Origin of the sequence: uncultured Psychroserpens sp. (assembly GCF_947492715.1) — a bacterium.
Lineage (GTDB): Bacteria > Bacteroidota > Bacteroidia > Flavobacteriales > Flavobacteriaceae > Psychroserpens.
In genome coordinates this window covers 173015-230685 of sequence record NZ_CANLNS010000005.1, presented here as the reverse complement: position 1 = coordinate 230685, position 57671 = coordinate 173015, and the positions used below count along the sequence as shown (strand labels likewise).

General features: G+C 33.9%; 51 protein-coding genes (2 of these 51 running past the window's edge). 32 read left to right on the top strand and 19 right to left on the bottom strand.

Going from position 1 to position 57671, the window contains the following annotated elements; all coding sequences use genetic code 11:
- The 3 genes from Q0787_RS13575 to Q0787_RS13565 all read left to right on the top strand — a co-directional run.
- Nucleotides 1–322: the end of a DUF6263 family protein gene (locus Q0787_RS13575; RefSeq protein ID WP_298903369.1), read on the top strand. 578 nt of this gene lie to the left of the window's left edge; the window shows 322 of its 900 coding nt (coding positions 579–900); its start codon lies beyond the left edge, outside the window; its stop codon occupies nt 320–322.
- Nucleotides 312–872 carry a DUF2892 domain-containing protein gene (locus Q0787_RS13570; RefSeq protein WP_298903368.1) on the top strand — a complete coding sequence of 187 codons (561 nt, stop codon included), beginning with the start codon at nt 312–314 and terminating at the stop codon, nt 870–872. Before Q0787_RS13575 ends, Q0787_RS13570 begins: the two co-directional genes overlap by 11 nt.
- A 214-nt stretch (nt 873–1086) precedes the next feature.
- Nucleotides 1087–1704 carry a hypothetical protein gene (locus Q0787_RS13565; RefSeq protein ID WP_298903367.1) on the top strand — a complete coding sequence of 206 codons (618 nt, stop codon included), beginning with the start codon at nt 1087–1089 and terminating at the stop codon, nt 1702–1704.
- A gap of 6 nt (nt 1705–1710) precedes the next feature.
- On the opposite strand, the gene Q0787_RS13560 is transcribed toward Q0787_RS13565, so the two are convergent.
- Nucleotides 1711–2652 (bottom strand): lytic transglycosylase domain-containing protein, encoded by a 942-nt coding sequence (locus Q0787_RS13560; RefSeq protein ID WP_298903366.1) that lies wholly within the window; start codon nt 2650–2652, stop codon nt 1711–1713.
- A gap of 74 nt (nt 2653–2726) precedes the next feature.
- On the bottom strand, nt 2727–3389 hold the full coding sequence (locus tag Q0787_RS13555) for an alpha/beta hydrolase (protein ID WP_298903365.1): 663 nt from the start codon (nt 3387–3389) through the stop codon (nt 2727–2729).
- A 116-nt stretch (nt 3390–3505) separates the two neighbouring features.
- Here Q0787_RS13555 and Q0787_RS13550 point away from each other — a divergent pair, with 116 nt between their 5' ends.
- Together Q0787_RS13550 and Q0787_RS13545 are read left to right on the top strand one after the other, a co-directional pair.
- Nucleotides 3506–3802, top strand: a complete 297-nt coding sequence (locus Q0787_RS13550; protein ID WP_298903364.1) for an N-acetyltransferase — start codon at nt 3506–3508, stop codon at nt 3800–3802.
- 202 nt (nt 3803–4004) lie between these two features.
- Nucleotides 4005–4697, top strand: coding sequence for a hypothetical protein (locus Q0787_RS13545; protein WP_298903362.1), 693 nt, complete (start codon nt 4005–4007; stop codon nt 4695–4697).
- Here the strand turns inward: Q0787_RS13545 and mtaB are convergent.
- A complete protein-coding gene (mtaB, locus tag Q0787_RS13540) occupies nt 4683–6011 on the bottom strand; it encodes a tRNA (N(6)-L-threonylcarbamoyladenosine(37)-C(2))-methylthiotransferase MtaB (protein ID WP_298903360.1) in 1329 nt (442 codons plus the stop codon). The two genes, Q0787_RS13545 and mtaB, sit on opposite strands and share 15 nt — an antisense overlap.
- A 92-nt stretch (nt 6012–6103) precedes the next feature.
- On the opposite strand from mtaB, the gene Q0787_RS13535 reads away from it, so the two are divergent.
- Nucleotides 6104–7729: an ABC transporter substrate-binding protein gene (locus Q0787_RS13535; protein WP_298903502.1), complete on the top strand. Its 1626-nt coding sequence runs from the start codon at nt 6104–6106 to the stop codon at nt 7727–7729.
- A gap of 5 nt (nt 7730–7734) precedes the next feature.
- Here the strand turns inward: Q0787_RS13535 and Q0787_RS13530 are convergent, their stop codons facing one another.
- From Q0787_RS13530 to Q0787_RS13515, 4 genes are all read right to left on the bottom strand, one after another.
- Nucleotides 7735–8067, bottom strand: coding sequence for a hypothetical protein (locus tag Q0787_RS13530; protein ID WP_298903358.1), 333 nt, complete (start codon nt 8065–8067; stop codon nt 7735–7737).
- Between the two features lie 43 nt (nt 8068–8110).
- Nucleotides 8111–9010 carry a hypothetical protein gene (locus Q0787_RS13525; RefSeq protein ID WP_298903357.1) on the bottom strand — a complete coding sequence of 300 codons (900 nt, stop codon included), beginning with the start codon at nt 9008–9010 and terminating at the stop codon, nt 8111–8113.
- A 17-nt stretch (nt 9011–9027) separates the two neighbouring features.
- Nucleotides 9028–10203: a GlmU family protein gene (locus tag Q0787_RS13520; RefSeq protein WP_298903356.1), complete on the bottom strand. Its 1176-nt coding sequence runs from the start codon at nt 10201–10203 to the stop codon at nt 9028–9030.
- A 98-nt stretch (nt 10204–10301) separates the two neighbouring features.
- Nucleotides 10302–10553 carry a type B 50S ribosomal protein L31 gene (locus Q0787_RS13515; RefSeq protein WP_230936273.1) on the bottom strand — a complete coding sequence of 84 codons (252 nt, stop codon included), beginning with the start codon at nt 10551–10553 and terminating at the stop codon, nt 10302–10304.
- A 160-nt stretch (nt 10554–10713) separates the two neighbouring features.
- On the opposite strand from Q0787_RS13515, the gene Q0787_RS13510 reads away from it, so the two are divergent.
- The 7 genes from Q0787_RS13510 to Q0787_RS13480 all read left to right on the top strand — a co-directional run bounded on the left by Q0787_RS13510 (nt 10714) and on the right by Q0787_RS13480 (nt 17704).
- Nucleotides 10714–11247, top strand: coding sequence for a DUF4199 domain-containing protein (locus tag Q0787_RS13510; protein WP_298903354.1), 534 nt, complete (start codon nt 10714–10716; stop codon nt 11245–11247).
- Between the two features lie 43 nt (nt 11248–11290).
- On the top strand, nt 11291–12238 hold the full coding sequence (locus Q0787_RS13505; RefSeq protein ID WP_298903353.1) for a glycosyltransferase family 2 protein: 948 nt from the start codon (nt 11291–11293) through the stop codon (nt 12236–12238).
- A gap of 76 nt (nt 12239–12314) precedes the next feature.
- A complete protein-coding gene (locus Q0787_RS13500; RefSeq protein WP_298903352.1) occupies nt 12315–14045 on the top strand; it encodes a phospho-sugar mutase in 1731 nt (576 codons plus the stop codon).
- Nucleotides 14045–15883, top strand: a complete 1839-nt coding sequence (locus Q0787_RS13495) for an ABC transporter ATP-binding protein (RefSeq protein ID WP_298903351.1) — start codon at nt 14045–14047, stop codon at nt 15881–15883. Before Q0787_RS13500 ends, Q0787_RS13495 begins: the two co-directional genes overlap by 1 nt.
- Before the next feature lie 292 nt (nt 15884–16175).
- A complete protein-coding gene (locus tag Q0787_RS13490) occupies nt 16176–16718 on the top strand; it encodes an RNA polymerase sigma factor (RefSeq protein WP_298903350.1) in 543 nt (180 codons plus the stop codon).
- 30 nt (nt 16719–16748) lie between these two features.
- Entirely contained in the window at nt 16749–17249 is a 501-nt protein-coding gene (locus Q0787_RS13485) for a hypothetical protein (protein WP_298903348.1), read from the top strand.
- Between the two features lie 5 nt (nt 17250–17254).
- On the top strand, nt 17255–17704 hold the full coding sequence (locus Q0787_RS13480; RefSeq protein ID WP_298903347.1) for a hypothetical protein: 450 nt from the start codon (nt 17255–17257) through the stop codon (nt 17702–17704).
- Nucleotides 17705–17733: 29 nt separating this feature from the next.
- Here Q0787_RS13480 and Q0787_RS13475 read toward each other — a convergent pair whose 3' ends face one another.
- From Q0787_RS13475 to Q0787_RS13460, 4 genes are all read right to left on the bottom strand, one after another.
- Nucleotides 17734–18867: an oxidoreductase gene (locus tag Q0787_RS13475; RefSeq protein WP_298903345.1), complete on the bottom strand. Its 1134-nt coding sequence runs from the start codon at nt 18865–18867 to the stop codon at nt 17734–17736.
- A 135-nt stretch (nt 18868–19002) separates the two neighbouring features.
- Nucleotides 19003–19458 carry a hypothetical protein gene (locus Q0787_RS13470; protein WP_298903344.1) on the bottom strand — a complete coding sequence of 152 codons (456 nt, stop codon included), beginning with the start codon at nt 19456–19458 and terminating at the stop codon, nt 19003–19005.
- A 4-nt stretch (nt 19459–19462) separates the two neighbouring features.
- Entirely contained in the window at nt 19463–19783 is a 321-nt protein-coding gene (locus tag Q0787_RS13465; protein WP_298903343.1) for a hypothetical protein, read from the bottom strand.
- 39 nt (nt 19784–19822) lie between these two features.
- Nucleotides 19823–20401, bottom strand: coding sequence for an RNA polymerase sigma factor (locus Q0787_RS13460; RefSeq protein ID WP_298903342.1), 579 nt, complete (start codon nt 20399–20401; stop codon nt 19823–19825).
- Between the two features lie 150 nt (nt 20402–20551).
- Between Q0787_RS13460 and Q0787_RS13455 the strand changes: the two genes are divergently transcribed.
- Nucleotides 20552–21769 carry a methyltransferase domain-containing protein gene (locus Q0787_RS13455; RefSeq protein WP_298903341.1) on the top strand — a complete coding sequence of 406 codons (1218 nt, stop codon included), beginning with the start codon at nt 20552–20554 and terminating at the stop codon, nt 21767–21769.
- Nucleotides 21770–21780: 11 nt separating this feature from the next.
- Complete coding sequence (locus Q0787_RS13450) at nt 21781–22872, top strand: endonuclease (RefSeq protein ID WP_298903340.1); 1092 nt, start codon at nt 21781–21783, stop codon at nt 22870–22872.
- Nucleotides 22873–22924: 52 nt separating this feature from the next.
- On the opposite strand, the gene Q0787_RS13445 is transcribed toward Q0787_RS13450, so the two are convergent.
- Nucleotides 22925–24028: a bestrophin family protein gene (locus Q0787_RS13445; RefSeq protein WP_298903338.1), complete on the bottom strand. Its 1104-nt coding sequence runs from the start codon at nt 24026–24028 to the stop codon at nt 22925–22927.
- A gap of 168 nt (nt 24029–24196) precedes the next feature.
- On the opposite strand from Q0787_RS13445, the gene purL reads away from it, so the two are divergent.
- Nucleotides 24197–27859 (top strand): phosphoribosylformylglycinamidine synthase, encoded by a 3663-nt coding sequence (purL, locus tag Q0787_RS13440; protein WP_298903337.1) that lies wholly within the window; start codon nt 24197–24199, stop codon nt 27857–27859.
- 210 nt (nt 27860–28069) lie between these two features.
- On the opposite strand, the gene Q0787_RS13435 is transcribed toward purL, so the two are convergent.
- The 3 genes from Q0787_RS13435 to Q0787_RS13425 all read right to left on the bottom strand — a co-directional run bounded on the left by Q0787_RS13435 (nt 28070) and on the right by Q0787_RS13425 (nt 31235).
- A complete protein-coding gene (locus Q0787_RS13435) occupies nt 28070–28618 on the bottom strand; it encodes a GNAT family protein (protein WP_298903336.1) in 549 nt (182 codons plus the stop codon).
- A gap of 75 nt (nt 28619–28693) precedes the next feature.
- Complete coding sequence (locus Q0787_RS13430; RefSeq protein ID WP_298903335.1) at nt 28694–30736, bottom strand: tail fiber domain-containing protein; 2043 nt, start codon at nt 30734–30736, stop codon at nt 28694–28696.
- Nucleotides 30737–30740: 4 nt separating this feature from the next.
- Entirely contained in the window at nt 30741–31235 is a 495-nt protein-coding gene (locus Q0787_RS13425; protein ID WP_298903334.1) for a T9SS type A sorting domain-containing protein, read from the bottom strand.
- A gap of 250 nt (nt 31236–31485) precedes the next feature.
- Here Q0787_RS13425 and Q0787_RS13420 point away from each other — a divergent pair, with 250 nt between their 5' ends.
- From Q0787_RS13420 to Q0787_RS13360, 13 genes are all read left to right on the top strand, one after another.
- Nucleotides 31486–32517, top strand: coding sequence for a hypothetical protein (locus tag Q0787_RS13420; RefSeq protein WP_298903333.1), 1032 nt, complete (start codon nt 31486–31488; stop codon nt 32515–32517).
- A gap of 127 nt (nt 32518–32644) precedes the next feature.
- On the top strand, nt 32645–33841 hold the full coding sequence (locus Q0787_RS13415; protein WP_298903332.1) for a histidine kinase: 1197 nt from the start codon (nt 32645–32647) through the stop codon (nt 33839–33841).
- 4 nt (nt 33842–33845) lie between these two features.
- Entirely contained in the window at nt 33846–35690 is a 1845-nt protein-coding gene (locus Q0787_RS13410; protein WP_298903331.1) for a sensor histidine kinase, read from the top strand.
- Between the two features lie 5 nt (nt 35691–35695).
- Nucleotides 35696–36451: a LytTR family DNA-binding domain-containing protein gene (locus Q0787_RS13405; RefSeq protein WP_298903330.1), complete on the top strand. Its 756-nt coding sequence runs from the start codon at nt 35696–35698 to the stop codon at nt 36449–36451.
- A gap of 111 nt (nt 36452–36562) precedes the next feature.
- Complete coding sequence (locus Q0787_RS13400) at nt 36563–37366, top strand: AraC family transcriptional regulator (RefSeq protein ID WP_298903329.1); 804 nt, start codon at nt 36563–36565, stop codon at nt 37364–37366.
- A gap of 250 nt (nt 37367–37616) precedes the next feature.
- Nucleotides 37617–39389: a long-chain fatty acid--CoA ligase gene (locus Q0787_RS13395; protein ID WP_298903328.1), complete on the top strand. Its 1773-nt coding sequence runs from the start codon at nt 37617–37619 to the stop codon at nt 39387–39389.
- Nucleotides 39390–39526: 137 nt separating this feature from the next.
- Entirely contained in the window at nt 39527–39949 is a 423-nt protein-coding gene (locus tag Q0787_RS13390) for a hypothetical protein (RefSeq protein WP_298903327.1), read from the top strand.
- 20 nt (nt 39950–39969) lie between these two features.
- Complete coding sequence (locus Q0787_RS13385) at nt 39970–41001, top strand: helix-turn-helix transcriptional regulator (RefSeq protein WP_298903325.1); 1032 nt, start codon at nt 39970–39972, stop codon at nt 40999–41001.
- Between the two features lie 134 nt (nt 41002–41135).
- Entirely contained in the window at nt 41136–41528 is a 393-nt protein-coding gene (locus Q0787_RS13380) for a hypothetical protein (protein WP_298903324.1), read from the top strand.
- Nucleotides 41529–41661: 133 nt separating this feature from the next.
- Complete coding sequence (locus Q0787_RS13375; protein WP_298903323.1) at nt 41662–42117, top strand: MarR family transcriptional regulator; 456 nt, start codon at nt 41662–41664, stop codon at nt 42115–42117.
- 1 nt (nt 42118) lies between these two features.
- Nucleotides 42119–44527, top strand: a complete 2409-nt coding sequence (locus Q0787_RS13370; RefSeq protein WP_298903322.1) for a 3-hydroxyacyl-CoA dehydrogenase/enoyl-CoA hydratase family protein — start codon at nt 42119–42121, stop codon at nt 44525–44527.
- Nucleotides 44528–44531: 4 nt separating this feature from the next.
- A complete protein-coding gene (locus Q0787_RS13365) occupies nt 44532–45722 on the top strand; it encodes an acetyl-CoA C-acyltransferase (RefSeq protein ID WP_298903321.1) in 1191 nt (396 codons plus the stop codon).
- A gap of 19 nt (nt 45723–45741) precedes the next feature.
- The gene (locus Q0787_RS13360; protein WP_298903320.1) at nt 45742–47544 is read left to right on the top strand and encodes an acyl-CoA dehydrogenase family protein; all 1803 of its coding nucleotides are present in this window, start codon (nt 45742–45744) and stop codon (nt 47542–47544) included.
- A gap of 274 nt (nt 47545–47818) precedes the next feature.
- On the opposite strand, the gene Q0787_RS13355 is transcribed toward Q0787_RS13360, so the two are convergent.
- Nucleotides 47819–49231, bottom strand: a complete 1413-nt coding sequence (locus Q0787_RS13355; protein ID WP_298903319.1) for a M56/M15 family metallopeptidase — start codon at nt 49229–49231, stop codon at nt 47819–47821.
- Nucleotides 49228–49611: a BlaI/MecI/CopY family transcriptional regulator gene (locus Q0787_RS13350; RefSeq protein ID WP_298903318.1), complete on the bottom strand. Its 384-nt coding sequence runs from the start codon at nt 49609–49611 to the stop codon at nt 49228–49230. Before Q0787_RS13350 ends, Q0787_RS13355 begins: the two co-directional genes overlap by 4 nt.
- A 103-nt stretch (nt 49612–49714) precedes the next feature.
- Between Q0787_RS13350 and Q0787_RS13345 the strand changes: the two genes are divergently transcribed.
- The 3 genes from Q0787_RS13345 (at nt 49715) to Q0787_RS13335 (ending at nt 52975) form a co-directional block, all read left to right on the top strand.
- Nucleotides 49715–50998 carry a nuclear transport factor 2 family protein gene (locus Q0787_RS13345; protein WP_298903317.1) on the top strand — a complete coding sequence of 428 codons (1284 nt, stop codon included), beginning with the start codon at nt 49715–49717 and terminating at the stop codon, nt 50996–50998.
- A gap of 90 nt (nt 50999–51088) precedes the next feature.
- Nucleotides 51089–51583 (top strand): DUF6265 family protein, encoded by a 495-nt coding sequence (locus Q0787_RS13340; protein ID WP_298903316.1) that lies wholly within the window; start codon nt 51089–51091, stop codon nt 51581–51583.
- A gap of 24 nt (nt 51584–51607) precedes the next feature.
- Entirely contained in the window at nt 51608–52975 is a 1368-nt protein-coding gene (locus Q0787_RS13335) for a M28 family metallopeptidase (protein ID WP_298903314.1), read from the top strand.
- Between the two features lie 77 nt (nt 52976–53052).
- Here Q0787_RS13335 and Q0787_RS13330 read toward each other — a convergent pair whose 3' ends face one another.
- Together Q0787_RS13330 and Q0787_RS13325 are read right to left on the bottom strand one after the other, a co-directional pair.
- The gene (locus Q0787_RS13330) at nt 53053–53850 is read right to left on the bottom strand and encodes a T9SS type A sorting domain-containing protein (RefSeq protein WP_298903313.1); all 798 of its coding nucleotides are present in this window, start codon (nt 53848–53850) and stop codon (nt 53053–53055) included.
- A 502-nt stretch (nt 53851–54352) separates the two neighbouring features.
- A protein-coding gene (locus Q0787_RS13325; protein WP_298903311.1) for a LamG-like jellyroll fold domain-containing protein crosses the window boundary here: on the bottom strand, nt 54353–57671 show its 3' portion. Its footprint extends 893 nt past the window's final position; only the last 3319 of its 4212 coding nucleotides appear in the window; the start codon falls outside the window, past its right edge — the gene reads right to left on this strand; the stop codon is at nt 54353–54355.

Here is a 57671-nt window from a genome sequence, read left to right as displayed (position 1 = left end):
TGGAGATTCTTGGACGAACACTTTTGAAGGAGATTTATCTGCCAATAACACATGGACACTTGATGATATCAAAAACGATGATATTATGATTAGCGGAAATAGTAGCATCACATTTAAAAATAAAGATGAGGAAGTAGAAATGGATTTAGCCGGAGATATGACAAGTCAGATTACGACTTCTATGGAGACTGGATTCGTAAAGTCAATGTCAAGTAAATCTGTTGCTTCAGGGCATTCTACAATGCATAAAATGAATGGTATTAAATTACCAACATCAATTACCACGAATATCACTTACAAAATAGAAAAACATGTTCAATAAAAATATAAAACTTGTCATTGCAGGATTAATCATAGCTTACGCTGTATATCAATTTACCGAAGGTTATATTGGTAATGGTATTATGTACATCTTATTATCGCTTATTTTCATTTTCTTATACTTTAAAAATGAATTTATATTATTGGCTTTTTTAAAACTACGAAAGCAAGATTTTGAAGGTGCCAAAAATTGGCTCAATAAAATTAAAAACCCTTCGAGTGCTTTAGTAAAAAAACAAGAAGGTTATTACAACTATCTCCATGGTGTAATGGTATCTCAAACCAATATGAATGAAGCCGAAAAATACTTTAAAAAAGCACTTGGCTTAGGTTTATCAATGGATCATGATGTGGCTATGGCTAAATTGAATCTAGCAGGAATTGCCTTTAGCAAGCGTCGACCTATTGAAGCCAAACAATTACTTAATGAAGCTCAAAAACTTGACAAACGTGGCATTCTAACCGATCAAATTAAAATGATGAAAGATGGAATGAAAAAGTCTCAAGGTCCAAAGCAACACTATGGTAACCGAAATATGAGACGCCGTTAGGAGTTTAGAAAGACCGTTATACACTTTATCGATGTATTGTTCAAAAACAATTCATTTCTCCATAATTTAGACCTTTTAACGACTTTTTTACACAACATAATAAAATCGCTAATACATTTGTAACCCATTAACTTACAAAAGATTAGTAATGAGAGTGTATGTGTTTTTACTTATGTTTATGTGTGCGTGTGTTGCGTTTCCTCAACAGCAAAAAATGTACTTTGATGTACAAATCGCCAAGCATCTAAAAACTTATAAAAATAAGTCGGATCTCGCTATGCAAAAAGGTGATAGAGATTACGCTAAGTCGTTGTTTGATTCACTTTTTAATAATCACTTAAAAAACAGTCATATTCGTGATATCGCTCTTAAAAAAATTAAAGGTGGAACATATAAAACGTCGTTAATAGATAAACCCTTTTTACTAGTTACTAAATCACCTTGGGAGCTCATTAATGAGGAGGAAATTGAAGAAATTAATAGGCTTTCCAAAATGTACAAAAATCAAATAGACATTATTATTTTGTTTTGGGATTCAAGATTAAGTGCGAAAGCCTTATCGAAAGACTATGATTCTAATGTCATCGTCACCTATGTAGACGAGCGTGAGAATCAATCTAACCATATCATAAAACTCTTTAAGCATTCTTTTGGAGCGCCTGCTTGTTTTTTCATTTCAGAATCAAAACAACTTATGAAGATTGATAGAAAATTCATCCTTAGTTCAAACGGCTCGGTTGATATCTCTTTAAATAGTACACATCATCAAATAAAATTAATGCTATTTGACGGCGAGAAAACAAATAAAGGCATTATAACGACTGTTAATTAAATTTAATTAAGGCTTCACCTTATAATAACCTTCTTCAGGAATCTCTATGAAATACTTCTTTCTAGAGGCATTATTAAGTTTTGGTTCTCTAAGCCAAGGGTTGTGAATTTTTAAGATTTTATAATTAATTCCGAAACGTTGTGCAAACTTTGTGAAGTCTGTAACCACTGTATCTACTTCAACTTTATAGGTTGGGATTGTCTTATAAAGGTCATCCGTTGTAAAATTAAAACCGTATTTTTTTGGGTGCTTAAGTATTTCTTTTAAAGCTACGATTCTAAACAGGTAACGTCCTGTTTCTTCTCCTAATAAGAGGTCATAATAATTAGAGACACCCTGATCTTTTAATCGTCTTGAAACTCCCGCATTACCTGCATTGTATGCAGCTGCTGCCAAAGTCCATGATCCTAATTTCTTTTTAGACCTCAATAAGTATTTACAAGCAACTTCTGTGGCTTTTTCTAAATGGTAACGCTCATCTACATTACTATTTATCTCCAGTCCATTCTCTCGTCCAGTGGTTTTCATGATTTGCCATACACCTCTAGCTCCAGCAGGAGAGACAGCATTAGTTAATCCGCTCTCAATAACCGCTAAATATTTAAAATCCTCAGGAATACCATTCTTTTTTAAGATAGGTTCTATGATTGGAAAATACTTTTCGGCGCGTTTAAACATTAGTAAACCATTAGATTGCCAGTACGTGTTCACCAACAACTCCCTATCCATGCGCTCTAAAATATCTGGATCTTCTAATGGCATCTGCTCACCAGCAAAATTTAGATCATCAGGAACAGATAAGGCATAAACGTTATAATCATTTACAACCTTAGTAGGTTGTACGACCTCTGTATCAGATGGTGCTTTTTCAGATTGAACTGCAAAAATAAATAGCCCAGACACGCATACAAGACCAATAGCTGCTAAAATATTTTTAATAATTGTCATAATAGTTTTATTTAGGGAGCAGGCATTTAATCGACTGCAAGTCAAATGTATAAAATAAAATCTTTGGTTTCAAGCTACTCCAGAATTAGTTTTGGTAAATTTTCGTTAAACCATTTATATTTATTAATTACCATGATATGCGACCCTCCTTTGAGGACAATGCAGTTGCCTCCGCACGAATGCGGAAAAACCATGTCATTATCCCCATGAATATAAATAGCATTATCATTTGGCTTCTCTTGATTCCACTCAATGACATTCTCTATAGCCCAATCTAAATATTGCTTATCACTTACAGACAGGTATTTCTTATAAAGCTCGATGCGCTTTGTAATGGTTTCTCCAAAGGCGTATTTCGCCAAAAAATCAATATTACTAACCAATTGAGTAGGTAGTAATTTATAAGCCTTGGTATATTTCATGAGCTTCATTCGTTTTGGCAACTCATGTTTCGACTTTACACTTGAAACCACAAACAACTTACGTAATGTCATATATTTACTCATCTCCTGAACCAAAATTCCGCCAAAAGACACACCTAACAACACAATATTATCATGTTCAATGTGAGCAATCATGCGTTTTGCGTAAGACTCGAGAGATTCTTTTTTATAAGGAATCATCCATTCTAACCAATGTATTTCAAATTGTTCCTCTGGAAGTTTGATATGTTCGAATATTGTTGGGTTAGCTGCCATTCCAGGCATAAGGTACACATGTATAATTTCTTGTTGCATAAGTCTTTAAAATAACGGCTCTTTAATATCTGTGATATTTTTCGTAAATTTGCACTACAAAACTAGACAAAAGTATAGTTCCACCCTACCGACCATTGAATTAAATACAAAATATTATGATTGATGCTGCTGAATTAACAGACAATGACTTTTTACGCCAATTCGAATTAAAAGTAGACGGTACACTTGCCAAGATTGAGTATTCTTTACAAGATCGAAAAATCTTTTTAACAAAACTTATCATTCCAGATGGAATCTCAAATGACGAATTTGAAGAAGAATTTCTAACACTTGTTTTTGAGAATATTGCAGAACGCAATATTAGTGTTGTTCCAACAAGCCCTGAAATAGCAAAGTTTATAAGACGACACCGAAAATATAAAAAAATGTTACCTGTAGGTATCAGAATATAACACATAAAAAGCCGAAGTTTAAACTTCGGCTTTTTTGTTTCCTTATCTCGTATAATCAATTAAGCCATTCATATTAATTGTTCTAGCCATATAACATCTGTTCTATAACACGTATAAATACCCTAATTCGTAAGCAGGATAATTTGCGCTCACATTAAATTGTAACTCCAGTTATATTGAGTATCTAAACATTACATAGATTATGGCAACTATCTACAACATTAATTTCGATTTCACATCACAAGAGCAACAATTACTGCTTCGTCAATTACAAGCAGGTAACTATACATTATTTGGATTTAAAGGAGCTTCCGGTCCTAATCAGATAACAACAGGCTTACCTGTATGGTTTACAATACCTTATATGAGTATGTTTGGGCGAACACAGATAGATTATCAACCACAATACAAGGTTTATGTATACAATCAAGACTATATAGGTACAAATATCACTATACACATGCAAGCATTATCGGCAGAAGTGCCTTTAGGCACTATTTTGACATTCAATGCTGATGGAACATTTTCTATAAAACCTGGTGGTTCTGCTGGCGCTAGCAATGTAACCGCAGGCTTAGCGGCAAAAATCAATGGAGTATATGCGCCTTTTTGCGCATTCACTTCTAGACCTCAAGGTGTTGTTGTTATGCAACCAAATGATAAAATAGCACTTTTTGCAGCTCAAACTTATTTGTTTTCTGGCTCTATTATTAGCAATGCATTAAATCCTGGTTGTACCTTTGAATTTAATCCTGGTAGTATTCAATATAATCTAGAAATGATGCCAGCCAGCTTTAGTATTACAAATATACCCGCAGCACTTCCTGTAACAGAAATGTACCCTGGAGCGTCTTTAATACAACTCTTAAATTCACAAACTCTAGGAGGTTATTAATTGCTTAGTAAACTCAAACCTTACTAAACCATCCTCATCAATTTCAGTAAGCTGTACAGCCTGTAGAGTATTCACTAAATCTGGGTTCCATGGTGCTTTGACCTTAACGTAGTTTTCAGTGAATCCATGAATATAGCCTTCCTTATTCTCTCCTTCAAAAAGTACAGTACGAGAACTCCCTATTTGGCCTTCATAAAAAGCTCTTCTCTTTTTTGCCGAAAGCCCTCTTAACATTTTACTTCGCTTTGCCCTCACCTTTTTAGGTACAACCCCATCTAAAGACGCCGCAACAGTATTATCTCGCTCTGAATACGTAAAGACATGGAGATATGAGATATCGAGTTCATTTAAAAAATTGTAGGTTTCTAAGAACAATTCGTTGGTTTCACCTGGAAAACCTACAATAACATCAACACCAATGCAAGCATGAGGCATTGTTTCCTTAATCTTTGCAACACGATCGATATACAATTCTTTCATGTAACGTCGACGCATCAATTTAAGAAGTTCATTACTTCCACTTTGCAATGGCACATGAAAATGTGGTACAAAGGTTTTACTTGTTGATACAAATTCTATCGTTTCATTTTTAAGTAAATTTGGTTCAATAGACGAAATTCTTAAACGTTCTATGCCTTCAACATCATCTAAAGCCTTAACCAGTTCGTAAAAGGTATGCTCGTGCTTTTTATTACCAAACTCTCCTTTTCCATAGTCGCCAATATTAACACCTGTAAGCACAATTTCTTTAATATTTTTTGCTGAAATCTCCTTGGCATTTTGAAGGACATTTTCCAAGGTATCACTTCTAGAAATACCACGAGCCAATGGAATTGTACAATACGTACATTTATAATCACAGCCGTCTTGCACTTTTAAAAAGGCTCTTGTTCGGTCACCAAACGAATAACTCCCTACATAGAAATCTGCCTCTTGTATTTCACAGCTATGTACCTCTCCCATGTCATTTTTAGACAAGTCATTAAGATAATCGGTAATCTTAAATTTTTCTGTAGCTCCCAATACCAAATCCACACCATCCACATCAGCAAGTTCTTGTGGCTTTAATTGGGCATAGCAACCAACTGCTGCTACAAAAGCATCTGGATTAATTTTCTGAGCCTGCTTCACAATAGATTTAAAACGCTTATCTGCATTTTCGGTTACAGAGCATGTATTTATAACATAGATGTCTGCCTTCTCTTTAAAATCCACGCGCTCAAAACCTTCCGAAGAAAAATTTCTGGCAATTGTAGAAGTTTCAGAAAAGTTAAGTTTGCAACCTAAGGTATAAAATGCGACTTTTTTATTCATATAATGCCTAAGTATTTCTGTTAGCTCAGAAATCTATTTATATTTACTTGTTTCTAAATTTAGAGTGCGCAAAGTTACAATTAATGAGCAAAATGCTAAAACGAGTACATCGCAAATATTTATATTCAAGGCTAATATTGAGCATTTTAGTTCTTTTTTTGCTTTTTTCTTGCGGAAATGATACCAACTCCGCAAAAGATCATCTTGTTTTTAGATATAATGAGCATAAAAACATTGGGTCTTTAGATCCGGCTTTTGCTAAGGATAATGCCGATATTTGGGCCATTAATCAATTATTTAATGGATTAGTGCAAATGGATGAACATTTAAATGTTCAGCCTTGCATCGCAAAAAATTGGACGATTTCCGAAGATGCACTCGTTTATACTTTTGCGCTTCGCGATGATGTTAAGTTTCACCCGCATCAATTATTTGGTAAAGACTCTACTAGATATGTTACAGCAAATGACTTTGAATATAGCTTGTTTAGACTGTGTGATAGTAAAACGGCTTCACCTGGTAGTTGGGTTGTTAATAACCTTTGGGATATTGAAGCTGTAAACGACTCATTGAAAATTACTTTAAAATCTCCAGACCCTTCATTTATTGGAAAACTTACCATGAAATATTGTTCGGTGGTTCCAAAAGAAATTGTAAACTACTACAAGAGCGACTTTAGAGCAAACCCTATTGGAACAGGTCCTTTTAAGTTTAAACGCTGGGAAGAAAACCTTAAGCTCGTTTTCCGAAAAAATCAGGACTATTTCGAAACAGATCAAGCTGGACATAAATTACCCTATCTAGACGCTGTAGCGATTACCTTTCTTCCAGATAAACAGAGTGAGTTTTTGCAATTTGCTCAAGGAAATATCGACTTTGTTTCTGGTTTAGATGCTTCTTATAAAGATGAAATTTTAACCGCAAGTGGTCAATTACGGGATCAATACACATCTGAAGTTAATATGATTCGAGGCCCTTATTTAAACACTGAATACTTGGCTTTTTTCATGGATTCTAAGATTCCTGAATTGCAATCAAAAACGCTCCGTCGTGCAATTAATTATGGTTTTGACAAGGAAAAAATGATGACCTATTTACGTAATGGTATTGGTATTCCTGCTCATGGTGGTTTTATTCCAAAAGGCTTACCTGGTTATGACGAATCTATCGGATTCACCTATCAACCCGAAAAAGCGAAACAACTGGTTCAGGAATTTAAAACAGCTTCAGGAATTTCTAATCCTGAAATAACAATTACAACAACAAGCAACTATTTAAGTTTTTGCGAATATATTCAACGTGAACTTCAAAAAATTGGTATTTCAGTTAATGTAGATGTAGTTCCTGCTGCGACTTTAAAAGACGCAAAGGCCAATGGAAAGCTAGATATGTTTAGAGCAAGCTGGGTTGCTGATTATCCTGACGCCGAAAATTATTTATCGCTTTATTCTAGTAAGAATTTTGCGCCGAATGGTCCAAACTACACACATTTCAAAAATGAGCAATTTGACGAATGGTACCAAGATGCTTTCACAATTACCAACCCTAAAGCCCGTGAAAATCTTTATACTAAAATGGACAGTTTGGTCATGGCCTCTACACCAGTGGTTCCGTTATTTTATGATGAAGTGGTTCGGTTTACCAGAAAAAATGTAAGTGGGTTAGGTATAAATCCAATCAATTTATTAGATTTAAAACGCGTTAAAAAAGATAAATAGTGGATTTATATCTCATCGGGATGTCTACCAATATCATGAATCTCACTTTTATCAATAGTTACATTTTTTTTCCAATTTCTCTTTAAAGCCGAATATAAAAGATAAACTGCTCCTAATCCAATTGGCATGGCTATAAATGTTAACAACAAGGCATTATCCCAAGCAAAACCTAAATTAAAAACCTCATCAGCTATTCCCAAGATTAGACCAAAAACAAAAGCAGATGCATAATATGTAACAACACCAAGAATAGCAAAAACCCACTTATTCTGATTATGTTCGTCTGCCAGTTTAAAAAAACTTCTTCCTATTAACACTAATATTACAATTTCTATCATTGGCTTTTAGTTGTTTTCATTTATTTCATTGTAATATACAATTCTATTTCAAAGTAAAATAATAAATATCGTCTTCACCCTTTCCTCTAGGACGTCTTGATGAAAAATAACCTTCTGTTTTATCGGCATTAATAATATAACAGAAATCATCACTCCTACTATTTATAGGCTTTGGTAACAACTTAGGTTCTTCTGTTTCTGGATTTCCCTTTAGGTCATAGCTGTAAATATCTAAACCTCCCACACCTCCAACGCGATCTGAGGCAAAATACAATATGTTGTCGTTACTCACATAAGGAAACATATCTCTTCGTGGTGAGTTAATTTTTTTTCCTAGATTTTCAACTTCACCATATTTACCATCACCTAATATTTTCACCTTGAACAAATCTGTTTGTCCATGAGCGCCATGAGCATTCGAAGTAAAATACATTGTGGATCCATCTGGACTCAAAACAGCATGTCCATAATTATATTTGGGCTCACAAAATGGTAAAGGTTCAAAATTTGTCCAACCACGTCCTTCAATATATTCACCTCTTTGAATATTTAAATTTATGGATTTTAATTTCCTTTTATAAGATTTACCGCGCTTCATAAAATTAGTTGTGATGTACATGTACTTTCCATCAGGACTAAACCCAGCGCTAGATGTGTTAAACACGAAATCTTCAGATTTAATAAACTGTTTCGAGTTTATGATTTCACCATCTTTCGTTTTTTGACCTTCAAACATGGTAAATATAAGTCGCTTGTCATGATCCCGTCTTGCTCTATTTCTATTGTCGAGCATGTAAGATGTGTAAAAAACTTTATCGCCTTTATGGAAGATAACACCATATTGACTTTTATCGTCATTAATTTTGAGGTTTTTAATCTTGTAGGTTTGGGCAAACCCGAAATTAATTGTCAATATTAAAATGATACTGCAAATAAACTTCATGATATTGTAATTTAATATTAGCTTTTTCTCCATTTCTTGGTGTCCTCGAACACCTGCTCTAAAATCGCTTTATCTTGTTCAGAAAACGTTATGTTACGACGTTTCATAACAACCTCAGCTACTTCAAATGCTTTCTTAGTAACATAGGTAGTAAATCCAGAATGTCCGCCCCAAGAAAAACTTGGCACAAAATTTCTTGGAAATCCACTTCCAAAGATATTAGCACTTACACCAACAACTGTACCAGTGTTAAACATGGTATTAATACCGCATTTACTATGATCTCCCATCATAAGGCCACAAAATTGCAATCCAGTTCTAGCGAAACCTTCGGTTTGATAATCCCATAGTCTCACTTCGGCATAGTTATTTTTCAAGTTTGAGTTATTCGTGTCTGCTCCAAGATTACACCATTCACCCAATACAGAGTTTCCTAAAAACCCATCGTGGCCTTTATTAGAATATCCAAAAATGACAGAGTTATTTACCTCTCCGCCAACCTTACTATGTGGTCCTACAGTTGTTGGTCCGTAAATCTTGGCACCCATTTTAACCGTAGCATGCTCGCATAACGCAAAAGGGCCTCTAATAACACTACCTTCCATTATCTCGGCGTTCTTTCCAATATAAATAGGACCAGAATTTGCGTTTAAGGTCACAAATTCAAGCTGAGCTCCTTCTTCTATAAAAATATGTTGCGCTCCTAGAATTTGGTTGGTACTTGAAATAGGCTGGGATTGTCTATCTCGTGTGAGCAATTCGAAATCGGCCTGTATGGCTTCACCGTTATTGGCAAAAATATCCCATGTGTGCTCAATTTTCAAAACAGTTTCGTTGTATTCTATAGCTTCATAGGTTTCAAAATCAATTTCATCTTGAGTATCTTTTGAAAAAAAAGCAATCACATCTTCTCCTTGAAAAATCGCTTGATTCTCTTCTAAACCCCTAATAATAGCAACCAATTCTTGATTTGGCAGATAGGATGCATTAATCATAACATTTTCATCTAACTCTACCATTGGGTACTTTTCAGATAAATATTCTTCTGTTAGCGTTGTAATTGTAAAGCCTAAATGCTTTTCCCATTTTTCTCTTATAGTGAGTATACCAACTCTAATATCTGCCACAGGTCTTGTAAACGTAAATGGCAAAAGGTTATGTCTAGAAGGACCATCGAAAAGAATATAGTTCATGTTACTGTGTAGTTTGCTGTTAAAAGTAAATCAATTATATAAAACAAAAAAGCCTTCGGGAAAAATCCTGAAGGCTCTGTGTATAATATTGTTTAAGATTATTTCTTAAACTTCGCGTATTTGTTTTTGAACTTATCAATACGTCCTGCTGTATCTACTAATTTAGACTTACCAGTATAGTATGGATGAGATGTTCTAGAAATTTCCAATTTAATTACTGGATACTCAACACCGTCAACTTCAATTGTTTCACTAGTCTCAGCAGTAGATTTAGTTAAAAATACGTCATCGTTAGACATATCTTTAAATGCTACTAATCTATAATTTTCTGGATGTATTCCTTTTTTCATCTCTTTAAACTTTAAAATCCTTAATATTTTGGAGGTGCAAATTTAAGTAATTTTTGTAAATTACCAATAATTTATTTCTTTTTTTATTTCTTCAATAATTGTAACAAAATTACACATAAAGATACTAACCAACATATTCACTAAATAATCAACTCAAATTATGGAAAAATCATCAAAATCTCATGCGGTTAATTATGGCATTTATTTGTCATTAATTTTAGTACTTTTTACAGTTTTAGCATATGCCTTTAAAATTGAATTACTAGTTAATTTTTGGCTAACTCTATTACTTCTTCCGGTTATTATTATTGCCTTTGGAGTTGTGTCTAGTGCCAAAGCCAAAAGTTTATCAGGTGGATTCATTAATTTCAAGAATGCATTTACGGCGTATTTAATTCCTGTAGCAATAGGATTAATTCTCAATACTATTGTGGCTATCGTCATTTTCAATTTTGTTGATCCTGATTCGGCCGACTATCTTAAAGAATTAGTGATTTCAAAATCACAGGCATTTATGGAAAGCGTTGGAGCACCACAAAGTGAAATTGATAAAAGTATTGCTACAATGCAAGAGCAAGATACATTTGCTATTGGTACGCAGTTGAGATCTTTAGCTCAAAGTTTTATCTTTTTTATAGTAATTGGCTTAATCGTTGGTCTAATCATGAAGAAAAAAGATCCGAACGCAGCTTAAATAATTTCAGTATTTTTGAACTTTAAACATTCAAAATAACTAAATGAATATATCAGTAGTCATACCACTACTTAACGAACAAGAGTCATTAACAGAATTACACGATTGGATTGCAAAAGTCATGCAATCCAATCGTTTTTCGTATGAAATCATTTTTATAGATGATGGAAGTACAGATGAGTCTTGGTCTACCATCATGAAGTTATCTCAACAAAACCCTAGTGTTAAAGGTATACGTTTTTTGAAAAACTTTGGAAAATCGCAAGCACTACACGCAGGATTTGCAAAAGCCGAAGGCGATGTTGTGATTACTATGGATGCCGACCTACAAGATAATCCTGAGGAAATCCCTGAATTGTACACTATGATTATGGTTCAAAAGTTTGATTTAGTCTCTGGATGGAAAAAGAAACGATATGATTCGGTAATTGCTAAAAATCTCCCTTCGAAATTATTCAATTGGGCCGCAAGACGTACCTCTGGCGTTAAACTAAATGATTTTAATTGCGGACTTAAAGCTTACAATAAAAATGTTATAAAAAATATCGATGTCAACGGTGAAATGCACCGCTACATTCCTGTTTTAGCCAAAAACGCAGGGTTTGTAAAAATTGGTGAGAAAGTTGTACAGCATCAGGCTCGAAAATATGGCGAAACAAAATTTGGTATGGATCGCTTTGTAAATGGCTTTCTAGATCTTATTACGATTTGGTTCTTATCTCGATTTGGCAAACGTCCAATGCACCTGTTTGGAGCCCTAGGCGTCCTTATGTTCGGTATTGGATTTATATTCGCCTTCTATTTAGGTATTGACAAACTTTTGCTAAACCCTACTGGTAGATTAATTACAGATCGTCCTCAATTTTATATAGCACTCACTACAATGATTCTAGGCTCCCAATTTTTTGTTGCTGGTTTCTTAGGCGAACTAATATTACGTTCTAAAAGAGATAGAAGTCGCTATTTAATTAAACAAGAACTTAATTTTTAAAAGCCACTCCAAATTAACAAGACCTTATTCATTCAAAATTATTGAATTACGTACTTTTGCAGCATAATTATTACTTATGATACATATTGAACCGCAACTATTAGAGCGTGTCAACACATGGTTAACACCAGCTTTTGATCTAGAGACTCAAAATTATATAAAAGATTTAATCGCCAATAATCCAACCGAACTTCAAGAAAGTTTCTATAAAGACCTTGAATTTGGAACCGGAGGAATGCGAGGTATCATGGGAATTGGTACCAATCGTATTAATAAATTTACCCTTGGGAAAAACACACAAGGACTAAGCAACTATTTAAAAACACAATTCCCTTCTGAAGATTTAAAAGTAGCCATTGCCTATGATTGCCGACATAATAGCAAATCATTGGCAAAAGTTGTAGCCGATGTGTTTTCTGCCAACGGAATACGGGTATATCTTTTTGAAGATTTAAGACCAACACCAGAACTATCGTTTGCCCTAAAGCATTTAGGTTGTCACTGTGGTATTGTTTTAACCGCTTCACACAATCCGCCAGAGTATAACGGTTACAAAGTGTACTGGCAAGATGGTGGTCAACTAGTTCCGCCTCAAGATGGGGAAATTATTGCTGAAATTTCTCGTCTAGAATATTCTGAAATCAAGTTTGAAGCTAAAGCATCTCTTATAGAATATATTGGGCAAACCGTTGATGACGTTTTTATTGACAACAGTGTAAAAAATGGAAGTTTCAACACATCTAAAGTAGCCAGAGAAAATTTAAATATTGTATTCACTTCTTTGCATGGAACGTCGATTACTGCCATTCCCGAAACCTTAAAGCGTGCTGGCTATACCAATGTTAACATTGTTGAAGAACAACGTGAACCAAACGGAGACTTCCCTACTGTCAAATCTCCAAACCCTGAAGAACCAGAAGCTCTAAAAATGGCTGTTGAACTGGCAAATAAAGTAGATGGTGATATTGTTATAGGAACAGATCCAGATTGTGATCGTTTGGGCGTAGCCGTAAGAAATCTTGAAGGTGAATTGGTAATCCTTAACGGAAACCAAACCATGATATTGATGACGAATTTCTTATTAAAACAATGGAAAAATGGCAATAGAATTAATGGTAACCAGTTTGTAGGATCTACCATTGTATCTACACCTATGATGTCTGTTTTAACTAATGCTTATGATGTAGAATGCAAAATAGGTCTTACTGGTTTTAAATGGATTGCAAAAATGATTAAAGACTTTCCTCATTTAGATTTCATTGGAGGAGGCGAAGAAAGTTTTGGGTTTATGGTTGGCGATTTTGTAAGAGATAAGGATGCTGTAACCTCTACCCTTTTGGCTTGTGAAATAGCGGCTCAAGCAAAAGCAAAAGGAATTAGTATGTATAAAGAACTCATAGATTTATACATCGAACATGGCTTTTATAAAGAACGCTTAGTATCCTTTACAAAAAAAGGGATTGAAGGTGCTCAAGAAATCAAACAAATGATGATTGACGCTCGCAAAAACCCATTGAAAGAAGTTAATGGATCCCAAGTTGCTAGAATCGAAGATTATCAATTATCAATTGTAAAAAACGCAACTACAGGAGAAGAAACACCTATAGACGTTCCTAAATCGAATGTGTTGATTTATTATACCGAAGATGGAAGTAAAATTGCGTTAAGACCAAGTGGTACAGAGCCAAAAATAAAATTCTATATCAGTGTAAATACAACACTAGACAATGTGTCAGAGTTTAAAGCAACGGAACAAAAATTGGAAGCTCGTATTGATGCCATCTTAAACGATATGAAACTCAATTAATGAATTATTTCAAACAAATATTAGGTTTTGCAAGACCTTATAAGAGATTTGCCGCTCTAAATATTATGTGTAATATTTTTTATGCCTTATTTAGCGCATTGTCATTTATTGCATTAATTCCAATGTTAGATGTACTCTTTCCTACAGATCAGCCTTGCGAAGAGCAAGAAGCTATAGTAAAGCCTGTGTGGACTGGTATTTCTAACACCATGGACTATTTTAAAGATTTTATGGCATACAGAGTTGATGGCTTTGCTCAAGATGATCCTTCAAAAGCCCTTCTTTTGGTTATTTCTTTGGTCATTTTACTTTTTTTCTTAAAAAACATCTTTAATTATTTAGCCATGTATTTTATTACATTTTTAAGAAATGGTGTTTTAAAAGATTTAAGGAATGCTATTTTTGATAAAATCACTCATTTACCTATTGCCTTCTTTTCAGAAAAACGAAAAGGAGATACCATGGCAAGAATATCAAACGATGTGCAAGAAATTCAAGGATCCTTTCTTTCCATCTTAGAACTCATAGTTAGAGAACCGCTAACAATCATATTTACAATAGTAATGATGTTATTGATTAGTGCTAAACTAACACTCTTTGTATTTATCTTTATTCCTATATCAGGGTTTATTATATCTAGAATTGGAAAATCTTTAAAAAAGAAATCCGATCGCGTGCAAAAAGAGCAAGGGAATTTTCTCTCCATTATAGAGGAAACCTTAGGAGGATTAAAAGTCATTAAAGGATTTAATGGTGAAACCTCCTTTTCCAATAAATTTAAAGCCTCAACAACGAGGTTCTACCACTTTTCTAATAAGCTATTAAATCGCCAAAACTTCGCTTCGCCTACAAGTGAATTCTTAGGTATTACAGTCATTGCAATTTTGCTGTGGTATGGAGGCAGAATGGTACTCATTGACGGAACACTCGATGGCAGCTCTTTTATTGCCTATATGGGATTAGCCTATAATATTCTTACGCCAGCAAAGGCTATTAGTAAGGCCAGCTATAGTGTTAAAAAAGGAAATGCAGCGGCTGAGCGTGTTTTAGAAATCTTAAATACAACCTCAACTCTTGAGGATCAACCAAATGCTATTGTTAAGAAAGACTTTACTTCAGAAATTGCATTAAACAACATCTCATTTAAATATGAAGAGGATTTAGTACTTAAAAACTTTTCTATTAAAGTTCCTTTAGGAAAGAGTGTTGCATTAGTTGGACAATCTGGAAGCGGAAAATCTACCATCGCCAATTTAGTTACACGTTTTTATGACGTTACAGATGGTAACATCTCTATAGACGGTACAGACATAAGACAACTCACAAAACATTCTCTAAGAGGTTTAATGGGACTGGTAACGCAAGACTCTATATTGTTTAATGATACTGTAAGAAACAACATCCTCTTAGGAAAAGAAGATGCAACTGACGAAGAGGTTATTAACGCCCTGAAAATTGCCAATGCATGGGAATTTGTTAAAGATTTAAAAGGAGGGCTAGACTTTAATATTGGTGATGCAGGAACTAAAGTTTCTGGAGGACAAAAACAACGCTTAAGTATTGCAAGAGCTGTTCTAAAAAATCCGCCAATCATGATTTTAGATGAGGCTACCTCTGCTTTAGATACCGAAAGTGAACGTTTGGTTCAAATCGCTCTAGAGAATATGATGAAAAACAGAACATCTATCGTCATAGCACATAGGTTATCTACCATTCAAAATGCCGATGAAATTATCGTTATGAGCAAAGGTGAAATTGCCGAGCAAGGTACGCATGACGAACTCATGGCTAAGAATGGTGTTTACAAAAAATTAGTAAACATGCAGAGTTTCGATTAATTAAAATTTCAGAAGACAAAGACATAAAACAGAAAAGGATGCAACATATGTTGCATCCTTTTCGTTTCTATTACCATATTTGGGGACAATGGCAATATTTAAGTAGGTTAGGCTGAGACAAACATAAATTAAATAAACGTAGTATGCAAGAAAAAAATGCATTTCAACGTTATTTATTTACACTTTATCGATGTTTTTATACTTAACATATTGATAATCAAATTTTTAATAATTTTATTTTTTTTCATTAAACTTTCTGTAAATTGAATTGTCTAAATAAAAAAACCTTTTATTGGATAACGAACAAGATTTCATACAGCTGTTATCAGCCTCATCAACAAAAGAAGCCGCCTTTAGAGAACTGTTAAAACTTTATAAGGAGCGCCTCTATTGGCATATTCGTCATATTGTAAAAACTCATAATGACGCAGATGATGTGCTACAAAACACCTTTATTAAAATCTATAAAAATATCCATAACTTTAAAGGAGATAGTAAGTTGTATTCTTGGATGTATCGTATTGCCACCAATGAATCTCTTACTCATATCAAAAAAAACGCAAAACATTTAAATCTATCTAATGAAGAGACACATCGACATTTAGTAAATAATATAAAAGCTGATGTTTATTTTGAAGGTGATGACATTCAATATAAATTGCAGCAAGCCATAGTCACTTTACCCGAAAAGCAACAATTGGTTTTTAATATGAAGTATTTTCAAGATATTAAATACAAGGAGATGTCAGAAATTTTAGACACCAGCGAAGGCGCTTTAAAAGCATCTTATCATATTGCCGTAAAAAAGATAGAGGCATATTTAACTCAAGATTAAACCAAATAGAGACAAAAGAGTCTTACAGTTATGAAACAAAATAAATTAAATACAATCAAGACTTCAGGTTTTAAAACACCTAAGGATTACTTTTCTCAAGTAGAAGAGCAAATTCTCAATGAAGTTAAGATTGTAGATAAGGTTGATCAATCTGGTTTTGACGTTCCTGAGTCTTATTTTGATACTGTTGAAAGTGCAATACTAGATACCGTTGCCTCGGAAAGCGATACTAAAGTAGTTAGGTTATTTCCATGGAAAAAAATCATGTATTCAACAGCAGTGGCAGCTGTGTTAATTTTGATGTTTAGTCTCTTTTTTAAGTCTTCAGATCATGTATCTTGGGACGATCTTGAAATCGTTTCCATAGAAAACTACTTAGAATATGAAGATTATACATCAAACGAATTGGCATCGCTATTAACGGATGACGAATTAGATAACGACAATTTTATAGACAACGAAATACCTGAAACTTCTATTGAAGACTATCTCCTAGATAATGCTGAACTTGAAGACCTCATTATAGAATAATTATTATGAAAAAAACACTTATAACCCTACTATTTATTGCATTAACCCTGAGTGCATTTGGACAAAAAAAACAGCAAAAGGATAAGATTAGATCCTTAAAAATTGCATTTATTACAGATCAATTGGATCTTACTGAAGCAGAGGCTCAGAAGTTCTGGCCTATTTATAATGCACATGACAAGGAAATGGAAATGCTACGTATAAATGGACGTGAAAAACGACGTAAGTTAAACATTGAATCACTTACCGAAAATGAAGCAAAAAAAGCCTTAAAAGATTTAGTTGCTTTTGAAAAAGAAATGCACGCTCTAAAGGCCGAGTTGACCGAGAACTTGTTAACGGCTATTCCTGCAAAAAAAATATTAAAGCTACGCTTTGCTGAGACCGCTTTCAATAAACGTATGTTGGAGGAAATGAAAAAACGAAGAGAAAAATTCAAAAAAAATAGACCATAAAAAAAAGAAGCCCAAATGGCTTCTTTTTTTTATTCTTTAAATGTCAATTTTGATATGCGTCCACGCCCTGCAGCATAGGCAATACTATCGTTTAAAAATCTAATGGTATAAAAGCCCTCATCACTTAAATGGGTCCATGAATCACCAGAATCGCCAGAATAATCAATCCCTTTAAAACCAATTGCCACTAACTTCTTCCCTGCTCCATTAGGCACATACTTCACACAGCTTCTATATCCAGGTGACTGATTTTCGGCTACTAATTCCCATGTTTTTCCGCCATCTTTTGTTCTTACTTTATTCGCACTACTATCGGCTGGTTTTGTATAATCTCCTCCAATTGCAAAACCATGATTTTCATCATAAAAATCTACCGAATACATCCCTGTAGTTTCCAAGCCTTGAACAATAGGTGTCTCAAAAACGCTCCAAGTTTTTCCTTTATCGGCAGAATATAAAATGCGACTAGACTTTCCGCCAGTAGCTACCCATGTCTGATCTCCAACAATAGCAATATTTGTATCACTAGCTGCAAATGCTGCTTCGCCTTCTTTAGCCTTTGGTAAGTCGTCACAAGATAATTTTGACCAGGTATTCCCTCCATCGCGAGTTATAATAATACTCATACAATCTTCTGTTGGATCTCCAATGGCAATCCCTTCATCATCATTCCAAAACTCCATCGAGTCATAAAATGCCTTTGGATGCTCTTCTTTATAAACAATTTTAATTTTCTCTTCATCAATATTTAACTTATAAATTAATGCTGGTGAACCAATACTAATGCCATATCCATGTTTTTTATTCGCAGACAATGCTCTAAAATTAGGTGTGATAGAGTCATATTTCAATGCAATTGGAAAAACGATATCATAATTTTCAGACTGATCTAACCCAACACTACGCACAGCTTCAAAAGCATCTTTAGGGCCAATCGCTCCAAACTCACCTCTAGAGGTTAAAAAAGCGATCCCATCTAAACCTTTAACCAATTCAATGGCTCTAATATTTAACAAAGAATCTTGAAGAACAGTTTCTATCTCAACCTTGGTAAATTGTTTTTTAAACGCTATAGACGTCTTCTCGCCAGCATTGGTTAATGTAAAACCAAACAGTGCTAGAACTAAAATTGGAGCTATAATAAAACGTAGTATTTTTTTCATGAGAATCAAATTTCTATAAAAATAGAAAAGCTCTACGACATAATCGCAAAGCTTTTCAAATAGACATCAATCTAATCAATCAAAATTATTAAAACCTATGCTTTATAGTGGTTTATATGGCTAAGTTCTAATATTTTATCTTTTACTCTTATAGGATTTTTCTCTTTTCTTGTGAATCGCATTCTTTATTAATGCTTTAAAACGAACTTTCTGATCATCATTACAAATGTCATGAATGGCCTTAAAGTAATAGAAACGTTCAACATCCTTCTTTTCTTCTAAGTTCCCAATCACCGCAATAATTGAGTCTACGTCTGGTTTAGATATAGGTGCTTCAGAAATATGTTTATATAAAACTTCTTTTACATTCCCTATACTATCTGAAAGTGTTCTCACTTCCAAATAATGCTGGTCTCTCAACACTTTAAAGCGCTCCATTTGATCGTTATCAAATTTCAATTCCTTTGTTATAAAATCACGCTTATGTTCCTTTTTCTTACCATTGGTATGTCCTAGATAATTGAACAGAAAAAAAAGATTTACCACAATTAAAAAACCAATAAGGATATAAAGTATCTTGTTATTCTTCATAATTTTATTCTATTACGTACACCGTTTCTATATCTTCACTTTCCATTAACCCATGCGTTTCAGCAAAATCCAAAATATTTTCGGTCGTTGAAGAAGTATTCATTTGTGTAAATGCAACAAGATTTAGCACAATAAAACATAATAATGTAGCCAGTTGAAATTTTGGTGTGAACCAAGCTAGAAAAACATGCTCTTTCTTTTTTTCCGAAAACAAAAGTAACATCGTCTTATCCTTAAAAAACGGAGATGCTTTTAAATCGTTACGTTTACTAATACTATTTAAAGTATTGTCTATCTTATCTTGTATATCCTTCTTTGTATTCATTATCATTCATTTAGATGTTATTACATTAAAAAACTTGCGCTAATTGTCATTTTGGTAAAAATTCTGTAATGATTTCTGTAAGTTCTTTTTTGCTCTAAACATTAAAGACTCTATAGATGAAAGACTCTTTTCTGTAATGTCACAAATTTCTTTGTAACTTTTTCCATCAATTTTATGCAGCGTAAAAACAACTTTTTGTGCATCTGGTAAATTATGTATGGCTTTAAATATGTGTTCGCCCGCTTCCTTATGTTCTAAAATGATTCCTGGGTGATTAATTTCTGTAAAATAGTTAGTTCTATCAATTTCAAAACCCTCTCCTAACAAAGGTTGCAAAAAAGCAAAACGTTTCTTGGTATTTCGTTTTCTTATAAACTCTAAACATTTATTTGTAGTAATTCTATAAATCCATGTGGATAATTTCGACTGTCCCTTAAATTTAGAAATCGAATTAAAAACTTCCAAAAAAACGTCTTGAGCAATATCTTCAGCATCTTCCTTATTAGGAACAAAAGACAAACACGTGGCAAATACTTTGTGTTGAAAATCATCTAACAACCTACTATATGCAAATCTACTGCCACTTTTTAATTGCTGTATAAATTCAGTTTCTGTCAAAAAAATGATGCTTCCTTATATTATTAACTAGTTTAGATGCAGTCTCTCTTAAAAACTTGCACGCTCATTATTTTTGAAAAGATAACACTTTACAATAAAGGCTTCAACTTATAAACTTTTAATGTACCTTTGCATGCTTAAATTTTTATAATGCGTTTACACAGAAACTTATGCTTTGCTGTTATCGATGGATTAACACTTATCTTTAATGAAGGCAAATATGCAGACAAAGTAATACAACAGCTCTTAAAACGTGACAAACGTTGGGGAAGTCGTGATCGCGCCTTTGTTGCTGAAACCACTTATGATATTGTACGTTGGAAACGTTTATATGCCGAAATTGCCGAGGTAAAGGCACCTTTCGACAGAGATAATTTATGGCGAATTTTTGCCGTTTGGGCAACGTTAAGAGGTATAAAATTACCCGATTGGAAATATTTTGAAAACACACCTCAACGTAAAATAAAAGGGCGTTTTGATGAATTATCCCAAACTCGAAAATTTAAGGAGGCTATTCCAGATTGGCTAGATGAACTGGGTGTTAAAGAACTAGGTGAATCTATATGGACAAAAGAAATTGCTGCACTAAATGAGCAAGCCGATGTTATTTTAAGAGTTAATACCTTAAAAACAACTAAAGAAAAATTACAATCTCTTTTGTTCGATGACAACATTGAAACAGAAAGCATTAAAGGTTATCCCAATGCACTCAAACTAAGAGAAAGAGCAAACGTATTTCAAACTGAATCCTTCAAAAATGGTTTTTTTGAAGTTCAAGATGCCTCGTCGCAATTAGTGGCAGAGTTTTTGGATGTAAAACCAGGAATGCGTGTTGTAGACGCTTGTGCAGGCGCAGGTGGTAAAGCACTACATCTTGCATCTTTAATGGAAAACAAAGGACAAGTTATTGCTTTAGACATCTATGCAAACAAGCTACATGAATTAAAGCGAAGAGCTAAACGAAATGGCGCCTTTAATATAGAAACTAGAGCTATTGAGTCGACCAAAGTTGTTAAAAAACTGTACGATAAAGCAGATCGCGTTTTAATTGATGCGCCTTGTTCAGGGCTTGGGGTTTTAAAACGAAACCCAGATGCTAAATGGAAATTACAACCTGAATTTATTGAGAATATTAAAACAACGCAGCAAGACATATTGCAACAATACTCTCGAATTGTAAAAGATGGAGGAAAGCTTGTATACGCAACATGTTCTATACTTCCTTCTGAAAACAAAAAACAAGTTGATACGTTTTTAACATCAGATCAAGGAAAAGACTTTATCTTTGTAAAAGATAAAAGCGTGCTATCGCATAAATCTGGCTATGATGGATTTTACATGGCTCTATTAGAAAAAAAGAAAAAATAATACCCAAATAAATGAAACAATTTTACACTTTATTATTAGCTTTTGCAACCACATTTGCTTTTGCTCAATTAACACCACCAGCAGAATTGCAATCTTATTATGGCAATCAAATTACGTCTACTGGTTTAACGTTAAAGGGTGATTTAATTACATTAACCATTAATAATCACACTAATTTCTTAACATATAGTCAGGTTTGGGACGCCTCAAGAATTACAGATGAAGATCCAAATAATTCAAGTAATGTATTACTAATCTATGGTTACGACGACCCTCCTTTTGATGGCAATGTAACTACTGATAGAACAAGAGGGAAATTTGATAACGGTGGAAATGTTGGTGACTGGAATAGAGAACATGTTTACCCAAGGTCATTAGGAGATCCAGATTTAGGTTCTTCAGGACCAGGTTCTGATGCTCAAATGTTGAGGCCAAGTGATGTTCAACGTAATGGTCAACGTGGCAATCGACTATTTGCCGAAAAAAGCATAGGACAATATCCAAATGGAGAGTCTGGAAATGCAAACGGAGGTTGGTATCCAGGTGACGAATGGAAAGGTGATTGTGCTCGAATAATAATGTACATGTATTTACGCTATGGTGACCGTTGTTTACCTTCTGCAGTAGGCATTGGCAGTAACGTTTCTACTCCAGATGACATGATCGATCTATTCTTACAGTGGAATGCTGAAGATCCTGTAGAAGAAGGAGGAATCGAAGATGTAAGAAACAACTATCATGGAAACGCGGCGAATACATATGCCCAAGGAAATAGGAATCCGTTTATAGATAACCCATATTTAGCAACTGTTATTTGGGGCGGACCAGATGCTCAAAACAGATGGGCAAGTTTATCTGTTCCAGAATTTCAACAAGAACAAATCAAAATGTTTCCTAATCCAGCTAACGGAAATGAGGTTACTATTGATTCTAATTTTGATATTTCAGTAGAAGTTTATAATATTTTAGGAAAGAAAGTTAAAAGCCAAAATATCACTTCAAACCAAAAAAGATTAAATATTTCTGGATTATCTAAAGGCGTTTATTTAGTGAAATTAAATTCTCAAAACGGTAGTGTTACTAAAAAATTGATTAAGCAGTAATTAGAATAACTGAACATAATAAAAAAAGCGACTCTAAGAGTCGCTTTTTTTATTACATTATGATATCATTTTTCCATGTATAAGGTTCAGGAATATCAATGTCATCAATAAGTTGCCTGATATCAATTTCAATACCTCGACTCATATTTGTTATTGGCACGTCATTAGGTCCTCCTTCAAAAGGGTTTTCCGTGTTCTCACCAATGGCTTCCATAGTATGAAAAACCCAAGCTAAAAGCGTACTAAAAGGAATGGAAAACCACACAAAATGTTTAGCAATAAATTCCTGAGCTTTATGTAACGCCGAAGAATGCGACTCATGACCAGCCAAATCAGTAAAAATGTGCTCGCCTATTTCTTCAAATCCTTCCATAATTCCAAAAGGCAACAAAATAATAAATATCCAAACAAACATATAATTTAGTGTTGCAAACTGTCTAGGATACGGGAAGTTTTTAATACGTTCGCTCTTTCCTTGAAGCGTATAGAATTCAACAAGCATATTAGACAATTCCATATGCCTGAAATCTTCAATTAAATCTTGTTGTTTTAATTCTTTTAATCGTTTAGATTGAACACCCAACAACTGAGATGCTCTATTACCTTTAGCAAAAACCTCTTTATACTCATCTTCAGAAATGTACCCCTTAATCGCCTCTTCTATCGGAATCGTATCCTCACAAACTAGAAATTGACTTTCTCTAAATTCTCGATTCGATTTTCCAGCTTTTAAATGTTGTTCCCAAGGTTTATCTGCTCTCAATTGATAACGTAAAGCCGTTAACCACGCCACATGTCTATGCACCAATTCCTTATGAATACCATGCAATTGATCATTAGAGAATTGTTCCTTTGTATGATCATTATTAATAAAATCTTTGACCATTATTGTCCAAGAGCGCGAAGCGTTTACAATACCTCCCCAAATTTTACGCGCTTCCCAAAGACGATCATAAGAGGCATTATTTTTAAAACTCACTATAAAGGCAACAGCGGTACCCATAACACCTAATGGCAACCAAGGCACATGCAACCATTTAAGTCCGACAACGTCAAACAAAACAACTGGAATAGTGGATAGAATTAAAAAGAAAAAAATATGTCGTCGTGTCCATTTAATAACACCTTTAATAGGAAATATTCGTCTTGTATACATAGTATTGGTTTAAGTTAACTAAAAGTAAATAATTTAAGATTAATTGAAGCATTAACGATTGTGAATTAATTCGTGAATAACTAAAAATTTTCAAGGTCATAATCTAAATAAGTTATACTGAAAAAGTGTAAATTTGTGCTTTCAAAAAACAACACAAAATACGAAATAATGATTCATTTCTTCGGAAACCAAAACAGTAAGGTATTTGCTGTTCAAGCAACAAAAGAATTATCAACCGAAACCATCGCTAAATTGACATGGTTATTTGGCGACCAACCTAAATTAGAACAAGCATCTCTCGATGCTTTTTTTGTTGGGCCACGTGCTGCCATGATAACACCTTGGAGTACCAACGCCGTAGAGATTACGCAAAATATGGGAATTGAAGGCATTATTCGTATCGAAGAATTTGAATCTTGTAAAGAAGGTTTCAATGACTACGACCCAATGATATCCGAAAAATATAATGGATTACATCAAGAATCGTTTACTATTGACATCCAACCTGATAACATTTTAAACGTTGAAGACATTGCGGCCTATAACCAACAAGAAGGTTTAGCTCTGAATGACGAAGAAATAGAATACTTAGAAAGTGTCTCAAAGAAAATTGGACGACCACTAACCGACTCCGAAGTTTTTGGTTTTTCACAGGTGAATAGTGAACACTGTAGACATAAAATTTTCAATGGTACTTTTGTTATCGACGGAAAAGAGCAACCTACGTCTTTATTTAAATTGATTAAAGAGACATCTAAACAAAATCCTAACGACATTGTTTCAGCATATAAAGATAATGTCGCTTTTATAAAAGGCCCAAGGGTTGAACAATTTGCACCCAAACGTGCCGATGTTCCTGATTTTTATGACAAAAAAGAGTTTGATTCTGTAATCTCTCTCAAAGCAGAGACGCATAATTTCCCAACAACAGTTGAACCTTTTAACGGAGCAGCAACTGGTTCTGGAGGTGAAATTCGTGACCGTCTTGCAGGCGGAAAAGGGTCCTTGCCATTAGCAGGAACTGCTGTATATATGACCTCTTATTCTCGTTTAGAAGCGAACAGACCTTGGGAGCAAAAATTAGACGCTCGACCTTGGTTGTATCAAACACCAATGGATATCTTAATCAAAGCGAGTAATGGGGCTTCAGATTTTGGAAATAAATTTGGTCAACCGCTTATATGTGGTTCTGTATTAACGTTTGAACATGAGGAAGACGCTCGAAAACTGGGCTTTGACAAAGTGATTATGCAAGCTGGAGGTATTGGATATGGAAAATTAGATCAAGCCATAAAAGCTGTACCCGAATTTGGTGATAAGATTGTTGTGTTAGGTGGAGAAAACTATCGCATAGGAATGGGAGGTGCTGCCGTTTCGAGTGCAGACACTGGTGAGTTTTCAACAGGAATTGAGCTTAATGCGGTACAAAGGTCAAATCCTGAAATGCAAAAACGTGCGGCCAATGTGGTTCGAGGCATGGTAGAAAGTGATGATAATCATATCATTTCTATTCATGATCATGGTGCAGGTGGTCACCTTAATTGTTTAAGTGAGCTTATTGAAGATACTGGAGGATGCATTGACCTTGATAAATTGCCTGTTGGAGATCCAACGCTATCTGACAAGGAAATTATTGGTAATGAATCTCAAGAACGAATGGGATTATTAATCGCTGAAAAACACCTTGATCATATTAGTAAAATTGCTGAACGTGAGCGCTCACCATTATATACTGTTGGGCATGTTACCGACGACAAACATTTTTGCTTTAGATCTGAAACCAAGGGCAATACTCCAATGGATTTGGCACTTGAAGATATGTTTGGTAGTTCGCCAAAAACAATTATGACGGACACCTCTTTAAATAGAACATATAGCAATGTTGTGTATAATCCAAATGAATTTTATAATTATCTAGATCAAGTTTTACAACTAGAAGCTGTGGCTTGTAAAGATTGGTTAACAAATAAAGTAGATCGTTGTGTAGGCGGAAAAGTTGCAAAACAGCAATGTGTTGGTCCTTTACAATTGCCATTAAACAATGTTGGCGTAATGGCTTTAGATTACAATGGAAAAGAAGGAATCGCCACATCAATTGGCCACTCACCAATTTCTGGCTTAATAGATCCAGAGGCTGGAAGTAGAAATAGTATTACCGAAGCTCTGACCAATATTATTTGGGCACCTTTAAAAGATGGATTAAAAAGTGTTTCCTTATCTGCGAACTGGATGTGGCCTTGTAAAAATGAAGGTGAAGACGCCCGACTTTATGAGGCGGTAAAAGCCATCTCAGAATTCTCAATAGACCTAGGAATTAATGTTCCTACAGGAAAGGATTCATTGTCGATGAAACAAAAGTATCCAAACGAAGACGTTATTTCTCCAGGAACAGTTATCATTTCGGCTGCTGCAAATTGCAATGCTATTAAAAATGTTGTCGAACCTGTACTAAAGCATAATGCTGGAGACATCTACTATATAAACTTATCTCAAGATAACTTTAAACTAGGCGGAAGTTCTTTTGCGCAGGTTTTAAATAAAATTGGAAACGAAGTTCCTAATGTAGAAAGTGCTTCTTACGTAAAAAATGTATTTAATACGATGCAGCAACTCATTAACGATGATCATATTGTAGCGGGACATGATGTTGCTTCTGGTGGTTTAATTACAACCTTATTAGAATTGTGTTTTGCCGATACAAATTTAGGAGCAGAATTAGATTTAACAGCTTTAAATGAAAAAGACTCTCTTAAATTATTGTTTGCTGAAAACTCTGGAATTGTATTTCAATCTAAAAACGAGGCCATAGAAACAATACTGTCTGATGCGAACATTGAATTTTTCAATATTGGAAAGGTAACTAATACAGATACTTTAGGGATTATAAACAACAATGAAGTTTATACCATGACAGTGTCTAGACTTAGAGATATGTGGTATAAAACCTCATTCCTTCTTGATCAAAAACAAACAGCAAATAATTTGGCTGAAGCACGTTTTAAAAATTATCACAAACAACCTTTAGCTTATAAATTTCCGAAGACATTTACAGGGCAATTACCTGCAATTGACGCAACACAACCAAGACCAAAGGCCGCTATCTTGCGTGAAAAAGGAAGTAATTCTGAACGTGAAATGGCCAATGCCATGTATTTAGCAGGTTTTGACGTTAAAGATGTTCATATGACCGACCTCATTTCTGGTCGTGAAACCTTAGAAGACATTCAATTTCTTGGTGCCGTTGGTGGTTTTTCTAATAGTGATGTATTAGGATCTGCTAAAGGATGGGCAGGTGCAATTAAATACAATGCAAATGCTAATAGAGCCATTAAAAACTTCTTTGAAAGAGAAGACACACTATCGGTAGGGATTTGTAATGGTTGCCAATTGTTCATGGAGTTAGAATTAATTAATCCTGAGCATGACCAACATGGTAAGATGCTACATAATGATTCTCAAAAGCATGAAAGCGCGTTTACATCGGTAATGGTTCAAGACAATAACTCGGTGATGTTATCAACTCTAAAAGACACGACTTTAGGCGTTTGGATAAGTCATGGTGAAGGGAAATTTAACCTTCCAAAGAAGGAAAGCGATTATAACATTGTAGCCAAATATGCTTATGATGCTTATCCGTCTAATCCTAATGGATCCGATTTCAATACAGCGATGTTATGTGATTCATCGGGACGCCACCTTGTTATGATGCCGCATATTGAACGTTCAACATTTCAGTGGAATTGGGCCAACTACCCTGAAGGCAGAAAAGATCAAGTTTCTCCATGGATCGAAGCCTTCGTGAATGCTAGGCAATGGATTGAAACCAAATAAAATTATAAAGGCGTTATTCATTACAAATAACGCCTTTACTTTTATGTACTTAAAAAGCCCCCTAATTAAGTGACAAACTTAATACTACCGATTTAACGGTCTTTATTAATAGCTCTTCAAACTTATAACATTTGTAAACTACACTACGCCTTTAATTGATAGATGGTTGTTTTCATTTGATAGATAACATTACGCAAATCTACTACCTCATTAGGACTCTATAATTTTCTCAAAAGCTGCCTTAGACAACTTCCATTGACTCACAAATTGTTCAAAATTTGATGCGCCTGGAATGGTTCTATAGGTTTTTACAAATTGAAAGCCAATTTTTTCAACGACTCTATTTGGTGCTGGGTTTAGAGCATATGGTTCGCAAAGGAGTGATTTTAATTTAAAGTTTTCAAAATAAAAAGGCAGCGATTTTTTAATGAATGTCATTCCTAATCCTCTTTGTCTATTTTCTGGTTGCCATAAATGTAAATGCATAAATGCCTGTTTACTAAACTCAATTTGATTAATATTAGAATAACCTACTGGTTTGTCATCTAAGAGCCAAAAAAGAAAGTAGTTTTTCCTGAGTTCTAATGGCACTTTAAATTGATCTACAACCAATTTAAAGAGTGCATCTCTTTGCGGTCTTTTATCGACATCTACTCCCATTTTGCTTAAAAACTCGGGCGTAGCTTCCAACCAATAATTAATAAAATGTTCGAGGTCATCAATAGTCATCTCTCTAACATGAAATCTATTATTACTCATAGCTTTAAATATAATAAGAAAAGAAAGGAGGTTGAAATAACATTAACAGCCTCCATTAAAAATAAACAAAAACTATTATTTATTGCTCAAGTCCCTTTCTAAAGCTGATAATCTATTTTCAAAACTTTCAATAGTTTTGTTCTGTTTATTAATAATATCTTGTTGCTCTTGCAAGGCTTTAATTAGTACTGGAATTAATTCTGTATAACTAACTCCATATTTGTCTTCTTCTTTATCATAGGTCACTACATTTTCAATAACACTTTCTACTTCTTGAGCGATTAATCCTAAAGACTTGTATTCTTGATTTTTACCTTTCCAGAAATACTCTGTTGGACGTAATTTTAAAATATCATTTAATCCATAGGAAATATTATCTATATCCCTTTTCAAACGTCTATCGGAAGCATGTACAATGGCCCCTCCTACTCTAACATTACCACCTTCATTTTGTAAGTACAAATCGGACGCTGTCTCATTATTTCTTGCTTGAATTTCATTATTATCCAAAGCTAAATTTGAACCTGTTTCCAAGCCTAAAACCAATTGACCAGATGGGTTGTCTAATGTCACATCGAATCCACCAACAATGTTTAGTGGTACATTAGAATGATGCATATTTATTCCAACTTTTGAAAATAGACCAATTTGATTTGTTTCAAAATCCCCATAAATTAAAGGTGTGGTCACAGAAGAGTTATCAATATATAACTTATTACTACCTTCTTCATGATAACCAGCGCGATAGCCTATAAAAACATTTCTATCTCCCAAGGCATCGTGCCCTGCTTCAGTTCCAATAACAGTATTAAAATCCCCAATCGTATTCAAAATAAGTGCTTCCTCTCCAAGAGCAATATTGCCCTCACCTGTTTCATTATTCCACATCGTTCTATATCCAACACTCACATTATTATCTCCTGAAATATGATCTCGTAATGAAAATCCTCCTAAAGCAACGTTATGGTTCCCACTAATATTTTCGTGCATGGCAAATAGTCCAATCCCAATGTTTCCACCTCCGGAAGTATTTTCGTGTAACGTATTATATCCAGACGCAAAGTTGTTTCCTCCAGTTTGATTAGAATATAAAGCACCTGGACCAAAAGCAATATTTCTTATGCCGTCTGTATTACTAAACAAAGTTTCATGTCCAAAAGCAATATTATCACTTCCTAAGGTATTATCTCTTAAGGCGCGATAACCTAATGCTATATTATCAACACCTTCAGTATTACTAAATAATGACCTATATCCTCCTGCAAAATTATTATTACCAATAGTATTAGATACCATTGCATGCTCGCCAAAAGCGATATTATTATTCCCTTCAGTATTAACTAGTAATGATTGCCATCCAAATGCAATGTTATGGCTTCCAACGGTATTAGCTCCCATTGATTGCCCTCCTAATGCAATATTGCTATTACCAGTAATATTATTGTCAAGGGATTGTTTTCCTATGGCAACATTATGATTTCCGCCTCTATTTATTTTTAATGCCTCAAATCCTAAAGCAACATTATTCTTACCTTCAGTATTTTCATTTAATGCATTTTCACCTAATCCAATATTGTGATTATCTACGAGTTCATCTTCTTCTCCAGCATCATCTCCAATGTATATTGAACCTCCAGTTCCTTTAGGCGTTACTCCATTTACATGAGCCTGCCATTTTCCCATGGCATTAGCATATGGTGTTGCCATAAACTCGGTAGTGCCAATTTCTTCATTATTGAGCCAAACATTCAGGAAATGTCTGTCTTCAGCCCAATTTACATTTTCAATTAAATTAAGCACTGGCATTCCTTCACCAATAACAGTTGAAAACACACCATTAATATCGGTCATAACAGTAAACGTTTCACTATATACAGCGTCGCCGTCAGGCGCATTAATTTTTATATTAAATTTCAAATCAATCTCCGTATTAGATAAAAGTTGACCTTCGGCATCACGGGCAACGCCTTGATAATTGACTCCTTGCTGAGCAAAGCCAATTGTACTTACAAGTAAAACTAGAAGAGATACTACAAGTTTGATGTTAAATAATTGTTCTCTATTCACAGTATTATTATAGATACCATGACGTTTGCTATTTTTCTTTAAAAAGTTCATGATTTTAGTTTTTTATGATTTTTGTTGTTTTATTGAAGCTGTTCGTTATTGATGAAATACGCATGAGATATACTCCCTTGGAAAGTGAACTCATATTTATTATATGTTGCCTAACATTTGTATCTAAATTTCTACTTAATAATTTCTTACCTAAAATATCGTAGAAAGCAATATAGTACTGGCCTGATATGTCATTAGTAAAATTGATAGTCAATTGATCTATCACTGGATTTGGATAATATGTTATCTCGTTAATTAGTGCTGAAGCGGTTGCTACACTTAAAGTTTCGTCGTTAATTAAAAATGCCCAAAATCCTTGATGGATTGTCGCATTATTTTGCACCAATCCTACAACGGACTCTCCTGTTGTGAAGTTGATTGAATAAGTTTCATTTACTATGAGACTTCCAGTGCTTCCAATAACTTGCTTAGAAATACTTTGAGCAGAAGTTGTTAACGATATGAGCAATAAAAAAAACATAAGTAATTGTGTTCGCATAATGTTGTTGTTTTTTAATTTCTGGAACAAATCTATAGGTAAACATCACCCATTTCTTTTCGAAATTGATAAACGGCGTTTTTCAATTGATGGATTGCTATACTCTTAAAAAAAAGAACGTATTAAAGTGCCTAAAAAAGCAGAATTACCAAATATCAAGTCTAAAACACCATTTATCAATTCACGTAAAAATCAAACCTGACATCACCGTAAGTTTGCTTCATCAAAAAACATTTAAAAACATTTTATTATGAAATCATTAGTTAAAACAAATAGAAGTATCGCAAATACAGCTATAAAAAAAGTTAAGTTTTATTCATTGTCTACAACGGTAATCATTTACATGCTACTTGCATTTAGTACGCTAACAAGTTGCAGTAAAGACGATTCTCCAATTACGCCAGAAGAAGAGGTTGTTGTTAATCCAGATATTTTACCATCATTAACTTTAGTAAGTGGTAGTGAAGATTTATTTAAAGGTGTGGTTGGAGCTCCAGGGTTCGGAAGTTTACAACATACAGTAAAAGCCACTGCTCCTGAAGGTTTTGTAGCATTGAATATCTATAAGGTGGTTGATGGTGTCCAGTCTTCTTACATTAGCTTTGACATAAACAGTCCAAATTATGTAGATGGCAGTAACACTTATACACACAACTTAAGCTATATTTTCACAGAAATTGATATTGACAAAGACCTTTATTTTATTGCAGAAGTTATCGATTCAAACAATAATGTAGAAACATTAGATTTTGCAGAAGCCGAAGTAAAAGACGCTATGCAATATGTAGAGACTATCTTTATGGAAACGCGCTTACCAGCTCAACCAGATAATATGAGTATCGCTCAATTTATGCAAGTAGATGGTCTAGAAGTTGGTGGTGTTAACTTAAATAGAGTCATTAACGAACAAATAAACGATAAAATTGCTGCTGTAATTAGTGTAAATGAAGTTGATGGCATTTACATATCATCAGCGAGTGCCGTTGGTAATACAGACATTGTTGATGACATACAAAATAAGTCTAATACAAAATTTAAGGAAATCAATGATGAGACTACAAATTTCAACACATTAAATATCTATGACACTTTTGAAATCGAGTCGCTTTACAATAATGCTTCTTTTAATGAGCATCAAGAGAAAATGAAAAACATTGGTCAAGACAAGTTATATGCTATGAAGACCGACGATAACAGAATCGCTCTTTTTAAAGTAACATACTACGAAGTTATAAATAACAGCGAAGTCTACATGACCATGGACATGTATATCACGCAATAAAAACATTAACGCTTTGACCACTGCAATACAAACTATTGCAGTGGTCATTTTTAGCTATTCAAAAACCGAATTATAATTCTTAAAAAATAATACCTAAATTCAACTTCTTTTAAGCCGTTAAGACATCATGGTTAAGATTACAAAAAATTCTGAACGATACCCAGAAACAACAGATACAAAGTTCTCTGATGTTTTAATGTATTTTTCAGAATCACTCTTAGGTATTGATGATGAAGAAGAGATTCTTTGGGACTTAGCAAAAAATTGTATTTCCAAATTAGGATTTGTAGACTGTGTGGTTTACCTCCTTGATGATATAAGAAATGTTATGGTCCAGAAGGCCGCCTATGGTCCTAAAAACCCTAAAGATTTTGAAATTTACGAACCTGTAGAACGCCCAGTTGGCACAGGAATTGTTGGTTATGTGGCCCAGACTGGAATTGCAGAACTATTACATGATACCTCAAAGGATGAACGCTATAAAATGGACGATGAATTTAGACTTTCAGAAGTTTGTGTTCCAATAATAATTGATGGAAAAGTAATTGGTATCATAGATTGTGAACATCCCGACAAACATTTTTTCTCAGAGCACCATTTGCACATGTTACTTACCATTTCATCTATTTGTGCCATTAAAATAAAAGGGGTAAGAGCTCAAAAAAAATACATCCAACAGCAGGAGCGCTCAATTGAAATTCAGACACAACTAGTAGATCTAAAACTAAAGGCCTTAAGTGCTCAAATGAATCCTCATTTTGTGTTTAATGCATTAAACGCTATACAATATTTTGTAAGCTCTGGAAATAAAAAATTAGCCCTAGAATACTTGTCAATCTTTAGTAAACTTATAAGGTTTTACCTTAAGAATTTTGAAAATGACACTGTAAGTTTTAAGGACGAAATGAGCATGTTAAATTGGTATCTAAAGCTTCAAAAATTGCGCTATGATCAACAATTTGAATTCAAAATTGAAGAAATAAAGCGCCCCTATTATGCGGTAATTCCGTCTTTTATCATTCAAACTTTATTCGAAAACATTATTGAACATGCCGTTTATAATCAGCATAAAAACCAAGTGCTTTTCGTGCATTTTGAAGTTACAGATACAAACGTAACTTTGAACATAAAGTACAGGCATGATACCTTAAAAAAAGATAGTAATTATAAACCAGAATATAGAGACAATATTATCTCATGGCAAGATCAAATTAGATTGCTTAATAAAGTTAAAGATTACAATATTGAGAAACATATAACTTTTGTAAACAACGATACACAACAAGGGGGAGACATTACTTTAATTCTTCCAAATTTATCTTGACTATATGGCTAAAAATTTCAAAAAAACGCTCGGGTTCGTTGCTCTATTACAGTGCTTTATCGCATTTGGACAACATGATAAAATATTATCAAAAGTTGGTCAAATTCTTCCTTATAAAGTATTAAAAACTAGTGACGAAAATGTCACACTAGAACAACTTCTTGTTGATGTAAGTGCTTTTAAATCACCAAGCACGATAACAGAAAAAACGAAGCCTTCAAGTATTTATTGGATTCAAATAGATCTCACAAAAGAGCTAAATACCATTTCCACAGACAGCACATGGTATTTGCGTTTCAGGCAATATGGTTACACATCAATATTCTATTCTGAAAATAATAGTGTTAAAGAAAAAAAAATAGGCCGATTTGAAAACCAGCCCGAACGTAACTCTATATTATATTCTCAAGGTATTCCTTTTAATGAATCGTACATTTTTAATGACAAGTATATTTATTTAAAGATACGTAGGGTTGCATTTTTTGACAATGTTTCAAATTGGAGGTTTTATTATTATAATAAACTGAAAATAGATCTCATTCAAAATTTTTATTCTCATCGCGATTTAAATCGATTAATTCCAATTTACTTGTTTACTGGTATTTGTCTAGTGATGTTTCTACTAACCATCATGTACTATTTCTATTCTAAGCGCACCGAATTTTTGTTTTACGCCCTATACATATTATTTCTCTTTTTATATCTAACTCCAGATATTTTTAGATTGTATGACACTTTTTTTGGAGGCATGAATCTCTTTAGCTATGCCTTTTTTCAAATCTCTCAAGTTATTATAAACTTATGTTACATTTTGTATATCATCTACTATTTAAACACAAAAGTAGAATATCCAAAGTTGCATGTTGCACTCAAAATAATTGCTACAATGCTCGTAGGTATTATCATTCTAGACGCCTTATGTTTTGCTACTAAAAGTTTTAGCATGCATATATATTTACTAGATATTGAACGACTTATAATGTCTTTATTTGGTCTGAGTGGAATGATATATTTACTTATTAAAGCAAAAAGCAAACTTGCATATTTTATTGTAATTGGTTCTTTTTTATATATGATAGGTGCATTAGGCATGTTGTTTTTGCAAGAGCGCATCTATATGATAACTGGGGCAAGCCTAGAGATTTTAATTTTTGCTGCTGGTCTCACTTATAAACTTCAACAAGAAAACAAAGAGCGTTTACAGTTTCAAGAAGAGGCTTTTCTTAATAAAACCAAAGCCCTAAGAGCTCAAATAAATCCACATTTCATATTTAACTCTTTAAGCTCTATCCAACATTTAGTCATTAAAAATGATAAAGTTTCGACATTAAAATACCTTTCAAAATTTAGTCGCCTCACCCGCAACATTTTAGAAAGTTCAATTGAAACTAACGCACTTCTAAGTGACGAAATTAAAATGCTTCAAGATTATTTAGAATTAGAATCTCTAAGATTTGACAATGCGTTTACCTATACTATTTCTTGCGACGATACCATTGATGCGAATGCCATTGAAATTCCTTTTATGATATTACAACCATTTGTGGAAAATGCTATAATTCATGGACTCCTACCAAAGCATCAAGGTCCAAAAAATATAGACATAACGTTTAGAGCACAAGATGATCTTCTTATTTGCGAAGTCGATGACAACGGTGTTGGCAGAACAGCCTCAAATAATAAACAACACATCCACAAAAGAGATAAAAAATCGAGAGGATTGGAAGTTACAAAACAACGTTTGGATGCCTTAAAAACCGACATCAACACACTCGATATAATAGATAAAAAAGATAAAAATGGCGCATCCTTAGGAACCACCATTATTGTAAAAATCCCTTTAAAATAGAAGTTATGAGTTTAAAAGCCGTTATAGTTGAAGACGAAAAACATAGTAGAGAAACTTTAAAAAATCTATTAGAAGAGTTTTGCATAGACATCAAGGTTGTTGGTATGGCTGGTAGCGTAGATGACGCCGTTGAAACAATCAAAACCACAAAACCCGACGTTATTTTCTTAGATATAGAACTGCAAACAGGAACAGGTTTTGATGTTTTACAACAAGTTCCACATCTTAATTTTGAAGTGATTTTCACAACTGCCTTTGAACAATACGCTATTAAAGCTGTAAAATTCAGTTCATTGGATTATTTATTAAAACCTATAGACCTAGAAGAGCTTCAAAATGCAGTTAGTAAAGCACAGACCAAAAAAAATCAAGACATCTATAAAAAACAACTAGAGACGTTAATGTTAAATTTAAAACAACGAAAACCTCAATTAAATAAGATATGTTTAGCAACTTCTGATGGCATTGAATTTATTGAAGTGAACGACATTCTTTATTGTAAAGCCGAAGGCTCCTATACCGCATTTATTCTAAATAATTCTGAAAAGTTACTAGTAAGTAAACACCTTAAAGAATATGAAAACTTGCTATTAGAACAAGATTTTATGCGTGTCCATAACAGCTATTTAATTAATTTGAAAGAAGTAAAAAAATATGTCAAAGCCGATGGCGGATATATAATTATGAAAAACAATGATACCGTAAGCATTTCAAGATCACGAAAAGAAGACTTTATTAAACTAATGCAACTACTCACATAGATTTGGTCTATAGCCCGAGCAACTAAAATGTAAAAACTAAAAATAATTAGTCCTTTTAAAATTTGACATACCATTTTTTTGTATTAATTTACCTACAGTTAATCCTAATCAATGACGCTCAATTATTATGATAATAAAGTACCTCATCTCATTGAGGAATACTATCAATTAACTTTTACTGAGGATGAGGTTCCTTTTCAATCGACAGTGTTACCAATAGGCCTTACCCATTTAACTCATATTTTTTATGGAGATCAAAAAGCTATCGTAGAACATAAAGAAATGCCTATTACAAATACCATTGTTAGCGGGCAATTTTTTAGGTCATATCAATTCTATTCTACTTCAGAAGCCATGTCATTTGGTATTAGTTTTCATCCAACCGCCTTGTTCAAAATATTAAATACAGATATTTCTGCGCTTCAAGACAAACACGTGCTGTTATCATCATTTCACCCAAAATTATTCGCAAAAATCAAATCTGTATTTGAAGACTTTCGAAGCGGAGAGCATCAAGCAAAGCAATTTGATCACTTTTTCTCTAACCTAAACCTCACAATAAACAATAACACAAAACATATTGATATCGCCATAAATTTAATAAAAGATAGCAATGGTCTCATAACCATTAGCGATATTCTTGAACAAATTAATATCTCTCAAAAAACATTAGAAACACAATTTAAAAAAATTGTTGGTCTTACACCTGGAAAATACATTAGGCTCTTCAGATTTTTACAACTAATGAGAAAATATGAGAGTCAAGAAACCACAATTAAAGACCTTATGTTCATGTTTGGCTATTACGACAGATCCCATTTTTCTAAGGATTTTAGGCTCTTCATGAACGAAACTCCTAAATCGTATTTCAAGAAAGACTACCCTTTATTAAAGGCCGTTTTCAGAAACCAATAGTTACGATTTTTTACACCGTTATACTGTTTTTATGTTTTACATTTACAATCTGAAATGATTGTCATTTTATAAAATTAATATATAGGGTTTATTAATTTTTAGTTATTTGTAGTAAAAGACTTGACCATTTCATTTTAGTTAAAATTCAAAGAATTAAGGAGTTGTGTCATTGCAACTCCTTTTTTTAAATACACATTTGAAATTCACTTTTAATTTCATATTTTGCAATACTACAATCCTATCAGACGCAATGACAGAAATAACAAGACTTTTTGATTTTCCATATTATCAATTAGAGGTTCATAATTTAGATGCAGCTTTAGTAACAAAATATGATGGCGAATGGGTAAAAACCTCAACCAAAGATTACTTAGATAAAGCTAATGCCGTGAGTCGTGCTTTGTTAAAACTAGGAGTTCAAAAAAACGACAAAATTGCGGTCATCTCATCCACTAATAGAACTGAGTGGAATATTATGGATATAGGTATTCTGCAAACAGGCGCTCAGAACATTCCCATTTATCCAACAATTTGTGCCGAAGATTATGAATATGTTCTTAACCATAGTGAAGCTATATATTGTTTCGTTTCTGACATTGAAGTTTTAGAAAAAGTAAGAAAAGTCCAAGGAAATACTAAGGTAAAAGAAGTGTATTCCTTTAATCATATTGAAGGTTGCAAACATTACTCTGAACTCTTTGAGCTAGGTAAAGACACAAGCACTCAACCAGAAGTAGAAGCTAGAAAAGATAATGTTGACCCTCAAGATTTGGCAACAATTATATACACCTCAGGAACAACCGGAAGACCAAAAGGTGTAATGCTCACACATCATAATATTACAAGTAATGCCTTAGATGCCTCTGAAAGATTGCCTTTAATGGACGGCAATGAAACTAGGGTACTGAGCTTCCTTCCTATTTGCCATATTTTTGAACGCGTATTAATTTACATCTATCAATTTGCTGGAACCACCATATATTTTGCAGAAGGTATTGACAAAATTGGGGATAATGCAAAAGAAATAAAACCTAATTTAATGAGTGTGGTTCCGAGATTACTTGAAAAAGTATTCGACAAGATCATGCTGAAAGGAGAAGACCTCTCTGGTATTAAAAAAGCACTTTTCTTTTGGGCCGTAAAATTAGGAGAACAATGGCAACCTTATAGAGCAAATGGGGCTTGGTATGAATTTAAACTTAAAATTGCTAGTGCTTTAATCTTTAGTAAATGGCGAGAAGCCTTGGGTGGTGAGCTTACAACTATGGTGTCGGGGAGCGCTCCTCTTCAACCGAGATTGTCACGAATATTTTCCGCTGCCGGAATGAAAGTTATGCAAGGTTATGGATTAACTGAAACATCTCCTGTAGTTTCCGTAGAAATGTATGCTAACAACTTATTTAAAATAGGAACGGTTGGTCAACCCATAAGAAATGTAGAGGTTAAAATTGCCGACGATGGAGAAATCCTTATAAAAGGACCAAATGTAATGAAAGGTTACTTTAAGGATCCTGAAAAAACGGCAAGTGTAATGACCGATGATTATTTTCATACGGGAGACAAAGGTGAAATTGATTCTGAAGGCTTTTTAAAAATCACAGGACGTAAAAAAGAAATGTTTAAGACCTCAGGTGGAAAGTATGTTATTCCTCCCCTTCTCGAAAACGACATGAAACAATCACTTTTTATTGAACAAATTATGGTGGTTGGTGAAAGCGAAAAAATGCCAGCAGCAATAATACAACCTAATTTTGACTTTATAAGAGATTGGATAGATCATAAAGAACTGAATATAGGAACTTCAAATGAAGACATTGCATCTTCAGAAATTGTTATTAAACGAATTCAAAAAGAAATCGACAAATACAACAAGAACTTCGGAAAGTGGGAACAGATTAAACGATTTGAACTCACTCCTGATGTATGGTCAATAGATGGTGGTCAATTAACACCCACAATGAAGATGAAACGCGATATTATTAAAGGCATTTATCAAGACCTTTATGATAAGATTTATCGATAAGTAGATGGTTTTTATGATATATAAAGGCTTCTAATACTTTATTAGACCTTTTTTCGTTCTTTTTTCAAACCTAAAAAATGTTTGATTCGATGTTGATATAAATAACTTTGATACATAATCTTAAAATTTTATCAATCATGAAAAAATCAATTAAACTAGTAACATGTTTATTCTTGTTATTATCATTATCTATCCAGGCTCAGCAAAATAATCAAAAACATTGCGACGCCATTACTCTTAACAGAAGCATACAATTTGATGGCAGTTCTGATACCGAAGAAATAAAGGTAGAAGTAGCCGACTCAGCAAAAAAGTTATATGTCAGTATTAATAGTACCATAAAATCTGGGTACTTAACCGTTGAAGTTTACGACCCAAAAGGCAACAAAAAAGGTAATTTTTCTATTGAAAGTCAGGTTAAATCTAGCAATAAGAAAAAAGAATTGGTTTGTGGTCAAATGCAAAAACATATTGACGATCCGATACAAGGAAATTGGGTAATTAAACTCATTCCTAATAATGTCGCCGGAGATGTGTCCATCTGTACATCTATGATGTAACACTAATCTAATCTAACCAAATGCAAAAAGACAATAGACTTAAATATTTCAAAAGACTTGTTGTTTTGCAGTTGATTTTTGCATTAGCCAGTTTCAATTGCTATTCACAATCTACATCAAAAAACGTACAGTCCATAAAAGGTAAACTACAGTTAGATTCCATTTGGGAACCTGTGGTTTACCTATCACATATACCCACATTTAAAGACATGTATACCATGTCTAACGAAATGATTATTGCAGAAACAAAAATCGACAGCAACGGGTATTTTCATTTTTCATCAAAAGCCCTGCCTAGTGCAGATAATCTTTACCGCATTCATTTATCAAAAAAGGAAGCGCCAGCGGCCTCATTAATTATTGGTGGCAAAGAAGAGAATCATATTTTTTTTATAGCCAATCAACATTCGAATATCAGCATAAGCAATACGGCCAACGATAGTCTATTTAGCCCATATAGCATTACAGGATATAGCCCGAATAAAGACCTTAAAATAATAACACATCTTATTTATCAAGGAGATCATGACAATAGCAAATACGGATCTATAAAAAAGGAATTTGTAAACAAAACTTTAAACCAGCAATTAAGACATATTGCCGATACATCTTCACATCCAATCGTATCCCTTTACGCTCTTAATCACAGTAAATTCGAATCTACTTTTCTAGAAAATCAATCATTTTATAAGAACTATTTAAGGAAATGGGAGAACGATAATTCTACCTATTTTAAAGAATTAAGAGTTAAATTTCCGAAAGAAGAAAACACAGCAACATTTTGGTTTATAGGGATTGGTATTCTCTTCTTTATGCTAGGCTTTATTATCAATTATTTTTTTAATAAAAACCGTAAAAAAAACAACAACCAATTAAAATCTCTAAGTGTTCAGGAACGTAAAATATTTACTCTTCTAAAAGATGGAAAGTCTAATAAAGAAATTTCAGATGAATTAAGCATTGGATTAAGCACTGTCAAATCACATGCAAGTAAAATTTATTCAAAACTAGGCGTCAAATCACGTAAAGAAATACTTGATATTAATATTTAAGCTCACTTTATTAAATCGCAACAATAAGAGTATTATACTTTATTTTTTAACATAAAACTTACGATATTCGTAATTTTAACATCCATTTGATGAAATTATAATATCTTTGACGCGCTAACTAATATTATTTTTTTATGAAAACAAAAAGTTTTGTACTCGCAGGTCTCATAGGAGGTGTGGTTGACTGGTTACTCGGCTGGTTATTTTACGGGATTATTTTTGCCGACACATTCCCACAACCTCAAGAAGGCACCAATGCCATGCTCTTTATTACGCTAGGCTGTTTAGTGTTTGGATTTTTTATCTCCTACATTTTTAACAAATGGGCTCAAATTACAACATTGATGACAGGTGCCAAAGCTGGTGCCATTATTGGCCTTTTTATGGGGCTAATTACTGTACTCTTCAATATGGCGAACCAAATTGAAATAGACTATCAAAGATATGGTTTAGAGTTGTTAATCTCTATAATTATGGCTGCAGTAGTTGGTGCTGTCGTTGGTTTAATCAACGGAAAAACAAGTTAGCCCTACAAATACACACATATTTTTTAAAGCGTTTCTTATGAGACGCTTTTTTAATTTTAAAATCATAAAATTTAAATAATTTATTATGCATGCATAGTATTTTTTAGTATATTTGGATTCCAAAATTCAAATTATGAAGGATAAAACTATTGACTATGTACTTAGAACCACTTGGTTAGCTGTCAATAAGATGTATAACGAAGAAGCATCTCAATTTGGTACAACAATGGCTACAGGCTTTGCCCTCCTAAGTATAGATCCTGAAAACGGAACACCTTCTACATCTCTTGGCCCAAAAATGGGAATGGAGGCAACAAGTTTATCACGTACGCTCAAAACCATGGAAGAAAAGGGATTAATTACTAGAAAACCAAATCCTGAAGATGGTAGAGGTGTGCTTATTCACTTAACCGAATTTGGACGAGAAAAAAGAGCGTATTCTAGAGAAAAAGTACTCACATTCAACGAAACCATAAGAGATAACGTTTCTGAAGAAGAGTTAGCAAATTTCTACAAAGTAGCTGAAGTCATTAATAATATGATTTCAAATAAACAGATATACAACCAAAAAGAACACATTTTAAAATAAGATGAGTAAACGTAGAATTAAAAAGATTGCCATTATTGGATCAGGTATTATGGGAAGCGGTATCGCTTGTCACTTTGCTAATATTGGTGTTGATGTTTTATTATTAGACATCATTCCGAGAGAATTAAATGATAAGGAAAAGTCCAAAGGTTTAACCTTAGAAGACAAAGCTGTTAGAAATAGACTAGTTAATGATGCATTAACAGCCTCTATAAAATCGAAACCTGCCCCACTCTATCATCCTTCTTTTAAAAATCGAATCACGACAGGAAACCTTGAAGATGATATTTCAAAAGTAAAAGATGTAGATTGGATTATGGAAGTTGTTGTTGAACGCCTAGACATTAAACAACAAGTCTTTGAAAAACTAGAACAGCATAGAACTCCAGGTACTTTGATAACATCAAACACATCTGGTATTCCTATAAAATTTATGAGTGAAGGAAGAAGTGACGACTTCCAGAAACATTTCTGTGGTACGCATTTTTTTAATCCTGCTAGATACCTGAAATTATTTGAAATCATACCAGGCCCAAAAACAGACTCTTCTGTTTTAGACTTTTTAAATGGTTATGGCGAACAATTTCTTGGAAAAACTTCTGTAATTGCTAAAGACACACCTGCCTTTATAGGAAATAGAATAGGTATTTTTAGTATTATGAGCTTGTTTCATGCTGTTAAGGATTTAGATTTAACTATTGAAGAAGTAGACAAGTTATCTGGACCTGTTATAGGACGTCCAAAGTCGGCAACTTTTCGAACTGTTGATGTCGTTGGGTTAGATACCTTAGTTCATGTTGCTAACGGTATTAGAGAAAATTGTCCAAACGATGAGCGTCATGCGCTATTTCAACTACCAGATTTCATCAATACAATGATGGAAAACAAATGGCTAGGAAGTAAAACTGGACAAGGGTTTTATAAAAAAACAGTTTCGAACGAAGGCAAAAAAGAAATTCTTTCCTTAGATCTTAACACTCTTGATTATAGACAAAAACAACGTGCCAAATTTGCAACTTTAGAGCTTACCAAAACCATTGATAAAGTTGTGGATCGTTTTAAAGTTTTAGTAAACGGAAAAGATAAAGCTGGTGCATTTTACCGTAAGAGTTTTGCAGCCTTATTTGCTTATGTATCTAATCGTATCCCTGAAATCACAGACGACCTAGACAAGATTGATGATGCTATGAAAGCTGGGTTTGGTTGGGAACATGGACCTTTTCAAATTTGGGATGCCATTGGTGTAGAAAACGGAATTGAAATGATGAAAGCAGAAGGCTTAGAACCTAATACGTGGGTTAATGACATGATAGCTTCGGGAAGTTCTTCTTTTTATACTGTAAAAGATGGCGCAACCTATGCGTACGATATTCCTAAAAAGTCTCAAGAAAAAATTCCTGGTCAAGACAGTTTTATCATTCTAGATAACATCAGAAAATCCAACGAAGTGTTTAAAAATTCAGGTGTTGTTGTTGAAGATTTAGGAGATGGCATTCTTAATGTAGAATTTCAATCTAAAATGAACACTATTGGTGGAGATGTTCTTGCTGGATTAAATAAAGCAATCGACTTAGCCGAAAAAGATTTTTCAGGATTAGTGGTTGGAAACCAAGGCGCTAACTTCTCTGTAGGTGCCAATATTGGAATGATTTTTATGATGGCTGCCGAGCAAGAATATGATGAGCTGAACATGGCCATAAAATATTTCCAAGACACAATGATGCGTATGCGTTACTCTTCGATTCCAACAATTTCTGCCCCTCATGGTATGACATTAGGTGGCGGATGCGAATTATCTATGCACGCAGATAAAGTAGTTGCAGCAGCTGAAACTTACATTGGGTTGGTTGAGTTTGGCGTTGGTGTGATTCCAGGTGGTGGAGGCTCTAAAGAAATGGCTTTAAGGGCTCAAGATACATTTAGAAAAGGAGATGTAGAACTAAATGTGTTACAGGAATATTTCTTAACTATTGGTATGGCAAAAGTAGCTACATCTGCCTATGAAGCCTTCGATTTAGGTGTTCTTCAAAAAGGTAAAGATATCGTTGTTGTCAATAAAGACAGGCAAATCGCTACTGCAAAAGCACATGCAAAACTATTGGCGGATGCTGGCTATACACAACCTGTTAAACGAAAAGACATAAAAATACTTGGTAAACAAGCACTGGGTATGTTTTTGGTAGGTACAGATGCTATGGAAGCGAGTCATTACATTAGTGAGCACGACCAAAAAATTGCCAATAAATTGGCCTATGTAATGGCTGGAGGTGATTTATCAGAGCCCACTTTAGTAAGTGAACAATACTTATTAGACCTCGAACGTGAAGCCTTCTTATCGTTATGTACTGAACGCAAAACTTTAGAACGTATTCAGCACATGTTAAAAACTGGAAAACCTTTAAGAAACTAAAACAATGAAACAAGCATATATAGTTAAAGCATATAGAACTGCAGTTGGCAAAGCACCAAAAGGGGTGTTTAGATTTAAAAGAGCCGATGAATTAGGAGCTGAAACCATTCAGCATATGATGAAAGAATTACCAAACCTTGACGTCTCAAGAATTGATGATGTTATCGTTGGAAATGCAATGCCTGAAGGATCTCAAGGCCTAAACATGGCTCGATTTATTTCTTTGATAGGATTAAATAGTGTTGATGTTCCTGGAGTAACCGTAAATCGCTTTTGTTCATCTGGAATTGAAACCATCGGTATTGCTACCGCAAAAATTCAAGCAGGAATGGCAGATTGCATCATTGCAGGTGGTTCTGAAAGCATGAGTTCTGTGCCAATGACCGGATTTAAACCAGAACTAAATTATGATACAGTAAAAGCTGGACATGAAGAGTATTATTGGGGTATGGGAAATACTGCCGAAGCTGTTGCCAACCAGTTTAATGTATCAAGAGAAGATCAAGACGAGTTTGCCTATAATTCCCATATGAAAGCACTCAGAGCGCAAGCCGAAAATCGTTTTCAGGATCAAATTGTTCCTATCACAGTAGACCAAACTTATATCGATGATAATGGTAAAAAAGCGACCAGGTCTTATACAGTAACCAAAGATGAAGGTCCAAGAAAAGGAACAAACAAAGAAGCCTTAGCTAAGTTGCGCGCTGTATTCGCTCAAGGCGGAAGTGTTACCGCTGGAAATTCATCCCAAATGAGTGATGGTGCAGCTTTCGTAATGGTAATGAGTGAGGATATGGTTAAAGAATTAAACATTGAGCCTATCGCACGTTTGGTTAACTATGCGGCGGCTGGTGTTGAACCTCGTATTATGGGAATTGGTCCTGTAAAAGCAATTCCAAAAGCATTAAAGCAAGCAGGCCTAAAACAATCTGATTTAGAATTAATAGAGCTTAATGAAGCGTTTGCATCGCAATCCCTAGCAGTGATTAGAGAGCTCGATTTAAACCCCGACATTATTAACGTTAATGGTGGTGCCATTGCCTTAGGTCATCCCTTAGGATGTACTGGAGCAAAATTGTCTGTACAGTTATTTGACGAAATGCGGAAACGTGATATGAAAGGTAAATATGGAGCCGTTACAATGTGCGTTGGAACTGGTCAAGGTGCCTGTGGAATATTCGAATTTTTAAACTAACAAAGAACAAAATATAGCAATGGAAACAACAGAAAAAGATATCTTAAGAGGTGGGCAATTCTTAGTAAAAGAAACGAAATGCGAAGACGTATTTACTCCTGAAGATTTTTCAGAAGAACAAAAAATGATGAAGGAAGCGGTTATGGAATTTAACGACCGTGAGATCATTCCTCATAAAGCGCGCTTCGAAGCTAAAGATTATGCGCTTACCGAAGAATGTATGCGTAAAGCCGGAGAGCTTGGTTTCTTGGGTGTAGCAGTTCCTGAAGCCTATGGCGGATTAGGAATGGGTTTTGTATCTACATGTTTAACCTGTGATTATATATCAAGTGGTACAGGTTCTTTTAGTACAGCATTTGGTGCTCATACTGGAATTGGAACAATGCCAATTACACTATACGGAACCGAAGAGCAAAAACAAAAATATGTACCAAAATTAGCTACTGGCGAATGGTTTGGCGCATACTGTTTAACAGAGCCTGGTGCAGGATCTGATGCCAATTCTGGTAAAACTACAGCGGAGCTTTCTGCCGATGGCAAAACCTATAAAATTAATGGGCAAAAAATGTGGATATCTAATGCAGGCTTCTGCAAAATATTTATCGTTTTTGCTCGTATTGAAAATGACAAAAATATTACTGGATTTATTGTTGAAAATGATCCCTCAAATGGTATTACGCTTGGTGAAGAAGAGCATAAATTAGGTATTCGTGCGAGTTCTACACGTCAAGTATTCTTTAACGATACCGTTGTTCCTGTAGAAAACATGTTATCTGAAAGAGGTAACGGCTTTAAAATTGCAATGAATGCTTTAAATGTAGGTCGAATTAAACTTGCTGCTGCGTGTTTAGATTCACAAAGACGTATCATGTCTTTAGGCGTTCAATACGCTAATGAGCGTAAACAGTTTAAAACACCTATTTCAGATTTTGGAGCTATTAAAACAAAACTAGCTCAAATGGCAACTAGTGCTTATGCTGGAGAATCTGCAACATACAGAGCTGCAAAAAACATAGAAGATCGTATCGCTATTCGTGAAGCCTCTGGAAACACTCATCAAGAAGCAGAACTTAAAGGTGTTGAAGAATATGCTATTGAATGTTCTATCTTAAAGGTGGCTGTTTCAGAAGACGTACAGAATTGTGCAGATGAAGGTATTCAAATTTTTGGCGGAATGGGATTCTCTGAAGAAACACCTATGGAAGCAGCTTGGAGAGATGCTCGTATTGCTCGTATTTATGAAGGTACTAACGAAATTAACCGTATGCTGTCGGTTGGAATGTTAGTAAAGAAAGCAATGCGTGGTCATGTTGATCTATTAGGTCCTGCAATGAAGGTACAAGAAGAACTTATGGGTATTCCGTCTTTCGACACACCTGATTATACCGAATTATTTTCTGAGGAGAAGGCAATGATTGCCAAACTTAAGAAAGTCTTTTTAATGGTGGCTGGTGCAGCTGTTCAAAAATTTGGACCAGACCTAGAAGAGCATCAACAATTGCTTATTGCAGCTGCCGACATCTTAATTGAAATTTACATGGCAGAATCTACAGTTTTAAGAACTGAGAAAAATGCAAAACGCTTTGGAGAAGAAGCCCAAAAGGTTCAAATCGCCATGTCAAAATTATATTTATACAATGCTGTAAGTATTGTTGAAGGAAAAGGAAAAGAAAGTATTATTTCTTTTGCAGAAGGTGATGAACAGCGCATGATGTTAATGGGACTTAAACGTTTTACGAAGTACCAAAACTACCCAGATATAGTAGATCTTCGCAATGAAATTGCTGAAAAAGTTAAAGCAGAAAACAAGTACTGCTTTTAAAGATTTTTTATTTAGTTGAGTTGCCTCAATGAGGCAAAGTTTGTTTTTAAGATTTAGACTAATTCAAATTTTCTAAACATGGAAAGTCAATCCACTAGTGGGATTGGCTTTTTTATTTGTAACATGTTCTACTGTATTATAAAATATCTTTGTCCTAATTATGACCTGAGAAGCATTCTTTTAAAGCTCAAGTCCTTCCAACTACAGTGATTTCTCTAAAAAAAAGCCAATTCAAATTGAATTGGCTTTTTTAACTAACATATGATAAGGAAAATCATAATTTTATCTTACTCGCTTTAGCCAAACCTTCATATAATGCTTTGGCTATCTCTTGCTGAAATTGATGGTTATTCAATTTGGCTTTATCTTCAGGATTAGATAAAAACCCCAATTCTAGTAAAACTCCTGGACATTTAATATCCTTTAATATTTTGAAACCTGCAGTTTTCATTTTTGCATTATCAAAATTCTTAGGAAGTTGCTGATTAATTAACGACATTCCATATTTTAAGGATTCCTTATTGGTCTTTTCATTATCATAATAAAACACTTCTAATCCCTTTGCGGCAGCATCTGGTGCCGAATTACAATGTAAGCTAATCATAAGATCTGGATTTTGAGCATTAATGAATTTCACTCTTTCATTTAAAGAGAAAAACTTGTCTTCAGACCTTAACGTAATTAGTTTAACGGTGTTGTCACTAAATTTCATTAATTCATTTGATATTTTCAATACAATGTCTTTTTCATTTAAATGCCCCGAATCTACTCCTCCGTGGGCGGCATCTACAATAACAACTAGTGGTTTTTTTGAATCTTTGAAAGAGCTCAGCATAAATATTCCTGAAAATAAAAGTAAAGCTGTTGTGGTAGTTAATGTTCGTTTTAAAATTGATGATTTTGATTGATGTAACATAATAATTCTGTTTTTGATTTGAATGAAATTGAATCCGCTAGTTAATGGAACGCGGTGTTCCATGCGACCCGAATTAATAATGAGATGAGCATAATCTTCAAGGTCTATTCCTGATTTTATGGTGTAATTATCTGCAATAAATTCATGATTTTGTACCACTGCCCTTCTGTATAACCAGATTAAAGGATTAAACCAAAATAGGCATAGCAAGGCTTCCATGAGCAAAACATCAATAGTATGCCCCTGTTTATAATGCACAAGCTCATGTTGTATCATTGATCTTACATAGTGCTCATCATTTAAACTTTCAGAATTGACAAATAGATAGTTAAAAAAGCTCGAAGCATTTTTTGTGTCGGTCTCAATCAATTTAAAAGGACCAAAACTATCATAATGGTGTTTAGAACGTTTAAGAATGTCAATTAAATTCTTAACAAACCTGAAAGAAAAACATAAGGATATTAAAATGTAGGCATACCAAACTGCTGTAGTCATTGAATAACTGGGTTTTTCAACTTCTAAAACCGTAACACCTTCCAAGTTTTCATGAACAACTGGGATGTCTTGGTCTGTGTGTAATGATATTTGTGTGATACTAGGTACGGCATCAAATAACTCAACTTTCATAAGCGGCGACGCCATACAAAGTACTAATGTTGCTAAAAGAAATACTCGATTAAACTGAAATGTCTTTTGACGTTTCAGAAAGCAGGAATATACCAAAAACGAACATCCCAAACTTACCAAGGTATAAAACATGTAATTAATCATTTACTGTTTTTTTGGTTAATTTTATGTCGAAGCAATTCTTGAAGTTCTTCTAATTCTTCTACCGACAAATCTGCATTTTTAGTAAAAAACGACGCAAATTGCGACTTAGAGTCATTAAAAAAATGTCTAATCATCCCGTTAACTTGCTTAGAAAAATAGTCGTTCTTTTTTAAAATAGGATAGTACTGTTTATCTCTTCCTAGTCGCTCAAAACTTATATAGTCTTTATCACACATTCGTTTCAAAAGTGTTGAAATTGTAGTGTAAGCAGGTCTTGGCTCTGGAAACTGTTCAACAATATCTTTCATAAACCCTTTTTTTAGAATCCATAAATATTTCATGATTTGCAATTCAGATTTATTTAGCTGTTTTATATCCACAATTATAGTTTTAATACTACAAATGTAGTAATAAATTTCAATTGAGCAAATTTTTACAAAATGCGTATTAAAACTTTTATATCTTTATCATAAATCATCTCTTATGAAATTGAAGTTTACACTACTCGCATTATTCGCAACAATTTATGTTGGTAATTCTCAATCCAATACCGAGGTTTTTCTCTTCGATTTGGAAGCTAACGGTTCGCAAATACAAGTAAAAAATGGTATAAATATTTCTAATAATGAAGGTTACGATAATCAACCTTCATTTTTAAACGATCGCTATATTTTGTTTGCTTCTACCAGAAATGGTCAAACAGATATTTCGAAATACGACATGCGTTACGATTCAAAATCGTGGTTAAATTTTAGTGATGGTGGCGAATATACACCACTAAAAATCCCTAATAGAAATGAAGTGTCTGCTGTTCGTTTAGACAAAGATGGCAAACAACGTCTTTATGCCTATAATATGAGCAATGGAGAATCTAATGAGCTTATACAAGATCTGGTTGTGGCTTATTATACTTGGTATGACGAAAACACAACTGTGGCTGCCGTTATTGAAGGTGACAATCTAAATTTGTTTGTAACCAATCTGGAAGAAGGCACAAGTAGAAAGTATCAAAGCAAGGTTGGACGCTCATTTCATAAAATTCCTAATTCAAATTTGGTAAGTTTTATTTCCAAAGAAAATGAAAATCAGTGGCAAATAAAATCTCTGAATCCAAAAACTGGAGCGACTAAGGTCATCGCTAACACTATGGAAGGCGTAGAAGATATTTGCTGGTTAGACGACAAAACAATACTCTCTGGAAAAGACAATGTATTATACAAACTCACCTTACGAAAAGATAATAACTGGAAGAAAGTGGCTAATTTAGAAGCTAACAGTATTTCGAAAATAACGCGGTTGGCAACCAATCCAGAAGGGACAAAGCTGTTAATTGCAGGAGATATTAACGCAACATCTGGTAGTACTGAAACTACAACAGACGATACAAAAACTGAAACAAGCGAATCTGAAGAATCTAACTCTGAAAGCACAACAGAGCCATCTAAAGTAGAGGCTATTGTACAAAGAAACCTGGAGGCATACAATGCACGTGATATTGACGCCTTTATGAAAGATTACGCAGACGATGTAAAATTATACGCTTACCCTAATACGCTTCAAACTGAAGGGAAAGATGCTATGCGTAAAAGTTATAAAGACTGGTTTGATCGTGTTAAAGATTTGAGAGCATTTATAAAGAAACGTATTGTTATTGGGAATAAAGTTATAGATGAAGAGCAGGTTACAGCAAATGGTCAAATTTTTAATGCTGTAGCTATTTATGAAGTTGAAAATGGAAAGATAACTAAGGTAACATTCATACAATAGATCTAATTTTAAGTAGATTAACAAAAAAAATGTCCATGGGTTGTAGGTTACAAACGTTATCATCATAAACAACCCTATAAAAATACAATAATGAAATACTTATTTATACTTCTTTTTGGCATGAGTTTCTGCGTTACAGCTCAGACTGCAACCACAGAAACAAAAGATTCCTTAGCTCCTAAACTTGAGAATATCAAATGGATATCGGGGAATTGGAAAGGCGAGGCTTTTGGAGGTCAGGTCGAAGAAAATTGGAGCGAACCATCGGGTGGTTCAATGATGGCCACCTTCAAACTTATTAACGACGGTAGAGTGTCTTTTTATGAAATTGAAATTATTCGAGAAATTGAAAATTCGCTTGTACTTCAACTTAAACATTTTGATAACGACCTAAAAGGCTGGGAAACCAAAAATGAAACCGTTGATTTTCCGCTAATAAAAATTACCCCAACCCAAGTCATTTTTGAAGGGATGTCCTTTGAAAAAGTGAGCGCTAACGAAATGAATGTTTTTGTTGATATTAAAAATGAAAAGGGCGAAGTAGACATTGTGAAATTTAATTACAAAAAAGCGACTAAAGAGTAATAAAGCTTACCAATACACATAGCTATGACACAACAGTATTCACTAAAATTATGTCTTTCAGTAATGTTATTATTTACTGTTAGCCTATCCAATGCTCAAACCAGTCAACAGATTTACGATATTATAGATGCAGTTTCTGAAGATCGCTTAAGACAAGATGTTAAAACCTTAACCGAATTTGGTACCAGAAACACATTTAGCGATACGCTTAGTAATACTCTGGGTATTGGAGCCGCAAGAAGATGGATTAAAAAGGAATTTGAAACCATTTCTAAGAATTGTAACAATTGCCTTGATGTGTTTTATCAAAAGGATTTTGTTACCAAAGAAGGTAATCGACGTGTTCCCCATGATGCTTGGGTAGTTAATGTAGTTGCCGTTCAAAAAGGCACAAAATATCCAAATCGTTATATTATTATGAGTGGTGATATTGACTCTAGAGCGAGTAATACTATGGATTTCACTACAGATGCTCCTGGTGCTAATGATAACGCTTCTGGCATGGCTGGAGCCATAGAAGCCGCAAGGGTACTCTCTAAATACAAATTTGAAAGCAGCGTTGTTTATGTTGGCTTATCTGGAGAAGAACAAGGTCTCTTTGGTGGTGCAGGACTAGCCAAATATGCTAAAGAACAAGGTTGGGACATTATAGGAGTTTTGAATAACGACATGATTGGAAACATTGAAGGTGTTGATGGTGTTATTGATAATAGATCATTCAGAATTTTCTCTGAACCTATAACTACTGCAGAAAAAGATCCCGAAGTACTTGCACGCCAAGCTAGAGGTCGTCGTTTTTTTGGTGGTGAAGTAGATGGAACCTCTCGTCAATTAGCTAGATATGTTCATAACAGTGTAAAAACCTATATGCCAGAAATGAATCCAATAATGGTATATCGATTGGATAGGTTTGGTAGAGGTGGTCATCATAGACCTTTTAATGATTTAGGTTTTCCTGGAATTAGAATTATGGAGGCTCACGAAAATTACACACAGCAACATCAAAATATTCGGACTGAAAATGGCATTGCTTATGGTGACACCTTTGAGCATGTCAATTTTGGTTATGCTAAAAAACTTACGGCAGTAAATGCTATTAATATGGCCAGCTTGGCTTGGGCTCCCCAGGCACCAACAGTTGTAGAAATAGGTGGAATTGTAGAGCCTTCTGCAAAACTAAAATGGAATTCCGTTGATGGCGCCAAAGGTTATAAAATATATTGGAGAGATACTACATCTCCAACTTGGGATCACAGTAGATATGTTGGAAATGTTACCGAATTTACACTCAAAGGTATTGTTATCGACAATTATTATTTTGGCGTATCTGCTGTTGGCAAAGATGGTTTTGAAAGTATCGTAGTATTTCCAAATGGTAGAATACAAAACTGATACCTTATTGGTTTTTTATAATGCAAAAAGACCATCCATTGGACAGTCTTTTTGTTGACATAAAATAAAAAAACTAACTAATTAACTAAAATCTTTTTTGAGTTAATACCGTTTTCGGCTTTTACAATTACAACATAAGCACCTGTACTCATTGTATTTGTATTAATGTTTAACTCACTATAAGTATTTGAAGCATTTGATCTATGTACAGACTGACCTAGAATTGAATATACTTCAACAGTATCTATTTTTAAATTTGAATTATTTAATATTTTGATTTGATCTGAATTCGTGTCAAATAATATATCTAATGCTTTATTTGCTTCAAAATCTGTCGTTCCTAAAGTCTCTGGTTGCATAAATACAATTTCGAAACGATTTAAATATAAACCAGCTGGAAGTTCAACTTCGTATGGTCCATCTTTGATACTATGAAAAACACCTAATTCAACATCATGAACAAAAATTTTCATAGCGTTAGGAATATTTTCTAATTTATGAATGGAAATCATGTTAACTCCACTCGTATTTGTGTTAATACCAATAGGCATTACAGTCTCTTCATTAATACTATCAATTCCTTGATTGATATATTTTCCATTTCCTATTAACCAATACATGTCATCAGATTGTACATTATCAATTGACATATCAAAATCTGAGTCATAGCCTTCTGTAGCATTCTCATCTTCCACAACTAAAATCTCTCTTTCATAAGAACCTGCAGAGTTTAATTTCAATCCAATCTTTTTTCTTAAATCTGGATCATTAGGTGTATTGGCAAATACAAAATTTGAACACATTAAAGCGATACAAAAAAGTAAAGTTGATACGCTTGCTGTTTTTGAAATCTGAAAATTTGTAATTGTTTTCATAATAGTTAAATTTTTAATGATGTTTTACATCATTTGCTTAGTTAAATTCTCTTTTTTATTTATTAAATGCTGTGCTTTAAATACCATTTAGTATTTGCACATTGAGGGAGAATACTTCGCTATTACGAAAAGTATTTTAGATTAATTTGTAATTGAAGAAATATTATGAAAGTCAAATAGGTATTTTATTTCATAGGCTTGGGGCCAAATATTTAATTGTATGTTATACACACAATTTCAATAACACTTCAAATATAAAAGCGCAAAATGAGTTGTTATTATATTCTCGTTTAGATGAATTATTTACTCGTTATAATGATGAAAATTGCAAAAATTACCGATTAAATACTTCATTACAACAGCTTCACAAACCACTGATTACCAGTGAAAACAACCATAAAAACCTATTATTTTACTGCTGTATTTAGAATAACACTAATACAAACCAAAAAGGCTACCAAATTTGGCAGCCTTTAAGTTGACATAAAAATTAAAAAACTAACTAATTAACTACAATTTTTGTTGAGAACCCTCCTGTTTCGGTTTCAACTTTTACAATATAAGCGCCAGCGCTTAACGTACTTGTTTCTATTTTAATTTCACTCTCGGTTGTAAGATCATCTGAATTATAAACAGACTGACCAAGAATAGTAAATATTTCTATATTATCAATTGCAAGATTTTTAGGGTTTAGTATTGTAATAGCTTCAGCTTCACCGTCAAATAAGACTTGTAAAATTGACTCTTCAATATCACTATTTTCTACACCAAGAGAATCTTGATTACTAAATACAATTTCAAATCGGCTTAAATGAATACCCGAAGATAAACTCACATTGTATTCACCTTCTTTTAAATTGTGATAAATACCGAGTTCTTTATCGTTTAAAAAGATATCCATATCATCTGGTATATTTTCTAATTTATCAATTGAAATAACATTAGATCCAGTTTCATTAACATGCATTCCGAGCGGAAGTACTGTTTCAACCGAAATTGTATTAATTCCTTGAATTACATATTTCCCTTCATCAATTAGCCAATACATATCATCGGCCTGACTGTCATACAACTCGGCATCGTACCCCCAGTCATATTCCATTGATGCATTTTCATCTGCAGTCACTAAGATTTTTCTCGTATAAGTGCTTGACGAATTAAACTTCAAGCCAATTTTCATTCTTAAATCTGCCTCAACTTCTGGCAGTTCGGTTTCGTCATCTTCGGAACTATTAGCAGCCCCAGCATTACGCATAAATGTAGAAGCACTAGTAGCTTCGGTCATAAATACTCTTTGACCATTATTAAATCTAATTGTTCCTGTATTTTCTCCAATAACAAAGAATCCTTGACCAACCGGAATATATCGTCCAGGTAGTTTGTTACCCACTAAATCACTTTGATCTACATCTTCATCTGCCACACCATAGGCTGCAGCTGGAACAGCTCCGGCCAAATTGTAGGTTGCATATCCTCCTTGATATTCAGATAGAACATGAGATCCTCCACCCCAATGTTCCCAGTAATAAATGGTACCAGTTGTATTACCAGCACCTTCAATCGTAGGCGCATTATCCTGAATAAATTGGTGAGAATCTATAGCAGAAGCATATGGGTTTCCTACGAGGTAATCATTTCCAGCAGTAATAGGTAATGTAATGTCACCATTATTAGGCTTTCCGTTTACAACATAGTTTTGTTCTTGAGATACATTTCCAGATGTATTTGCAACACCCTTCATTGTAAAGCCTTCTCCAGCTTTTAATGTTCCTGTGCTTCTTACATGCTGCCATGCCGAATAATCATCATCTGGCTGATTAGCAAATTTCCAAACCCAGTAATCTGCAATACCAATTGGCGAACCAGAAGTACCATCATATGAGTTTGTAATAAAATTTATATTTTGAGGAGATGAAGAACTTGTTCCATCTCTAAATACACTACTTAATGAATAGTTTGTATTATTAGCTGATGTGCTTGATACACCTACTGGTGATGACCAATAGTTATAGGTAAACATATCTCTTGTACCTTGTTGATCTTTTTCCAATGACCCAGAACTTGAAATTTCTAAATCACTATCATCTGATTGAATTAACTGAGATTCTCCTTCTAAATCTATATCACCATTTAATCTCAAATAGTGTGTTACGGTTAAACCATATCCCGTTTTAGATGTATTATTTCCTTCTACTGTAATCTTATTTGAATTAACAATCAAACCTAATAACGATCTGTTTTTTGACGTAATAGAACTATTATTCATAGTTAGATTATGTGATGTCTCTACAATATTCCAATCTATAGAAATTGACGCATGAGAAATTGATTTTGCTCCTGGTATCGTTTGTACAGAACCATTAACCCATGATGAGTTTGACTCCCAACTTCCATTTTGCGTTGACTTATAAGGTAATGGTGCCGTTTGTGTATCAATAGAACTATTAGGTACATTGTACAATCTTCCATTTATACTAGTTTGATTAGACTTATTAAATAAGCAATTTCCTCTCAAGTGCGAAAACGGAAAATAGCCTTTTAAGTTATTCCATGGTAATGTAGAAATATCGTTCTTTGTAGGTGTTATATTTTTCGTTTTAAAATATGAACCACTTACCAAATTACTTGTCTCTTCTATCTCTTGATTCATGATATAGCGCAATTGGTCTTGCGATAATTCTATATCCCAAATTCTAACCTCATCAATGTCACCATTAAAAAATCTTCCAGGTGTATCTCCAGAAGCTCCAATTAAAAAAGGTGATGTTGATGTTCCAGGTGCTGTTTTTGTTGCAGATATATTAGCAACACCATCTAAATATAGAGTTGCTTTAGAACCGTTGAAAGTCACAGCTACATGATGCCATTCACCTGTTGGAATTGCTACCGTTGAAGTTATAGATTGAGATGTGTAGTCGGCCGTTTTCCATGTTAATTGCAGTCTATTACTACCATTAATTCTTAAATCAAATCCGCGAGAGTTGTTATTATTTCTTTTAGAAACAATTGATCTGCTGGTTCCACTTGTTCTATTAATCCATGCAGAGACAGTAAAGCCTCCAGCATTTAAATCGTAATTATCTCCTAAATCAACATAGTTAGAAGATCCATCAAAGTTGAAATGGTAAGAGTCATTCATCTCAACTAATTTAGCTAAGGTAAAATAATCTCCATCCTCTAAATTTAATCCTGTAAACGTCACCGTTTTTGTTGAAGAGTTATAGGTCCCTGTAATATTTTTATAGTTAGTTAAATCACTACTTTTTGAAATAATTAATTCTAAATCTGAACTACCAGAAATACTCCACTGACTCAAATCAAAATCCAATTTTACAGTTCCAACATCATTAGAACTTTCTCTTGCAACCCATGTTCTTCCAATTGTACTGCTTACACGTTCTGGTACAACAGAAGATTGTAATTTAACCTCAACGCCATTATTTCCAACTAATAAATAATCTCTATCGTTAGCAATAGAACCTGATTCGTCTTCCATTGTTAACACTGAAGTTTCCTTAGTAATTTCTGCAACGTGAACACTTTTAGATTTTAATTGTAATAATCCAGAGTTATCATCTCTTGCGATACCGAAAACATTATAACCAAATCCTGTATTATCAGATCCTGTCCAAGCGTACGATCCATTAGAAAGCACATAATCATTACTTGTTCCAGAATACCCAAAAGTAGTCGTGTGGTTAGGTGAGTTTTCCCATCTGTAATACTCATCATTATAACCTAAAGTAATACCATACTTAATAGCCATATAGGTTTCAACTTTTTGTCGCTCTGCCGCTGTTAATGCCCTATCGTAAACAATA

Coding starts and splice junctions, on each gene's coding strand:
- Q0787_RS13570 (WP_298903368.1), top strand. CDS start 312: ATGTTCAATAAAAATATAAAACTTGTCATTGCAGGATTAATCATAGCT.
- Q0787_RS13565 (WP_298903367.1), top strand. CDS start 1,087: ATGTACTTTGATGTACAAATCGCCAAGCATCTAAAAACTTATAAAAAT.
- Q0787_RS13560 (WP_298903366.1), bottom strand. CDS start 2,652: ATGACAATTATTAAAAATATTTTAGCAGCTATTGGTCTTGTATGCGTG.
- Q0787_RS13555 (WP_298903365.1), bottom strand. CDS start 3,389: ATGCAACAAGAAATTATACATGTGTACCTTATGCCTGGAATGGCAGCT.
- Q0787_RS13550 (WP_298903364.1), top strand. CDS start 3,506: ATGATTGATGCTGCTGAATTAACAGACAATGACTTTTTACGCCAATTC.
- Q0787_RS13545 (WP_298903362.1), top strand. CDS start 4,005: ATGGCAACTATCTACAACATTAATTTCGATTTCACATCACAAGAGCAA.
- mtaB (WP_298903360.1), bottom strand. CDS start 6,011: ATGAATAAAAAAGTCGCATTTTATACCTTAGGTTGCAAACTTAACTTT.
- Q0787_RS13535 (WP_298903502.1), top strand. CDS start 6,104: ATGCTAAAACGAGTACATCGCAAATATTTATATTCAAGGCTAATATTG.
- Q0787_RS13530 (WP_298903358.1), bottom strand. CDS start 8,067: ATGATAGAAATTGTAATATTAGTGTTAATAGGAAGAAGTTTTTTTAAA.
- Q0787_RS13525 (WP_298903357.1), bottom strand. CDS start 9,010: ATGAAGTTTATTTGCAGTATCATTTTAATATTGACAATTAATTTCGGG.
- Q0787_RS13520 (WP_298903356.1), bottom strand. CDS start 10,203: ATGAACTATATTCTTTTCGATGGTCCTTCTAGACATAACCTTTTGCCA.
- Q0787_RS13515 (WP_230936273.1), bottom strand. CDS start 10,553: ATGAAAAAAGGAATACATCCAGAAAATTATAGATTAGTAGCATTTAAA.
- Q0787_RS13510 (WP_298903354.1), top strand. CDS start 10,714: ATGGAAAAATCATCAAAATCTCATGCGGTTAATTATGGCATTTATTTG.
- Q0787_RS13505 (WP_298903353.1), top strand. CDS start 11,291: ATGAATATATCAGTAGTCATACCACTACTTAACGAACAAGAGTCATTA.
- Q0787_RS13500 (WP_298903352.1), top strand. CDS start 12,315: ATGATACATATTGAACCGCAACTATTAGAGCGTGTCAACACATGGTTA.
- Q0787_RS13495 (WP_298903351.1), top strand. CDS start 14,045: ATGAATTATTTCAAACAAATATTAGGTTTTGCAAGACCTTATAAGAGA.
- Q0787_RS13485 (WP_298903348.1), top strand. CDS start 16,749: ATGAAACAAAATAAATTAAATACAATCAAGACTTCAGGTTTTAAAACA.
- Q0787_RS13480 (WP_298903347.1), top strand. CDS start 17,255: ATGAAAAAAACACTTATAACCCTACTATTTATTGCATTAACCCTGAGT.
- Q0787_RS13475 (WP_298903345.1), bottom strand. CDS start 18,867: ATGAAAAAAATACTACGTTTTATTATAGCTCCAATTTTAGTTCTAGCA.
- Q0787_RS13470 (WP_298903344.1), bottom strand. CDS start 19,458: ATGAAGAATAACAAGATACTTTATATCCTTATTGGTTTTTTAATTGTG.
- Q0787_RS13465 (WP_298903343.1), bottom strand. CDS start 19,783: ATGAATACAAAGAAGGATATACAAGATAAGATAGACAATACTTTAAAT.
- Q0787_RS13455 (WP_298903341.1), top strand. CDS start 20,552: ATGCGTTTACACAGAAACTTATGCTTTGCTGTTATCGATGGATTAACA.
- Q0787_RS13450 (WP_298903340.1), top strand. CDS start 21,781: ATGAAACAATTTTACACTTTATTATTAGCTTTTGCAACCACATTTGCT.
- Q0787_RS13445 (WP_298903338.1), bottom strand. CDS start 24,028: ATGTATACAAGACGAATATTTCCTATTAAAGGTGTTATTAAATGGACA.
- purL (WP_298903337.1), top strand. CDS start 24,197: ATGATTCATTTCTTCGGAAACCAAAACAGTAAGGTATTTGCTGTTCAA.
- Q0787_RS13435 (WP_298903336.1), bottom strand. CDS start 28,618: ATGAGTAATAATAGATTTCATGTTAGAGAGATGACTATTGATGACCTC.
- Q0787_RS13430 (WP_298903335.1), bottom strand. CDS start 30,736: ATGAACTTTTTAAAGAAAAATAGCAAACGTCATGGTATCTATAATAAT.
- Q0787_RS13425 (WP_298903334.1), bottom strand. CDS start 31,235: ATGCGAACACAATTACTTATGTTTTTTTTATTGCTCATATCGTTAACA.
- Q0787_RS13420 (WP_298903333.1), top strand. CDS start 31,486: ATGAAATCATTAGTTAAAACAAATAGAAGTATCGCAAATACAGCTATA.
- Q0787_RS13415 (WP_298903332.1), top strand. CDS start 32,645: ATGGTTAAGATTACAAAAAATTCTGAACGATACCCAGAAACAACAGAT.
- Q0787_RS13410 (WP_298903331.1), top strand. CDS start 33,846: ATGGCTAAAAATTTCAAAAAAACGCTCGGGTTCGTTGCTCTATTACAG.
- Q0787_RS13405 (WP_298903330.1), top strand. CDS start 35,696: ATGAGTTTAAAAGCCGTTATAGTTGAAGACGAAAAACATAGTAGAGAA.
- Q0787_RS13400 (WP_298903329.1), top strand. CDS start 36,563: ATGACGCTCAATTATTATGATAATAAAGTACCTCATCTCATTGAGGAA.
- Q0787_RS13395 (WP_298903328.1), top strand. CDS start 37,617: ATGACAGAAATAACAAGACTTTTTGATTTTCCATATTATCAATTAGAG.
- Q0787_RS13390 (WP_298903327.1), top strand. CDS start 39,527: ATGAAAAAATCAATTAAACTAGTAACATGTTTATTCTTGTTATTATCA.
- Q0787_RS13385 (WP_298903325.1), top strand. CDS start 39,970: ATGCAAAAAGACAATAGACTTAAATATTTCAAAAGACTTGTTGTTTTG.
- Q0787_RS13380 (WP_298903324.1), top strand. CDS start 41,136: ATGAAAACAAAAAGTTTTGTACTCGCAGGTCTCATAGGAGGTGTGGTT.
- Q0787_RS13375 (WP_298903323.1), top strand. CDS start 41,662: ATGAAGGATAAAACTATTGACTATGTACTTAGAACCACTTGGTTAGCT.
- Q0787_RS13370 (WP_298903322.1), top strand. CDS start 42,119: ATGAGTAAACGTAGAATTAAAAAGATTGCCATTATTGGATCAGGTATT.
- Q0787_RS13365 (WP_298903321.1), top strand. CDS start 44,532: ATGAAACAAGCATATATAGTTAAAGCATATAGAACTGCAGTTGGCAAA.
- Q0787_RS13360 (WP_298903320.1), top strand. CDS start 45,742: ATGGAAACAACAGAAAAAGATATCTTAAGAGGTGGGCAATTCTTAGTA.
- Q0787_RS13355 (WP_298903319.1), bottom strand. CDS start 49,231: ATGATTAATTACATGTTTTATACCTTGGTAAGTTTGGGATGTTCGTTT.
- Q0787_RS13345 (WP_298903317.1), top strand. CDS start 49,715: ATGAAATTGAAGTTTACACTACTCGCATTATTCGCAACAATTTATGTT.
- Q0787_RS13340 (WP_298903316.1), top strand. CDS start 51,089: ATGAAATACTTATTTATACTTCTTTTTGGCATGAGTTTCTGCGTTACA.
- Q0787_RS13335 (WP_298903314.1), top strand. CDS start 51,608: ATGACACAACAGTATTCACTAAAATTATGTCTTTCAGTAATGTTATTA.
- Q0787_RS13330 (WP_298903313.1), bottom strand. CDS start 53,850: ATGAAAACAATTACAAATTTTCAGATTTCAAAAACAGCAAGCGTATCA.